We start from the raw sequence: 57,671 nt of genomic DNA on the forward strand, positions 1-57,671 counted from the left end.
TGCTGCGTTATGCCGGGCAATATCTGGATGAAGAAACCGGGTTACACTACAATACTTACCGCTATTATGCACCGGAAGTCGGTCGGTTTATCACGCCTGACCCTATTGGGTTACTGGGTGGGTTGAATTTATATCAGTATGCGCCGAATCCACTGAGTTGGATCGATCCTCTTGGTTTAACGAAATGTTCGCCGAATAAGAAAACGACTTACGAAGGTGTCAGCCGCAGAGATGCACTCAGGCAGGCTAAACGTGATGCGGGCATACCTAATAGCCAGCAGCCTTATGAAGTTAGTAGAGCTAAATTAGGTGACGGGTATGGTGATCATGTGAGAGATAACAATGGTATTCCTTTGCAAACTCGACAATATCATTTTAAAGACGGGAATGGGTCAACTGTGGTTATTCAGGAACACAGCTTAGGTCATGCTAAAGCAACACCTTTACATGGGGCTGAACCACATTTCAATGTAAGGCCTGCTAAGAACTTGAATACAGGTGATGTTCCTGGGACTCATGGGCATTATAATTTTTAGAGGCTTATATGAATATAGTTGAACTGATAGAGAGTAAATTCCTACATTCCCTTTATCCAAATGGCATTGATGGTAATGTGTTGATTGGGCAAGTATCTTTAGATATGGCTGATCAAGTTATGTTAAGCGTTCATGTAAGTCAGATTCCAGATAAAGTGGTTGCTAAATGGGGTGAGTGGGGTAAGGATTACAATATAATTGTAATTAACGTGCTGGCGCAATTCATATCTAAGGTTGAAGTAATTAACTGGCAGAATATAAACCCGTCTCCATTGGTGATTGATGTTAAAGAAAATGGCATATACTCCCTTAGTTCTAAAGGAAGTGACTGGAATATAACCATTGATTTTAAGTCACTAACTTTCCAAAGATGTGATGTATATATAAAATAAATAAAGCCGGAAGCGAGGTTTTGTCGCATTAACATTGCTGTATCGGCAAAAATTGTTCTGCCGGTGATAGATGCTCTCCGGCAGGGTGCTGAAGTTGCCCTTTACGTATCAGGGGTCCGCTTGGAGAAAGGAAAATATCCTACGCCAAGGCTATTTCTTATCCAGCACTGTATCGGTAACTACTTGAACTGCCGACGCAGTAGCGTTTCTGCTCCGAAACTGACCGATTACGTACACCACGCTGATCGTGTGTACTAAATTAACGCTCAGCCAGAACACTCCATACATCCCTTACGATCAGAGGTTGTTCTCAACGGAGCGAAATCCACCATTAGAGCTAAAAACGCTAAACGTAGGATAATTAATGAGATGGTCACTCCCTCCTTCCTTCCCGGTACTATGCTGAGGACAGGCTTTCATTCGGCGAACCATCATGGAAAACATTGCGCTCATTGGTATCGATCTGGGTAAAAACTCTTTCCATATTCATTGCCAGGATCGTCGTGGAAAGGCTGTTTATCGTAAAAAGTTTACCAGACTAAAGCTAATAGAATTTCTGGCGACATGCCCGGCAACGACCATCGCAATGGAAGCCTGCGGAGGTTCTCATTTTATGGCGCGAAAGCTGGCCGAGCTTGGACATTTTCCAAAGCTGATATCGCCACAATTTGTCCGTCCATTCGTTAAGACCAACAAGAATGACTTCGTCGATGCAGAAGCTATCTGTGAAGCTGCATCACGTCCATCGATGCGTTTCGTGCAGCCCCGAACAGAATCTCAGCAGGCAATGCGGGCTCTGCACCGTGTCCGTGAAACCCTGGTTCAGGATAAGGTAAAAACAACCAATCAGATGCATGCTTTTTTGCTGGAATTTGGCATCAGCGTTCCGCGAGGAGCTCGCCGTTATTAGTCGACTGAGCTCCATTCTTGAGGACAGTAGCCTGCCTCTATATCTCAGTCAGTTATTACTGAAATTACAACAGCATTATCATTACTTGGTTGAACAGATTAAAGACCTGGAATCTCAGTTGAAACGAAAACTGGACGAGGATGAGGTCGGGAAACGTTTACTGAGCATTCCCTGCGTCGGAACGCTAACGGCCAGTACCATTTCCACTGAGATTGGTGACGGAAAGCAGTACGGCAGTAGTCGTGATTTTGCAGCGGCAACAGGGCTGGTTCCCCGGCAGTACAGCACCGGCGGCCGGACGACATTGCTGGGCATCAGCAAGCGAGGCAACAAAAAGATCCGAACTTTGCTGGTTCAGTGTGCCAGGATATTCATACAAAAACTGGAACACCAGTCTGGTAAATTGGCCGACTGGGTCAGGGATTTACTGTGTCGAAAAAGCAACTTTGTCGTGACCTGTGCTCTGGCAAACAAGCTGGTCAGAATAGCCTGGGCACTGACGACACGACAGCAAACTTACGAAGCATAACGAGAAATACACCAGTTTAAACAATCACTCATCTGGTTTGCGGATACTGATTATTGATGATACAAACGGCCCACCGGCCTGTTGAGGAACCTGTAAAACGGAAAGGCTCACTGAAGCCGTATAATTTCTGGAGGTTCATCAGGCGCGGAACTCATCGAGGCGCGGGAATAAAATCCCATTCAGCCGCCGGATAGATTCAAGCAAACCAACTTATCGTCAAAATCGGTGTTGCAAAAACGGGAGTGACCATAGATTCCGTTTTCCAAGCGGACCCCATATCGTTCTACCGGATACCTGACCGCCTTTCTCCCTTCGGGAAACGTGGCGCTTTCTCATAGCTTACGCTCTGGTATCTCGGCTCGATTTAGGTGGTTCGCTCCTGGCCTTATACGAACTCGACGCGACCGGGAAGCCGATAGGTAACCCTTACTATGTAGGTATTACGAATGATTTACCTCGAAGAGCAGGGGAACACTTAGAGACTGGACGGTTAGGTGGAAGCACCGGTATGACGCCAATAGATGAAAATATCAAATACGGTCAAGCACGTGGCTATGAACAATACTATATGGAAAAATACGAGACGCGCACGGGAACTATAGGGGAGGCTGTATCTTCAACGAATCGTGGTAATAAATATAATTCGTTCAATCATAGTAGAACGGATACCCGTGCAGATTCATTTAGAGAAGCCTACGATAGCAAGAAAAAAGGTTCTGGCTGTTTAGGAAGGAAATGCTAATGAGTGACATCAAATTTTGGGGTTGGGATAAGAAGCCAAGAACTATGCTTAGGCATCTGAAATCAGGTGATATTTTTTGTTTCCAGCTACCAAATGATAAATTTGGATTTGGAAAAATTGTGGCAAAAGTTAGTGTCGGTCATGCAGCAGAAATTTTTGATTATTTTTCGCACTCCCCTGATGATTATGATAGGGCGATCTTTAACTCCGATTCAAAATCAATGCCTGTGATATTAGACAGCTATAGCCTTTTCGATAAGAAGATATCAGGAGAGTGGCGGATTATTGGGCATGACGAGAAGAACGTAATAAAACCGTTTGATGGCATATATTTCGTTTACGGTTCATTAGGTGAACGTAAGAAAGTGGATATGTTTGGCAATGTTTCTGATATTTCTGATAAAGAGTCTGAGAATTACCCACCTTACATACCTAAAAACGATTTTCATATAAAGAATATGCTCGCTCTTTAAGGAACGTAGCGCCCCTGCGGTGGGTTATGTCGCATTAAGAACTTGTCAGGTAACATGCTGTTTTTTTTATGATGCTCGCTCAATGTTATATTCATTCAGCGAGCATTCTAGGTTGGTAACAATACACCGCCCTGTCCAGTGATAACCTACTGAAAAAATTGCGGATTCTCATTTTAAACCGTGCAGTCAAATAGTTGACAAGATCAGGCTTTATCGCTGATTTTAAATTTTTTTTCGATGACATTTTTAAGCGCTCGGCATTCCAGATTCAGATCGGTAAACACCCGCTTCAGACGACGGCTTTCGTCCTCAAGGTCTTTCATTCTTTTGATATCAGAGAATTTCACCCAACCGTGCTTTTCTTTCCCGTTGTAGTCTGAGGTCTCAGAAATTCCGGCTGAGTGGCAGACATCCTTGACGGTGCGTCAGACTTCGACGGTCTTCAGGACGGCAATACTCTGGTGCCCAGCGAATCGGGCTTTTCGTATGGTGAACGCCTCAAAAGACATATTCAGTATGTCAGAATATCTTTAAAAATGAATAAGCCGTTTTGATGGGATATTGACAGGCGGGCAGGTAGTTCCGTAGGTCAATTTGGAGTGGCACACTAAAACTGGCCACCTAAGTAGACGTGATGCAACAGGGTTAGAAGTATCCCGTTATTTGAGAAGGCCCGCTAAAGCGGGCCATACTATTTACTTTACTGTAAAGCTTCCAGGATGCGGTAAGCGGCTTCGACACGCGCAGGGTTAGGATAACTTTTGTTCGCCAGCATCACGATGCCAAGATTCTTCTCGGGAATGAAAGCCACGTAGCTTCCAAATCCGCCGGTTGAACCAGTTTTATGTACCCATGAGGCATTTAATGCAGGAGCAGGCGGGTTAATTTCTGTCGCACTTAGCGGTGCGAGTGCGACTTTATTATCGCTCCCACCGGCCGCGATTGCTGCTTTCATCGGCCAATTCAGCATTTCCCAACCCAGCCCCTGATACATGTCGCCCACTTGCAAGTACCGCGACTGGGCAAGCAAAATCCCCTTTCGTAGCGAGGCATCGGTTACTTCAGACGGCGCTATGTTGGCGCGCACCCAGCTTGCCATATCCTCTATTGAGGATTTCACGCCGTAGGCTTCAGCATCCAACATACCAGGAGAAACGTGAACAGCTTTCCCATCGCGATAGCCCCACGCATAGTGTTTTTCTTCACGTTGAGGAACCTGTATCCAGGTATGCGTTAGATTCAATGGCTGGAACACGCGTTTATTCATCGCCTGCTCAAAGCTCATACCTGAAGGTTTAACCGCCAATTTGCCAAACAACCCAATACTGGCGTTTGCATAAAGACGCTTTGTGCCCGGTTCCCACTGTGGCTGCCAGGTTTCATAGTAATTCTGTAATGACGCCTCATCGGTAATGTTATCAGGTACTTGAAGCGGTAAACCACCGGCGGTATAGGTTGCCAAATTCAGCAAACTAATTCCTTCCCATTGCTTCCCTGAAAGCGCTGGCCAATATTGACTCACTGGATCACTCAGTTTAATTTCACCGCGTGCAATGGCATCTCCACCCAGTACGCCGGTGAAGGTTTTGCTCACGGAACCGAGTTCGAATAACGTCTGCTGCGTGACAGGCTGTTTGCCTGCGATATCAGCCATTCCCCAAGTAAAGTAGTAAGGTTGGCCCTGATAGATCACCGCCACCGCCATGCCAGGAATGGCCTGTTCCTTCATCAAAGGAATAACAACGTTATTAACAATTCCACTCAGTTTCTTTTCTGTTTGAGGCGTTGCAAACACGGAACCTGACGCGACGAGCAGCAGCGCACAGGAAAGGGTTTTATGCATCATGTCTATCTTCCATAATTAAGAGTTGAAGGGGCGTACTGGCTTAATTTGATGAATTTGGCCGCAGGTTGCAAACGATAAGATTTAGAATCTGCTTGAAGTTTTTCCTAGGAACACTGCGATGTCCGCAACTCTTGAGTCGCAACGGGTAATCTCGACACTCCATGCTATTTTTTCCAAGTAAAACATCGGCTTTTCGCTCACAACAGACGCGCACACCATTTTGACCTGCTCGCCGCGATGAATACACCGTGATGTTAGTAATGTCTTCCTCAGTAACGTGAGGACATGCCCATGAAGAAGCGTTTTTACGACGAACAGATCATTACCACGCGAGGCCGAAGCCGGGGTTTACGCACAAAATAGAACTTAAATCGTTATTTATCACAAGCCTTTTTATAAGGCTAATAATTTAGATGAAATAGCCTTCAAACATAAAATATCATTTATTTTAAATGGAAAAGTGGAGTTCTTCTTAGTTTCGATATAATTTTTGTACAAATATACCTATCGGATTTTTTGTTAAAAAATAAATTTTATAGTGTTTTATAATCGCGATTTTTATTGCCTACTTACTCTCTGAGATTTATCGCCAGACTTAACATTATCCATACAGAATACTTTCATAAAATTGAATATAACAGATGCGTTTGCTAAGTCAGCACCATAATATCATGGTCATTATAGCCATAATTTCACACATAGGCTTCAAACCCTATAGCAGTAACCGAAACAAGGAGATACATATGATTCTAAAGTTATATATACAGAATTAAACGGTGAGATAGGCAGTGTAAATTAGCTATTTTATTGCAGAAAAATCCGATTCATTCATAGCTTTTGTAAAAGTTTGTTTACTAGGTTGTAGAAATAATTTGCTTTTACTAAAGTATTTCTCATGATAGTTATACCTCGCACTTTATGAATGCTATCTAGTCTAGATGCAGTCTGCAGTGGCGATTAATTTGAGCTTCGTCATAGATAAAACTGTCAAATTCTATCCTTTGGGTACGATTTTGGCGGAGCTTGGCCCGGCATACCGCATCTTTCGTTAATAAACCTCTTGCCAGAGGGCCAAATAATGGAACGTTGGTATCTCACTTGTCATAAACCCGGAAAAAAAAATCTACTACATGCGCAAATAGCTTTAGAGCGTTTGAATATCATGGTTTTTAGCCCAATATTACGGACATATCGTTCTCGAGCCGATCGGCCAGGGCAGATCAGGCAAGTTATAGAACCGCTATTCCCCGGCTACATGTTTATCTATTTCAACCCAGAGATACATACTCCTTCAAAAGTTGAGCGTAATCCTGGCATTAGTCATCTGGTTCGTTTTGCCGGCGGATTCCCCAATATCAGTGAAGCGGTTATTGATAGCGTAATGTGTTTGCCAATGTGTTCTCAGGCAGTGTCGCATCTCAATAAAAATAACCATCAGTCAAATAATAAATTATCTTCTTTAAATTCTCAGCAACAGAAAAAATTCAAGACTTTGATAGAGGAAGAAAATGGCGAAGTTCGCAATTCTCTTTTTTATTCCTTTATTGAAGAAATTAATTAACCCTAAACTGTAATTAAAATTTAATTTTTCATTTTATATCCTATAGCCCCATCGGCCATTCAATTATAATGTCATCACGCTTGTTTAAATACACTCAAGCATGTCACAAAAATACTTTGTTAATTGTATTTAAATAAATCACATCGCAAAAATTATTTAAAGGAAATCAATATGCAAGTATATTCTAATGCCTTCAACTTCAGCTCTTACCTCAGTGCGGATGTCGATGAGCGTACTGGTCAATATGGTAGTATTATCCGTTTAGCAACGATTTACCCTGAAGGCCCTGTAGAAAACAGTCGTGATATAAAAATTTTCTTTTCTATGTTGGACACAACCGACTCCGGCTATGGGCTCGGTTGGTCAATCAGTAATACTGAATTTGATAGCACTACATCTCGCTTAAGGCTATTAAGCGGCGAAAGTTTCCTTACCGATGCACTGCCTCCCATCAATTCATATATGAGAATCAGAGATCGTAAACTGAAAGACATAGCCGTAAGAAGACATGATGCTAATACTCTCCATGTTATTTATAAAGACGGCATGATTGATGTTTTACGCCGACCGCGACCATCAGACTCATTTAAAATAGCGCAAATAATATTTGAAAATGGCGAGCACATTTCATTCCAATATAACAACATGGGTTTCCTGTCAAAAATAGTAAATGAAGAAAGCGGTAGAGAAATATTATCAATAGAATACAACACTGGAAGAATCAGTATTTCCGACAGTTTGAAAGATAACAATCGGGTCGCTCGTACTTATTTTTCGCATACGAATGGCCACTTAACTCGAGCAACGATCCCAATCGACAGAAATGTTTTACCGCCTAATCCAAATACTCTTCCGGCCTACACATATCGCTATCAAACGTTTAGAAATGGCCTCATTGCTATTAACAATTTAAGCAATCCTATGGGCGGAGAAGACGTTATCACCTATCGGGAGAACGGGCATGCGTATGCTAATAACACATTTATTCCTAATGTCATTCAGATAACTCATCGCGCGAATGGCGGTACTGCTGATATGACACGGCAGTTCACTTTTAGCACTCATAATTTCACCGGTTTTCCCTTCAGCGGCGGGTTTGCGCAAGGGCAAGACAATCTGTATTTAGTCAGAAGCGAATACAATTACTCAACTACTGAGCAGATACTCGACAGTAACAATAGCGTGCTGCAATCTAGAGAAATTACCTTTAATCGATTCCATCTTAAAACGCTCGAAACGACCGAAAAACAGGGTAGGAGGCTGATTCGTCGATATACTTACAATGATATAACTGGGGTGATGTTTACGGATCAACCGGCCAATCTGCAATTACCAAAAGAAATTCTCACGCGATTTGAAATACGAAATAGCTCAAGTAATCGTGAAGAATCTATCAGAATGATCTCTGATGATTTTGGTAATGAGTTATCTCGGACAGAAGCCTCTGGTATTCGCTATGAATCTGATTACTTCCCGGTTGGCGGCATTGCAGGGCTATGTCCACCGGAGCCACACGGTTTATTTACCCGATTTAAAAGAGAAGAAAGAATATTTCCCTCTTCAGGCAATGAATCTACAAGAGTCACCCAGCATACTTATATACAAATAGCCAACTTCCGTAGAAATGCCAATTATGTATTGCACGCTTCAAGTGCGACCAATGGGAATCTTACGTCCCGTTTAACCTACCTCCAGAACTTCTCCAATATTGCTTTGCATGGAAGAATCCAGGAATCTGCGGCAACTTTAAATAGCCATACGACTCGCACACAATTTAGCTATACAACCAACCTTGATCGTTTAACTGAAAGCCGAAAAATTGTTGGGTATGATGCTACATTTTTGACATCTAACCGGACGATATCTCTTATCAACCGCCTAGTGACCGAGGTTCAAAAAGAAGACGCAGTTAAGCTGGTTTTTGAATACGATATTAATGAAAAACTCGTCACTGAAATAGCCTCGCCTAATACACAAAATCAAGCTCGTCGGCATTATGAATATCATTTTTCCATTTCCGGCGCGCTGGCAAATATGGTGATAAATGATGCAAAAGGTGAGCGATATATTACGCGTTATGACGGTTTTGGCCGTAATCTGTCTAGCAGCGTCATAAAAAGTAACGGAGAACTATTACTGCGCCGCCGCTCCTACAATAGATTGGGTCAGCTAATTTCAGAAACAGCCTATGATCATATTAGCGGACAGGAGTTAGCATTAAATTCAGTTTATTCTTACGACGGTTGGGGGGAGCTAGAAAGAACTATACGCCCAGACGGCAGCGTAATCGTGAATGCTTACGATCCGATTCAACGAGTGCGCACTGAAGGTATAGAAGGCACTCACTATACGCGAACTTATTTTAATGCCTTCGATAAAGCCACTCGAATCCAACAAATTGATAGCGTTGGCGGCATTGTTGATCACTTCAACCGCACTTTTGATGGATTTGGTCGCTGTATTTCTGAAGTCGATATCGATGGCCACCGAACTCATTTCAGTTATGACGCTTTTGACCGTTTGGTACGAGAAAGTTACATACCTGCCGATGCAACCTCAGCGAAAGTAATCGAAACCGAATTTGTTTCTCATTCAATTGAAGCACTTAAAACCGCGATAAAAGTAGATGGGATCTTAGTTGGTAGCCGCGCCTATGATGGCGTTGGCAGATTAACGAAACAATCCAGAGGCAACGCAGGAGAATCAACCTGGTCATATCTTAATGGTTCGACTCAACCGAATTCGGCTCGTTCACCACGCGGTATCATTCAGAATTTCCAATATAATGCGCAGCTCCTTTCTTTAGAACAAGTTAAACTCGGCAGCGTAACGACGAGTGAATTTGATTTTGATCGAGTGACTGGCAATTTGATTCACACCAGTAATAACGAATTTAAGCGCGAATTACATTTCGATACGTACGGCCATCTCAATAAAGATACACAGTTATTCGATAATCAAAGCCACGCCAATAACTATCAATATTCTCCTGCCGGTCGCTTAATTACCGCTGATTCGGCTCTGCGAGATAAAGAAATGCGCAGTTATGACACCGCAGGTCGAATTGAAAAAGCCAGCGTAGGTTCGGTACATCTTACAACACATTATGACCGTTTTAGTCGAATTAGCCGCGTGGATACCTCTGCTCAGCAGGGCAATGTTATAACGGGGGTGACTTATGACGAGGCTGGGCGAGAATCTATCCGACGTATCGAACACAATGGCGCATTGCTACAAACCATAACTACCACCTATCACCAAAATGGCCTGATTGCTTCCAAGATGCTCACAAACGCCCAAGGTATCGCTATTATTGGTGAGACTTACCTTTATGATGCCTACCGCAGATTAATCACCTATTCATGCAGCGGCCCTGAATATTCTAAAGATCAAAATGGGCGTAGTCTTCAATATCAGGCCTTTACCTATGACGCGTTAAATAATATAACGCAGGTTATCAGCCAATTTACAGATGGTACTGAGGATATTTCTACCCGTAGTTTTCAGGGACGCGACCCCACTCAGCTAACTGAAATACGCCATACCAATCCATCAAAAGTACTACACCTAAACTATGATGCTTCCGGTAATTTACTCAGCGATGGTAAAAGAAATTATCATTATGATGAACTAGAGCGTTTAATTAATGTTACTAAAAATGAAAGTCATATTTCTCGCTATCACTATGACGCTGAGGGGCGTCAAATAAAACAAAGCGCCAACGCTAATACGACAGTAGCATTCCATTATAGCGAGAATAGAATTATTGGCGCCAGCCAGGGAAATAACACGTCTCGTTTTGTCAGGCAGGAAGAAAATGTGCTGGCGCGCACGACCAGTACTCAAGGCACTGAATTATATATTAGCGACAGCGCCGCCAGTATTCGAGGGGCTCTCGGGCAGAGTAATGATATTAAACAGACCCATTATTCCCCTTACGGCATGGCGATAATTGATTCAGATAATCTGGATATTTCATTGCTAGAGCAGAGTCGCCCGGCGTTCAATGGCGAAAAGCTGGATCCAATGACTCAACTCTATCATTTGGGCAATGGACGAAGAGTTTATAGTCCGGAGCTAATGATTTTCCTTTCACCTGACCCATTAAGTCCATTCAGTGCAGCAGGTATTAATAGTTACGGTTATTGCAACGGCGATCCCATCAATTTCAGAGATCCCAGTGGACTGATTCAAATGCCGAGATGGCTAACCTGGCTATTAATTGGCATCGGTACTGCACTTACCGTTCTGACTTTTGGTTATGCTTTGGTCGGCTTTGCGGCAGCAGGGGCAACCGTAGCCACGGTTCTTGGCGTGACTGGCGGCGCATTAGGAATAGTCAGCAGCACCCTGGCAATTGCAGCGGCGGCAATGGAAGAAGTCGATGCTCGTGCCGGATGGGATCGAAGTGACACAATACAACGCCTAAGCATCGCATCGCTAACATTTGGCGTGCTATCTTTTGTTTCTGGCTTAGGTTCAGCGGGAGCAACGGTGCGAAGCACCTACCAGACCGCTCGTTCGCCTACCATTCTTTTCTCCACAGGTAGCGGTGCCGAACGCATCACATTTTCAGGAATTTCATCTACTTCAGTTGCCGCCCGCATGGGACTTTTCGAAGGTTTAAAAGCATTAGCTAATTACGATAGTTCATTAGGATTATTCGCTAGAGTCGTAGGAACCGTAGCAGGCGTCGCTTCTATCCCTCTTACAATTTTCGATATTGCCAATACTTCACACGACCTGGCAACAACCTCACCTTCTTCATCGAGTAATTTAAATGCCGAAGTACGAAGTAATCCGTTTTTACCCGCAATTGATACTATGCAAGGATCGCTGGCCAGCGCACATGAATATTATACTGAATTTGATAACCACGTAGGCCGAATCCGAGCTTCGGCTATTGAAGAGGTTTATTCTATATAAGTTTAATTTGTTATCTCCCAAGCTAAAACAATGCAGCACCTAGATATTCTATTTTTATATCTCCATATTGATTATTGGCATCATTTTTATTTATGCATGATTAGCTTATCCAGTCAGCCTGTATTTTTATAATATAGGCTTATATTTAATTTATTATCAGGAGTATCTATGAGATTTATTGATAAGAACATTATTAATTCCATTTTCAGAGCAGCCGATAACTCTAATTGGCATGGACAGGTGCATGCTTTATCTAGTGGTAGAGAATGCGTCCCGATAATGGTCAATGGCGATAAAATTATTATTGAATTTGTTTATCCTTCACACTTCAGAGAAGAAGTATTTTTTAATGATAATTTTTCAACTGATGGGGATGGATATTATTTCATACCTAAAATAGATCATAGATTTATTTCTATTTGGTTTGGAGGAACCACCCCGGAAGAAGGCTTCGCTGAGATCTGCGTATTAGATAAAAGCAGATTCAATTATGAAAATATAGAGTTTGCAAAAATGCTGCAGTTAGCAGTTAAAGTTTATTTTGAAAATTACCCTAGCGCTAATCAGTATTTTTTTGAGTCAGATAGTCAGTTCAGTAATTTTATTGAGCATCAAGTATTCAATGCCGACCAAAAATTAACGGACAGAGTTAAAATCGACATGATAAAGGAAATCTCACCGCCATTTTATGGCTTCTCAGTTTTCAAAGATTAATATCGGGGTTTAAAATGAATAATGTGAATATTAGTCAGTTTACGATCACTTTACCCGGCAGTAATCAGTTTTATGCTAACGGTCGTCAACAAATGCCAGTTTTGATCACGATTCAAAAACAGGAATTCAGCGGGAGCGGTTGGAATAATGTCGATCTCAATGATGAAGAAAAAAGGAGCGTCACCGTTCGCGAAATTAATCGGGACAACCTGCCAGTCGGTTGGGATGTTGATCAGGCTCCCAACGGCTATTCGCAAGGTATAAGAGGACTTTCGTACGAAGAGATGGATAGAGAAATCGATAATAATACCGAACGATCTGGCCCCGAACCTTTCGCAGGTGCCACGCGTATATTCCGGTATTTGCGATCAAATCAACGGGTAGAAACAAGAATATTTATGGCTGCAGTGACTATCCAGTTCCGTGACGCCAATAATCAACTTCAACGCCGGGTTATTACGACTAGTTTTAATGCTGATGGTATGGTTTTTTCGAGCTCTATTTCTCTCCTTCCCGTGCCACCATTAAGAATTCTCGCCTCTGCGCTAAATAGAGATGTTGATATTGGCCATTCACGTAGTGATTCTAAAGGGCATTGGGCGCAGGTCGATGTGTATTATTGGACATTACCTTCAGGAGTCAGGGTCCATTCGGATACAGCGTTTAATTCTGGTAATACTACTTTACGTAATAACTTGAGGATATTCTTCGATTCGGGCCGTTATACCAGCGGCTGGATGGCTAGAAATAGAACAAGCCTTCGTGTTAATGAGATAAGATCCGATAACTCTTCTGCATTAGTTAATTTACGTCATGGACATGGCGATATTCGTGCAATTAACTATTACAATAATAGGAACAACCAGAACATTATTATTAATGGCCAGGTATCTGTTGATATTATTGATAACTTTGGTAATCTGCATCAATTCTCCCTTCGTACAATAAATAATCAAGATGTGGTTATTAGCAACCGATAGTGGTTATTTTATGCCTTGATTATTTCAAGGCATATATCCATTTCCGCCTAATATATTAATTAGAGGTATTGGCATGAACAAAAGGAGAGTAGTGGTAACCGGTTATGGGGCTTTAACTTCTTTGGGGGAAAATAGCGCAACCGTATGGTCATCTATTATGAACGGGAATTTAGGCTATAAACCCTACGCATTTAAGAATCCGTTAATTAAAGCTAAATTCTTTGCATTTTTACCTGAATATAATGAACGCTATGGTTTTATTCCTAAACGTATTTCCCGCGCACTGCCTGTTTTTGCCAAAAATGCATTGGTTGCAGCCTATGAAGCAATTCTTATGGCGTTTAAACAACCTGAAGCCATAGCCGAATACTACGCGGCTCGCGAATGCGGAGCCATCATTGGCACCGGTTGGGGCGGGTTAGATGAAGCATATATTCTACGCGATAGTTATCGTGATACGGGCTTTGGTAATCCATTAGGCACGCTGATCTCAATGCCCAGTATTGCCACCGCGGCCTGTACGTTAATGTGGAATATGCGGGGTTATCAAAATACGATAAGTGCAGCCTGCGCCACTGGTTCTATTGCAATAGGCGAAGCCTATGAAGCAATCCGCCAGGGACGCGCTCAAATGATGCTCGCTGGCGGTTCAGAAACATTACGTCATGAAACAAATATTTGGAATATTGATGCACTGAATGCGCTTAGCAGAGAGCAGAGCGATATTCGTCGTGCCTGCTGCCCATTTGATCGTCGTCGTTCGGGTTTTGTACTGGCCGAAGGGGCAGCAGTGCTTTGCCTGGAAGAATTGGAACATGCTCAAAACCGTGGGGCTAAAATTCTCGGCGAAATTACGGGTTACGGCAATTTTTCCGATGCCACGGATTACACCTCCCCGGCTACAGACATGCAAGCACGAATTGATTCAATGTTATTTGCATTACAGCAAGCTGGTCGATCGCCAACCGAGATTAACTATATTAATGCCCACGGAACCTCAACACAGCTAAATGACCTCAATGAATCCAATACGATTAAAGCCGTATTTAAACAGGCCGCTTACGATATCCCTATTTCCAGTACGAAAGGTTACTCAGGCCATTTGATTTCAGCCGCAGGTAGCTTTGAGTCAATTATCTGCCTGAAAGCGATTGAAACCGAGATATTGCCAGCCACAGTCAATTTAATCGAGCCCGATCCCTTATGCGATCTGAATTACTTACCGCTGACGCATAAAAAGAACAGTCCCGTGGATACAACACTAAACCTAAGTTTCGGTTTTGGCGGGGCCAATGCCGTGCTAGTCATTGAGAGGTTCCGTTGATATGAAGCTCTACTTCGATGAACAAGCTATTGCAGACTGGGCCGATTATTCAGGTGACTATAATCCTATTCACTTTAGCTTATCTCACGCTCAGGCAATGGGTTCTGCGAATATTGTCGCCCATGGAATGTTAGCTTTAATGCATATCCAACATCGTTTAAGTCTAGATGATATACAACCGAACCAAGATTGGGTTGCGATAAAAACTTTATTCCGTTCACCGGTATTACAAAAACTTCATTATGAATTGGCAATAAAAAAGAAAAATCAGCGTGATTACTTTCTCTTATTCTCTGAAGATAGATCTTGTGAAGCTATTACGGGCAGCCGGTATAAAACGCATCCCATGGAGAAAATCACAGAATATTCCCCAGAAGATGTTCTCATTGAACACTCGCTATATGAGGAGAAAAAAGCATTATTCGAAACCACATACCCCTATTTCGACTCTGCGTGGCTTTTTATGGACTCTCTTGTTTTCACTCGTTTTTCGCAGAGTGAATTTCTGTTTGTTAACATTTGCCATTTACTTAATAACCCACAAATAAAGCAGCAAAGCGATCTATTCGCTGAACTGAGAGTATTACAAACCACCCATAGGGTTTTGGTTGCACCCGACTTCTTTAAAGTGAAAATATCAGGCCTGGATTCCTCTCTCAGCATTCGATTTAGATTATGTCAACCGATTATGATTAGCTCTTCTCAAAATATTATTTCTTCTTTATTTCAACTTAAAGTCATTATCAATGGACAATTTGTTATGCAGTCAGATATAGGAATTCAAATTCAGTCTAAATAATAACACTTAAATTATAAACCATTAAAAGGACAAGCTATGTTTAATGAAAATCAGGTTTTTGAAACGATGAAAGATTGGATTCTTACCATGAAAGATCTGGAGGAAGATCAAATTACTCCGAATGCTGATTTCAGGCAACTTGGCTTTGATAGCCTCGATTTTGTAGAGTTTCAATTCAATATACAAAAAGATTATAATATTGAGTTAAAACCCGAATTATTGACATCTCAGAAAATAACTAATTTACATCAGCTAATCCAATATATTATTTCCGAGTCAGAATTGAATAATACAGACAGTAGATCACTCGATGTTTAGGCAGCGGGAACGTTTTTATTCCACTGTCCGGCGATAGTCACGGCTGTGACGGCAGTTTTAATACAATTCAGACAACCCAAAACCCGGCGAAAAAAGTATCATTTGACGCTTATTTTCGCCAAAAACAGAATTTAGTCCCCTCCTCTCTGTTCGCTACGCGGTGTTCGCCATCAGATAATATTAGTGATAGGTCTCAATTATCCCGATTTGTCGGAGGTCATGCGGTTCTATTCTATATAAGCCATAAATCAATAAGGTATAAAAATATCGACCAGCCGATGATCCCACCGCCAGACTGGCCAGATTGAACAAGAAGATTACCTATATCGCTAAATTTGGCCCTTGGGGGGGGTTACAGCTATCTGGAATTACGGCTTCAGGCCGCCAGACAATTAATGTTGCTGATGACAGTGCTAGAACCTTTATTCATGATATGAAAAAGACGACTGGATTAAAACATGATGACATCAATAAAGATCTGATTGTGAAAGAAATCCAACATAAAAATTTTCTCGATGCTTTATTATTTTCCGATAACACGAAAAAAAAATACAGCCTCACTCCTGTTATTACAAAGGATATAACCAAGAACTCAACCAGAGATATGCTTGTTTTCTCACGAGAAAACTGCTTGAAGATGGAAATGCTCATTACAGATATGATTTTTTAATTCTCACATGGAAATTATCCTAATGATTAACATCATAGGTGGAGTAAGTTAATATGATATTTAAAGCGAGTAAAGTTAAATTATGGCTTATATGCTTTCGGTTAAGAAATAAAAAATAGCAATGTAATTACTATGACCAGCCTAAGTTTGTTGAATGTAATTTAAAAGATTATTACCATTATTTTTCTTACACACCTGGTTTAATAAAATCATACAGATATTGAACACCACAGGCTTTACCTATCACCTCAACCAAATAACCAATGCATATTGCTTCCTGACCAAGAGGTCTTACACTGTGTCAATCAGTGGAGCCAAAGAAGAATAGGACGCTATGTTACCCACTCACGAATATGCCAACGATCTGATTCTTTTTGTATTAATTGTCGATTGCGGTTCGTTTAGTAAAGCAGCCGAAGCCGCCGGTATCACCAGTTCCGTGGTCAGTAAACGTATCGGCCGTCTGGAGAAATCTTTAGGTGCCCGCCTGCTTTATCGCACCACGCGCAGCCTGCGACTTACCGAAAATGGTCAGGTGTTGTATCGCCATGCACGCGAAATCAGCACCAAAATTCAGGATGCTTTGTATGCGGTCAGTGAAAAAAGTGATGAGTTAGCTGGCGTTATTCGTATGTCAGTACCCACTATTTCTGGAGAATTACTGCTGAGCGAATGCGTGGCCGAGTTTTGTAGCCAACATCCTAATTTGAAAATTGAAATGCGGCTGGAAAACCGCTTTGTCGATCTGGTCAACGAAGGTATCGATCTGGCTATTCGCACCGGCACCATGCCTGACTCCAGCCTGATTGCGCGTCCTATTCTCGATTCTCGCTGGGTCATTGTCTGTTCACCCGGTTATTTGGAGCTGCATCCAGAACCTCGTTCGGCGAAGGAATTGCTTAATCATAATTGTCTGACTTACACCTATCAGGAAAGTGGTACAGCCAACTGGTTAATGAAACAACCCGGTAGCAGCGAAATCTATGAAATGCAGGTGAATGGAAATCTGTCAGTAAATAATGCCAGAGCCATTCGAAAAGCCGTTATCAGTGGTCACGGCATTGCTATGGTGCCGCGTTGTATGGTGTATGAAGATATTCAGGACGGAAAATTGATCGAAATTCTGGCTGGCCACTGCGGTAAAGTTTTGGGCGTTTATGCAGTTTATCCTTATACCCGTAATTTACCGTTGAAAACCCGCCTGCTCATCGAGCATATCATTACTTCCTATAAGAATATCAGCCACTATTTTTGAAAATATCATCTGATTACCCCATTTTCCCGCTAGATTCCCCCCGATGATTAGGCCATTTTTGGATATAGTCTATGGCCTAATCCTGCCTAATTAATGTGAACCAACACATTCCTCACACAAAACAAACAATCTAACAATCTGATTATTAAAAGTTATTTGAAAATAAATTTCCTGAATGGATTGTTGAATTATGCCTAAATTTCACACTAATTAATTGTTGCGAAAATGCAGCGTAGTACATCTGCAAAGGTTGCGATTAGAATAATAATGTTTAGCTAATTAACCTTTTGGCTACATCTCTATCCATCTAAAAAAATAATAACCCTGAGGATGATATGTCCCTTTTTTTTAGTATTTCTCCAATCGTTCTGTTGATTTGGATGATGACCAGGCGTAACGGAATCCCATCCTATATCGCTCTGCCACTGACCGCCGTCGTGGTTTATTGCGTGCAATTATTCTGGTTCAACAGCGCGCCGCTGTTGCTGCACGCCAATATTATTACCGCGCTAGTTTCCGTATTTACCCCTATCACCATTATTGCTGGCGCAATTTTGTTGAATAAGCTGATGCAGGTTAGCGGCGCAGAAAACGTGGTACGTAACTGGCTGGAAAATATCAGCCCTAACCCAGTTGCTCAGCTGATGATTATCGGCTGGGCATTTGCATTCATGATTGAAGGTGCCAGCGGATTTGGCACACCGGCTGCCATCGCGGCACCAATACTGGTTGGGCTGGGATTCAACCCTCTACGCGTAGCCTTATTGACGCTGATTATGAACTCGGTGCCGGTATCATTCGGTGCCGTCGGCACGCCTACCTGGTTCGGCTTCGCTAACCTCGGTCTTTCCGATGAAAGCCTGCTGGAAATCGGCCGTCAAACCGCACTGATTCATTTTGTCGCCGCTTTTGTCATCCCATTGCTGGCATTACGTTTTATCGTTTCTTGGCAGCAAATTCGCGGCAACCTGATTTTCATCTATCTCAGCGTATTGAGCTGCACTCTTCCCTACCTACTGCTAGCGCAAGTTAACTATGAATTCCCCGCATTGATAGGCGGAGCTATTGGTCTAGCGCTTTCAGTATTGTTGGCACGTATGGGAATCGGGCTAACCCGAACGGATAGAAAAGATACGGCAACGGCAGTTCCTTTCTTGCAGGTGATCAAAGCCATGACACCGACCTTGCTACTCATTGCCATTTTGATTGTCACCCGCATTCATCAGCTAGGGCTAAAAGCGTTACTCAATAATACGGCTACGCTATGGCAAGGCAGCTTAGGCTGGCTAGGTGAGCTAAGCATCAGTAAGGCATTGATTATCAACTTACAACAAGTGCTGGGAACCTCTGCAGCTGCGGGTTACAAAACCCTGTATGTCCCGGCGCTGATACCTTTCCTGTTAGTGGTTCTGCTGTGTATTCCGCTATTTAGGCTGAGCGGCACACAGGTTAAACATATGTTTAGCGAAACCGCATCACGGATATCCAAACCGTTTATTGCCCTGTTCGGTGCGCTGGTAATGGTCAATATGATGATGCTGGGCGGTGACAACGCTCCCGTCATTTTAATTGGTAAAGAGTTAGCAGCTATTACCGGCGAGAGTTGGCTCATGTTCTCTTCATTCCTTGGGGCGTTAGGTTCGTTTTTCTCCGGTTCGAACACCGTGTCTAACCTGACTTTCGGCGGGATTCAGCAATCCATAGCGCTGAGCAGCGGGCTGAATGTCAATCTAACCCTGGCACTACAATCCGTAGGTGGAGCCATGGGTAATATGGTGTGCCTGAACAATATTATCGCCGTTTGTTCGATTTTAGGCCTCAGTAACGCCGAGGGGAAAATCATCAAAAAAACGCTTCTGCCCATGCTGGTTTACGGTGCGATAGCCGCAGGAATGGCAGTGATTCTGGCTCCCTGAGAGTAAAAATTAAGTTAACGTTTCAAACTAAGGTACAGATCATGATTATCTCCGCTTCAACCGATTACCGGGCCGCAGCACAGGCTAAACTTCCGCCTTTTCTGTTCCACTATATTGACGGTGGAGCCAACGCGGAGCATACGTTAAGGCGTAATACCGAAGATTTAGCCGGTATTGCACTGCGGCAGCGCGTGTTAAAAAACATGTCCGAGCTGAGTCTGGAAACCAGATTATTCGATGAAACTTTGTCAATGCCGGTTGTTTTGGCACCGGTTGGTTTAACCGGCATGTATGCACGCCGTGGCGAAGTGCAGGCGGCACGAGCGGCGGCTAAAAAAGGGATCCCATTTACCCTATCCACCGTTTCGGTTTGCCCGATAGAAGAAGTGGCACCGGCTATAGATCGGCCTATGTGGTTCCAGCTTTACGTCTTAAAAGACCGTGGTTTTATGCGGAATGCGCTTGAACGAGCCAAAGCTGCCGGAGTGAAAACGCTAGTATTTACCGTAGATATGCCGGTTCCTGGCTCGCGGTACCGCGATGCTCATTCCGGCATGAGCGGCCCAAATGCGGCAGCCCGCCGTATTTTGCAGGCCATGACTCATCCGCAATGGGCATGGGACGTCGGAATATGCGGCAAACCGCACGATTTGGGCAACGTATCGGCCTATCGCGGTACGCCGACCAATCTGGAAGATTATATCGGCTGGATTGGGACTAATTTCGATCCTTCAATTTCATGGAAAGATCTGGAGTGGATTCGAGAATTCTGGCAAGGCCCTATGATTATTAAAGGTATTCTCGATGCAGAGGATGCCAAAGACGCGGTTCGATTTGGTGCCGATGGTATCGTGGTTTCCAACCATGGTGGCCGCCAGTTGGACGGCGTACTTTCTACCGCCCATGCTCTGCCAGCCATTGCTGACGCGGTAAAAGGCGATCTGAAAATATTCGCAGATTCGGGAATTCGCAGCGGTCTGGACGTGGTTCGAATGATTGCGCTGGGAGCTGACAGCGTGATGCTGGGCCGCGCTTTTGTTTATGCTTTGGCTGCCGCCGGTGAAGCCGGTGTCGCTAATTTGCTGGAGCTATTCGATAAAGAAATGCGCGTAGCGATGACGCTCACCGGAGCGAGAAATATTGCAGAAATCGGCGCAGGTTCTTTAGTTAAAAACGCCCTTTAAAGCCAAAAGGCCACTCTGATAATAAGGAGTGGCCAGAAATTCCGAACGCAGAAACCCTATATATTTGGATAATATTCCAGAGGGAAAATCTCAGAAAATAAATATATTATTGGGATTGGTTCTCTTATTATCTTATCAGGCTGTAGCCACTTCTTTTTATAACGAAGAGGATGCATTAAGAGTGCATTTAAGAAACGGTCTTCGGCAGGGGAACGCCCCAGTACTGGCAGTGAGAAAGATATTTATGCCTGAGTTCAGGGGCTGCGCTGGAATATAGTAGTCAATACTTAGAGGATATCATTGGTGCAGATATTGGCGGGTTTTATGTTTATAAATTGCGTCGGGAATGCTGTACCACGCTATCAACGAGAATTAGCCAAATAATACAACGCTGAAATCGAGGTCGTTTCCCTAATACTCTCGCGACAAATCTACCCCGGCAGGGAAATAAAAGAGAGCTATAGCGCTCTCTTTTATCATTGAAGCCTTAAGCACTATTACTGATTGGGTTTTTCAGTAATGTAATAAGATATCTGAACATCAGAAAATCCGTTGGCAAGCCCGTTAGCTATCTTTTTATCTATCGCGGTGCCCGAATTGATCAAAGCGCGGCCATTTTCACTATAAAGAATATTTTTCCGCTCAGCATCGGTGTAAGTGGTACATTCTTTATAAACCGTATCGAACATATTGTTATATATACTCACCGCCTCTTGCATATTTTTTAGTGCGTCAGGCTTGAGGAAGTTGCTGTTTTCATTAGCCACGGCGGCAGGGTGCAGCAGGAAAGAAGCTCCTTTCATTGATAGACGTTCCGCACCAGCGCAGTAAAATAAGGTTGCAGAGGAACCGACCATAGATAAATTCACCGTAGTAACCGGGACCGGTGAGCTTTTAATCGCCTCATAAGCCATATAGCCACTGTCCATATCACCACCATAACTATTGATGTAGACATAGATTTTTTTCAGTTTTGGGTAATTAGCATTGATTTCATCGAGAACAGAGATGAATTCTACGGTCTTATTTTCCGTCACATCGCCGGAGTACAGCACCTTGGCATATTCTATATTGCCCGGTTTGATATTGTTTTTTTTGATTACCGCAATATCCGCAAATGATTGCAGCGGGAGAAAACTCAAGGACAATACCGAGAGCGTTTTAAATAAAATACCAGACATAAGATTCCTTTCTATTGATAGATGACCGGTGAGTATTATTTTATTTTACCGCGTAACAATGCAATTTTTTTCTTACCGCAGTTTATGCTTTGTGTAGCCTTGGGTAAATTTAATCCGCAGAATATCTGAGGGAAACTCGCCTCAATCAGCATGAAAAGGAAAAGAATCAGCCTATTTTTGATATAAAAAAGCCGGAGAAACGATCGCTCTCCGGCTAGCATCATTGGTACGTTTAAAACCAATCAGTGGACAGCTTCGGCCACGGGTTCCAGTTTCATTTCGGTTTTAACTTCAGCTTCAACCACTGGCTGCGGCGCTAAATTATCCAACTGCAATACGGTGCTGGTATAGCCCAGAATTTCATTGGTCATTTCCACGTTGCCATTCAATTTCTGGCCATAAGATGGAATAATTTGCTTTAATTTAGCCTGCCACGCTTCAGAAGCCACTTTATCTTTGAAGGTGGTTTCAAGCAGGTGCAACATAATTGGCGCAGCGGTTGAAGCCCCCGGTGATGCGCCCAGCAATGCGGCAATAGTCCCATCCTGAGAGGTGACCACTTCAGTACCCAGACGCAGAACGCCGCCTTTCTCTTCATCTTTTTTGATGATTTGTACGCGTTGACCGGCAATCCACAGTTTCCAATCTTCTTGCTTCGCTTCCGGGAAATATTCTTTCAGCGCTTCAAAACGATCTTCATCACTTAGCATTACCTGGCTGATTAAGTATTTAACCAGGTCGAAATTATCTATGCCTACATGGGTCATCGGCATGATATTAGAGAAGGTCATAGTACCGAATAAATCCCACAGAGAACCATTTTTCAGGAATTTACTGGAGAAAGTAGCAAAGGGTCCAAACAGCAGCACGCGTTTACCATCCAGCATACGGGTATCTAAATGCGGGACAGACATTGGAGGCGAACCAACAGCCGCTTTGCCGTATACCTTGGCTAAATGACGCTGCACAATTTCCGGATTATCGGTAACCAGGAATTCGCCGCCCACCGGGAAACCGCCGTAATTATCTGCTTCCGGAATTTCTGACTTTTGCAGTAATGGCAATGATGCGCCACCGGCACCAATAAAGACGAATTTGGCCTTCACCGTACGTTCTTTGCCATCATTTTTTAGATCGGCAACGGTAACACTCCAGGTCTTATCCGCATTACGTTTAATATCACGAACTTCATGACCCAGACTTAGGGAGAAATTATCGCTTTTCGACAATGCATCAACTAACTGATGAGTAATCTCACCAAAGTTTACATCGGTACCAATTGGCATCCGGGTAGCGGCGATCTTTTGTTTAGGATCGCGCCCTTCCATTACCAAAGGTATCCATTTTTTAATTTGCTCAGCATCTTCAGAATATTCCATACCGTGGAATAACGTACTTTGCTGTAAGGCTGCGTGGCGTTTGCGTAGGAAATTAACGTTATCGTCACCCCATACAAAACTCATATGCGGAACGCTATTAATAAATGAACGGGGATCGTGCAGGACGTTATTTTTTACCTGATAGGCCCAGAACTGACGAGAAATCTGGAAAGCTTCATTAATCTCAATAGCTTTCGCTGTTTCAATAGAACCATCGTCTTTTTCTGGCGTGTAGTTCATTTCAGCTAATGCAGAGTGGCCAGTACCGGCGTTATTCCAGCCATTTGAGCTTTCGCTGGCTACGCTATCCAAACGCTCGAACATATCGATTGACCATGTTGGCTCAAGCTCTTGAATATAGGTGCCTAGCGTTGCACTCATGATACCGCCGCCGATTAATACAACATCTACGGTTTTTCCATCTTCTGCTGCGGCTTGTTTGGTTACGGCAAACAAGTTCAAACAGAAAATTATGACGAGTAGTTTTCTCATTGAATTACATCTCTATTTGTTTGTTTTTTAATCTATGCAGGTGAAAATTTAAGTCTGTGACCTGGTGGTGAAGCTAAATTCCACTAATGACAAAATGAATAACTATTTTTGCTCACTATGATTTTAGATAACAAAAAATATACACAGCATTAGTACGGAATCAGTCAAACTTCAACTTTTCCAGATTAATATAACATTAATGTTACGTCTTATTGTGATTATTTTAATTATTAAAAAATAGTGACACTAACTCAGCGGATATAAGTTCAATAATTAATCAGCAGTAAAACCGATAAATTTGGATTAAGGTATAGTTTTATGTCTTTTATTAGCCATTAGGCAAGAAGCAATACATTAGACATCTGTCTTGAAATGATTGATTTGCATTCAGAATAATCTCACAATTAACAAATCAATATTAGAAATTATCAAATGGATATTAGGTATGTTTCACATCAAAAATTGAGGTATATAGCCCCATACTGATTAAGATTATCTGTATCTCAATCAGTATGGGGAGTCTTTATCAGATAACGTGATAATTAACATTCTAACTTTATGATTAACCGTAATTATTTAATTAAAAAATATCACGATTAATTTTCGTCAACTACCCCGTAAAATGATATTCCCAGCCAATGGCTTGTTACCTGTCTGTAAAGCAATTGGCTGTTTCACTGTCTCGGTTCTATTCGCCTGCCAGCATCGTTCTGATGATAGTTCCAGCTTCTTTTTGTGGCAATCGCAATACATTGCCGTATAGCTCAACAGCCATATCGCAGACCTTTTTACGGTCCACATTGGCAGCGGTCGGATTACTCAGCATCAGTAAATCATCACCATATTTCTGATGCAATTTCTGCACAATGGCTTCCAGTTGGCTTTTATATTGCTCATTCTCTGGTTTTATTGGCTTTCCGGTTGATGCTGTAAACAGGTTGTTCAACGCTTCCAGATCGCGTTGTACTAAAGTGGCGGGTAATTCTTTTACCGTATTAACGCCGCCTTCAACCTGTGGATAAAGCGCTTTGTAGCAAAGCTGATGAGTTTTGTCATTTTCCTGATAAAAATGAAGCTCATCCAGAATAATGTTCATATATTCAACAACATTCTTATCCGGAGCGCTTTGAATTTTACTTACCGTCAGCAAGGCGACCGATTGCTTAATTTCATCAATAATGTCTTGTTCTGAGCTACCGCCAGATTTTAAGGCAACCAGACGGTTAACCAGATTAGTATATAGCGTAGGGTCTTGCTGCTTTATTGTTTGGTAAACAGCAAATTTCCCTAGAGAATATTCCACTTCAGCACGATCGATATTCTGGTTAATATACTTATAATAAAAAAAATTACCAATTATAATAGGGATGATAACCAACATAACTCCAGAAAACTTACCTATCTTTCCATTTTTCTTTAACAGCGAAGCCACGCCTGCCAATACAGCGCCTATTACCGCTGATATTGCTATTTCATTCCAGTTCACGCCCTACTCCCTTACACAGTGAAAATATTGATATATCCATAACGTAAAAATCGTGCACCCGCAGGTGCGTAGACTGTACTTATACCAAGCAGCCCGCTGGCGATTAAACAATCGCTTTCGAATATATTCTACTTTTTCGAACGTGGCTAATGTCTGAATATAAAAAAGATAACTGAGTATGCATTTATCCTAATCACAATATAGATCGAGTTTTTTCACTAAGAATTCAGAAAAGGATAAATATGGCGGGGTAACACGTAATCACTAATATCCATAAAACAAAAAACCCCGCCGTAGCGAGGTCTCAAGGTGTTGGTATTCTCATCGAGAACTAAATTGTCTGCTCCGGCATGGCCATCATCGCTATCGCAATTTCCCAACTATAAACGCAGCCTAAGCTGGGTTTACTTACAGCGCAACAACGTTAACCGCTGAAGGGCCTTTTTGGCCTTGTTCGATGCTGAACTCAACGTTCTGGCCTTCGTCCAAAGTTTTATAATCGCTGCTCTGGATTGCAGAAAAATGTACGAATACATCTTTGCTGCCGTCAGCAGGAGAAATAAAACCAAAACCTTTACCAGCATCAAACCATTTAACTAAACCAGTCATTTTAGTAGACATAGGGGTATTTCCTTCATTATTTTTTGAGCCAACATATGGCAAAGAGGTCTGCTTATCAGTAATTACTTATGGGGGCACTAAAGAAGGAAATTCGTCGGAGAAGTGATGTCTAAAAATATCGCTTTAACTAGGAACTGCTTTACTTAAATGGCTTACATAAATAGGTCTGTGTTACAAACCGATGTGCTTATTAACGCACGGCAGCCTTTTTATAGCAAGACTTATTTCCCAAAGGCATAACCCATGGGTAAAAAGTAAACCACATCCAAAGCACCGATTTATGATAAATATCTATACTCGCTGGTTTCGAGTAACCCATTCAGCTAAGTGCAAGGTGAGATAAATTCTAGCGGATGAGGTTAAGGGGAGATTTAGTTATACTGCCAATGATAATCGGGATATGCCAAGGGAGAAACAATGACAATGCGCGAGCTGGAAGTGAAGTTTCTTAGTGCAATGAATGAGTTGCAGTCAACGTTCGAGAAACAGCATCAGGTATGGCAGGAAAGCTATGAAGCGTTGCAACACGCCTTGGAACAGTCAAAAGCCCGTGAAGCAATCCTAAAAACACAAAATGATTTACTGCTGAAAAAGTTGAGCCAGGCTAATTCGTTGCCGGAACAACATCAGCTAGTAAAGCAAATCAAAATGTTAGGCGCACATCTCGATGCATTAGCCAAAGACGCCGCTTCTTTTAACCGTCATTTGAACTCTGTGCAGCAATCTCAAGGAAATTTTGGCGGCGAACATCGCTAAGCTTTGCCAAAAGGTCAGATTTGCGACGAGAATGCTACTCGATTAATTATTCTAAGTTGATGAAAGATATAATAATGACATGGATAATCATTGCTGTACTCATTGTAGTTTTTATTGTGGGTTACCGAGTCTTAACGTCTGATACACGAAAAACCGTAGATACTTTAGCTACTTTGTTGAAGATAAAACCGATTTATATCGAATCGATGCTGCAAGAAATGGGAAACCGTCAAACGCAAATGTTTATCCGATCCATCAGCAATGGTTATGCTGAGGATGTGCGAAAAGCTGCCTATCTTATTTTTATTTATCAAACTTTTATCAAAGACGCTTCCGATGAAAACGTGGCGCAATGGCGCAATACGTTGCTGCGGGCGCATATTCCGCCAACGCTAACTTCAGAGCATACAGAAGCCGCTTTGTTCTATTTTGCTGAATTGGATATAGACGCCTTCGAACTGGCTCAATTCAGGCGCACCTACAATATGAATTTCAACCAGGAATCAGACGCCGTATTGCATTGATTGGATGGATACGGCGCGCCAGATTTTTGCTTGAGGCTATTTCTGCCGATTAGGGCAAAAAAGTCATTGAAGTATAAAGCTATTGGAACATGCTATGCAGGTAGCGTTGCAGTAATTCCCGCGAACTGAAACCGTGAGAAATACCATAACGCTCTTCGGCCTCTCCCGCCAGATAGAGCGGAAACTCATGGTACTTATCACTGATACGAATGGGAGCGGTAGGCGTGGCAAACAGCAGACTTCTATCTTTCAGCGCAGGATGGATAACCAGTGCAGTTCTCCCCATGCGCGCTTCCCGATTAACATACACATAGTGAATGCCCTTTCGATAGCCATAGGCCTGTTCGACCACATAATCTCGCTCAAACCCAGAGTTTTCCAGGACTTTCGCCACTTCATCTGGTCTTAAATACATTTATTATCCCTCCTTCCGACAGCAATTGGAGCGACCTTACCGCAATAAATAAGGGAAATAACCTATTTATTGTCTCAAACAGGTTATTTCAGAATAGTCTACATGGAGAGTGGTTTTGCTGCGCCAAAGGCAATGACTGTGTGGCGATCTACGTTTCATGCTTGGTAAAACTTTTGGCTTTTAAGCTGACTTCATTTTCACGCTAAGGCGAAGAAAATCGATAAATGCCCTGACTTTTTCCGATACATGCTGAGTATTAGGATACAGGGCATAAACCCCCTGCTCCGGAAAACGATACTGAGGCAATACCTGCTGCAACAGCCCGCTGACTAAATCCTCCGCCACCAGCCATTCCGGTAACAACGCGATGCCCGCACCTTTTCGGGCAAATACCTGTAGTGAAGCCGAGGTATCGGCCAAAACTTTAGGCTGCTCGGTAACATCCAACAGTTGCCAGCCGTTATCCGGCCCTTGTACCTGCCACGTCAACGGCGTGGCAAGACGGCTATGGGCAACCCACTGCGCCTGCCGCAAATCCTCTAAACAACTTATTTTGTGACTACGTAAATACATCGGTGAAGCCACAGGTAATATAGGGAATGTTTCGATCAATGCGGCTCGATAGCTGGAATCAACCAGTTGTCCAAGGCGAATAGCCACATCAAAACGTTCAGAGATCAGATTGGCATGCTGCGAAGAACAAGCATGCTGGATGGTCAAATGCGGATGCTGGCGCATAAAGGCCGCCATAATAGGAACCAAAGTACGAATACCGTATTCCGGCGTAGTAGTAATACGTAAAGTTCCGCTGAGAGTACCGTGGCCGCGTCGGGCATCTTCTACTGCAAATTCAGCATCTTGTAACAAACGCTGGCAATGCTGATAAAAACGTTCGCCTACCTCCGTCACCGCCAGGCGACGCGTCGTCCGAATCAGTAAAGCAACGCCAAGCTCAGCTTCTAATTGCTTGATATTGAAGCTCACCACCGCACGCGTCTGCCCTAAAATATCTGCCGCCGCAGTGAATGACCCCGCATTCACTACCGCAACAAAAGTACCCAATCGATGCAAACTGACCATGCATTGCCGCCCAGATTGTCAAAAAATTTTTACCAGTGTAATCGCATTGTGCGGATTTATCAGCCATAGCCTCGGAGATACACTCCCCGCCTTCAATCGGAGGCTCCAATGGCATACCGTACTAAAGTTGCAATCGTCTATTTACTCGGATTTTTTGTTGATCTGATTAACATGTTTATCGCCAATGTGGCTTATCCGGATATCGCCCGCAGTTTGCACGCCAGTATCAGTCAATTAGCCTGGGTAAGCACGGGCTATATTCTGGGGCTGACTCTGGTTATTCCCTTGAGCGCCTGGCTGACCAAAACGGTAGGTGCACGGCGTACCTTCCTACTTTCTTTACTGTTATTTTTACTTGCTACCGCCGCAGCCGGAACCGCAGGTTCTATCGAGTTATTGATCGTATGGCGAGTATTACAAGGATTTGGCGGAGGCTTATTAATTCCGATAGGTCAGACGTTAACTTATCAATATTATCGTCCCGATGAACGAGCCGGTCTCTCTTCCGTCATTATGTTGGTTGGCCTGTTAGCTCCGGCGCTATCACCGGCGGTTGGCGGCTTGATTGTCGATGCCTTAGGCTGGCGTTGGATATTTTATCTTAATCTGCCCCTTGCGCTGTTAGCACTCACTCTCTCCATTATCTGGTTAAAACCAGAGGAAAGGAAAACCGAACAATCGCCGTTGGATATCGCAGGTTTATGTTCAGGTTCGGCGGTATTAATTCTATTACTACTGGGATTAAGCCGTTTGAGTGAACCAGAACACGGAATTTCTGGCGCTCTGTTAGTGGTTTTAGGCCTTATCATGTTGAGGGGGTTTATTCGTCACAGTGTGGCTCATTCTCAGCCAATTCTTAATTTGAGTTTGATTAAAGAGCCGCTGATGCGTATCTCAATGCTGGTTTATCTGTTTATTCCCGGTATTTTCATCGGCGTTAGCATGATTACCATGCTGTACCTACAAAATATATTGGGGATGAGTGCCTCACAGGTTGGATTACTGATGATTCCCTGGTCCATTGCGGCTTTTATTGCCATTACTTTAACGGGAAAAATCTTTAACCGAATCGGGCCAAGACCACTGTTTATCTGCGGTTGTCTGACACAAGGGATTGGTATGTTACTACTAACCAACATCGTTCAGGCGGAACAACTGCCATCGATGTTCATCGCCTTTGCCTGTATGGGGTTTGGCGGCAGCTTGTGCAGCTGTACCGCACAAAGCACCGCTTTTTTGCATACAGAAACACGTCATTTGGCCGATGCCAGCGCACTTTGGAACATCAATCGACAAATGGGCTTCGGCTTTGGCGTTTCCTTACTTAGCCTGCTACTCAATTTAATGTTGGCGCTAAAAGGCGTTGGCGCACTGGATAACCCCGCGCTACGCCAGCCAGCAACGCAGGCTTTTCACTGGTGTTTTTTACTCGCGGCAACATCGGCTTTATTACCCCTATGGCTATCCAGCCGTATGACTAATACGTCTATTTTACGTGATTTACGCAATCGTTAAGCCTTCATCAAACAGGAATCAATATGAATAACGCCAACCCCTATTTTGGTCTCATCAGCAGCACCCACCAGCTTATCGAACAGTGGTTTAGCGGTAGCGATACTTGCCCGGAGGTTTGTGAGCATTTACTCGGGGACTTTTCACCCCAGTACACCATGATCACCCTGACCGGTCACTCGTTGGATTATTCCGCTCTATGCCACTTTTTTCGGGCACAGTCTGCGGCTAAGCCGGGGTTAACTATTCGTCTTTCCGAAATGACACTGATTCAGGAAAACTCGCAAGGCGCAGTGGTCAGTTATCTGGAACAGCAAAAAATGCCTCATCAACCGATACATCGTCGTTTATCAACGGCGATTTTCGATAAAACAACGGACGGCAAACTGCTGTGGCGGCATTTACACGAGACTTTGGCGGGATAATATCCGCGGGAGATGAAAATTCGGACGGTAACGATCTCAAAGGAAAGCAGGTAACCTATTCGGTATTTGAATCATTCCCAGCGGATAGAAACGAAAAACACCCGGAAGAACCGGGTGTTGAGGTTTGGCAAACCTGGAGACAACTGTAATCAGAAGTGCTTATGCTGCTGGAGTTGCTGCTGGAGCAACGGCGGCTTTCTTAGCTGATTTGTGGTGTTTTTTCGCGGCTTGTGCTTTCTGAGCCGGAGCTTTTTTTACGTGTTTTTTAGCAGCCTGCGCTTTCTGAGCCGGTGCTTTTTTCTCGTGTTTTTTAGCAGCCTGTGCTTTCTGAGCCGGTGCTTTTTTCTCGTGTTTTTTAGCAGCCTGCGCTTTCTGAGCCGGTGCTTTTTTCTCATGTTTTTTAGCGGCCTGTGCTTTTTGTTCAGTGGTTTTCTTGGTCGCTTGATGTTTTTTGTGGCTGGTTGCCTTGGCCGGAGCCGCTTTCTCTGCCGCAGGAGCCGCAGCGGTGGTACCAGTAGCAACAGGCGCTGGTGCAGCAGCTGTTTCAGCAGCGAAAGCAACAGAAGACATACCCATAGTTGCAGCAACGATCAGCGCTAATACTTTTTTCATTTGTAATTCCTCAGAGTTTGTTTCGCTAAGCCCTGTCGGGCCGTTGAAAGAATCATAGAGGAAGCTATTTTTCCTTTCCGTGAGTCATTGGTTTCGTTAAGTAACCAAATGTACAACCTGGCACTAATGCTGATTTTCACGCTTCATCGAGCATCTAACAGACGATATATTCTTTTACAAAAGCAAAATTCGTCGACAATATTTATCCGCCATAACTTATATGTAGTAATAATAATTCAGTGCAGCTCGTCTCACTGTATCCTCTGGGTAAAATGCGGCGGAGCAAGGGAAAAACAGGATTTACCACCTGTTGATATCAATAACAGGGATCACCCCATCATGATTGCGAACATTAAACTTACGCGAACCTCAGTCGCCGGCGCTATGCTGACCGCTCTGCTAATGACAGCTCTATTAGCCACCCTTATCTGGCATTGGTCTGATTTTGTTCAATATTGCATTAACCTACAGATATATATGCATCGTTATCTAGTGATGTATCTGCTTCAGCAACAAAATAATCAGAACGGAGCCGGGCTGATGCTGGTTCTGTTTAGCTTTACCTACGGTTTTTTACACGCCGTCGGGCCTGGGCATGGCAAGTTTGTTATTACGACCTATTTGTCTACCAATCGCGAAAAAGCCAACACCAGCCGCTTAATCACTTTCCTCGGTAGTATGATGCAAGGCGTTGTTGCTATTTTGTTCGTGCTGATTCTGGCAGTCTTTTTTAATCTCTCAATGGGAGATTTGAGCCTCAGCCGCTATTTTGTCGAGAAAGGCAGTGCGGTCTTTATTATGTTGTTCGGCGTAGTCTTAATGCTACGAGCTTCAGGCATTAGCCTATTCCGCCTTTATAAGAAAGAAAAGCGCCTCGCCATTCACCAAATAATTCCTCTTCCCGCTATAGGCATCAGTAAATTGCCTATAGCGTCCTCCTCTTCCCATCAGCAAGTCGGCTGCGGCTGCGGCCATAAGCATATGCCACTAGCAGAAGAACTGAATGGAGATTGGAAAAATTACCTTTGGGTCATCGCCTCAATTGGCATTCGCCCCTGTAGCGGTGCCATCCTGATTTTAGTTTTTGCGAATGCAGTAGGCATGTTTACCTGGGGTGTTATTGCCGCAATGAGCATGGCGCTGGGCACATCACTATCAATAATGATCGTCGCAACGCTGGTTTATCATGCCCGCGAAAAATTTATCTCTAGCCACGGTCAGTTACTGGCGGGGAAACTGATTCATGCGTCACGAATTGCCACGGTAATAGGCGGATTTATATTAATACTGTTTGGTTTGGTACTGTTCAGCTCAGTCATTCCTATTAGTGCCAGCGGGGATTTTATTGCCGCCGGCTGTTGATATAGCTCTTAGGATTCTTCTGTAAGCGGCTTTTATTAGCCAAAGTTATACTATGCTTAATGTCTACTAAGTAAAACGGAGAGCATAATGTTCAAGAAATCAGAGAAAGTTGAACGAAATATCGATCAAGATGTAAATCTGCTGGCAGATACTCTCGATGATGTCCTGCGCTCTTCCGGTGATAAAACCAAAGAAGAGCTGGAAAAAGTTCGTCAAAATGCAGAAGGCGTGCTGAGAGATGCCAGAGCGCGCTTTAGCGGTTCCACCTCACTGACCCAACATGCACGAGACGTCGTGGGCAACGCCGACAGCTACGTTCGTGACAAACCCTGGCAGGGCGTTGGTATTGGTGCCGCAGTCGGTGTCGTGCTCGGCGTATTATTGTCGCGTCGTTAGTCGCAGGCTAGCAGATAGCTCTTTTTTCGGCCCACTGCCTTTTGGACGTGGGTCGAATTGTTTTATCCGATCTTAGGCATCATTCTCTCTCCATAAGCCGAATAATCGATGCCAAACGAGATACTTGCCTTTTCGCGTCATCTGCTGACTGCAAATTGGTAAAGCCCAACAGTAATCCATTGCTACCAGAAATAGCTATTTGCCAATCAGAAAGTGCCTGTATCGCCAATCCCTGCTGATGCGCCAGCGTAGCCACCAGCCGATCGCTGTAATTCTTATCCAAACGTGCCAATAGCTGAATCCCGCCAGCCTGCTCTTCGACCTGCAAAATATCACCTAGCTGGCTCTCCAAAGCCGCCACTAACCATGCCCGCCGTTCAGGATACAAATGCCGCATTCGTTTCAAATGTCGGTAAAAATGCCCTTGACGAATAAATTCAGCCACGCTGGATTGAATCAGCACCGGCACGGTACAGGCGCGCAATCGACAACGCTGAGTGAACTTATCAACTAATTCCTTAGGCACCACCAAATAGGCTATACGTAATGCCGGAAACATTACTTTGCTAAATGTCCCGGCGTATAGCACCCGCCCCTGACGATCCAGACTTTTTAGCGACGGTAGTGGCCGACCTTGATAGCGAAATTCACTGTCATAATCATCCTCTACAATCCAGCTCTGCTGCTCAGCAGCCCACTCCAATAGCGCCAAGCGGCGCGGTAGACTCAGGGCAACGCCCGTTGGACTTTGATGTGCCGGGGTGACAATAGCAGCTCTGGCATCAGGCACTTTGGCTATAGCTGCACCCAGATTCATCCCTTCCGCATCAATCGGAATCGGCTCGTGGCGCAGCTTTGCCTCTCTGCATAACTGCTGAGTAACCGGATAGCCCGGATCTTCCAGCCAAACCGCATCCCCGGGAAGCAACAGCGTCGATATCGCCAAATCCAGCAGAGACTGATAACCGGAGCAGATAAAAACCTGTTCCGGTAAGCAATGGAATCCGCGGGAAAGCTGGAGATAACTGGCAATTGCCTCGCGTAAAACTGAGAGTCCGGTAGCTGGCGGATGCCCCAATGAAGCGCGAGTCGCGGCATGAGCCTGTCGATTAACAATTCGCGCCCACAGCCCATAGGGAAAGGCATCAAGGGCTGGTAGCCCCAGTTGAAAAGGTAGCGGACTTTCTGTTTCCAGAGCAAAAGCGTGGTTGATGTTAGCGGCTGGCCGCGGTTTTGACGGCTCGGCGGGGATTGGAGCGGTCACCCTTGGCAGTTGGTCTGATACATAAGTCCCTGATTGCCCTCGGCTTTGTAAATAGCCCTCTGCAATCAATTGAGCATAGGCATTTTCTACCGTTCCTCTGGCTACGCCCAGATCGCTGGCCAGAGCGCGAACCGACGGAACTCGGGTGTCTGGCAAGAGTATTCGTTGCGTTATGGCTTCTTTAAATCGCAGATAAATCTGGCGAAAAACAGGTTCATTTTGCTGACGATCAACCTGCAATTGAACGGGAATACTCATCATCATGACCCATAAAAAAAATCAAGTTATGCCACTATAGTATAGGTCATGGGGTTGGTAGAGTCGCTCTCAACGTCACTGCACTTGTAGAAGGTACTTTCCATGATCGAACAACGTCTTAATTACTCTCAGCTGTCCTCTTCCACCTATCAAGCACTCGTGAATGCCTTGATGACGCTGGAAAATAGTTCTCTCGACAAATCCCTGATTGAACTGATTTTCATGCGAGTTTCACAAATCAACGGCTGTGCCTACTGCCTGAATATGCACGGGAAAGCCCTACGCGACAGCGGTGTCAGCCAAAGTAAAATCGATATGTTAGCCGGATGGCAGGTCAGCGGAGCATATAACGATGCCGAGCGCGCTGCACTGGCCTGGGCTGAATCCGTTACCCATATCGCGACAACCGGTGCGCCGGACAACGCTTTTGATTTATTGAAAAAATATTTTAGCGATACAGAAATTTCAGATCTGACCTTTACTATTAGCATCATGAATGCCTTTAACCGCCTGGCCGTTAGCTTGCGCCAGTAGTCTTTTTTCAGCCTTTTTCCAACCATTTACTGGAAAAATATTTTTTATTCCCGCCAGTTTGCCGCTAGCCCAAGGCTGGCGGCGCTTCGCTGTCTAATCATTCCAAAAACATCAAAACAACTACATATAGTGCGGTTGAAATAATAAAACTCTACATATAGTATTTGTTTGTCGCTCAGGGCAATACTGTCAGGGGGGATAAAGAGGGAGTCAGGCCGCGAGCGTTCTTCGCATTTCTGACTTATCCGCCTTACCTCAAAACAAAAGGTAAATGCGAATCATGAGCATTATTATTTACAGTAAGCCCGATTGTGTCCAGTGCAATGCAACCTATCGCGCCTTAGATCGTCATGGAATTAACTATCAGGTCATTGATCTTACGAATGATTCCCAGGCGCTCAACCATATTAAATCCCTCGGTTATCAGCAAGTGCCGGTCATTGTGGCGGGTGACAATCATTGGTCGGGTTTTCGACCGGATAAAATCAGTGCCCTGAGTCAAAACGTTGCGGTCTGACAGAGGTGACGATGATGAATCCGCTGGTTTATTTCTCCAGCTCATCGGAGAACTCCCACCGATTTGTGGAGAAACTGGGGCTTCCGGCCATACGCATTCCGATTGCCGGAGCACGGGAAAAATTAAAGGTTGAGCAACCTTACATTTTGCTGGTGCCCAGCTATGGCGGCGGCAGTTCGATCGGTGCAGTACCGATTCAAGTTATCCGTTTCCTCAATGATCCGCATAACCGCGCGTTGATCCGCGGCGTTATCGCCGCGGGAAACACTAATTTTGGCGATGCCTATTGCCTGGCCGGCGAGATTATCTCCCACAAATGCCAGGTCCCTTATCTGTACCGCTTTGAGTTGTTGGGTACTGATGAAGATGTGGCAAATGTTCGTAAGGGAGTAACCGAATTTTGGCAACGACAGAACTCACAATGACAGCCCCATTAACCAGCGAACTGGATTATCACTCGCTGAACGCCATGCTCAATCTTTACGATGCGGATGGGCAAATTCAATTCGATAAAGATCGTCTGGCTGCGCGCCAATATTTTCTGCAACACGTTAATCAGAACACGGTGTTTTTCCATAGTCTGCAGGAAAAAATCGATTATCTGATAGAAGAAGGCTATTACGAAAAAGAAGTGCTGGAACAGTATGACTTCAGCTTTATTAAAAGCTTATTCCAGCAAGCCTATGCTAAAAAATTCCGCTTCCCGACTTTCCTCGGTGCTTTTAAGTATTACACCAGCTATACGCTAAAAACCTTCGATGGCCAGCGCTATCTGGAACGTTATGAAGATCGTATTTGTATAGTGGCGCTCACACTAGCCGCCGGCGATCAAAAACTGGCGAGAAATCTGGTAGAGGAAATGATTTCTGGTCGTTTTCAACCTGCTACACCAACCTTCCTCAACTGTGGCAAGAAACAACGGGGCGAACTGGTTTCCTGCTTCCTGCTGCGCATCGAGGATAATATGGAGTCCATTGGGCGGGCGGTAAACTCGGCTTTACAGTTATCCAAACGAGGCGGCGGCGTTGCTTTCCTGATGAGCAACATTCGTGAAGTGGGCGCGCCAATTAAACGAATTGAAAATCAGTCTTCTGGCGTTATTCCTATTATGAAAATGCTGGAAGATGCTTTCTCTTATGCCAATCAATTAGGTGCGCGTCAGGGCGCTGGCGCTGTTTATCTACATGCCCATCACCCGGATATTTTGCGTTTTCTGGATACCAAACGTGAGAACGCCGATGAGAAAGTGCGGATTAAAACGCTGTCTCTCGGCGTAGTGATTCCCGATATTACTTTTGAATTGGCGAAGCAGAACGAGGAAATGTATTTGTTCTCGCCTTATGACGTTGAACAGGTTTATGGCGTTCCTATGTCAGAAATCAGCGTCAGTGAGAAATACCGTGAGATGGTGGATAACAAACGTATTCGCAAAAGCAAAATCCGCGCCCGTGAATTTTTCCAGATTCTGGCTGAAATTCAGTTTGAATCCGGTTATCCCTACATCATGTTTGAAGACACGGTAAATAAAGCGAATCCGATCAAAGGCCGGATCAACATGAGCAACCTATGCTCTGAAATCTTGCAGGTTAATCAGCCAACGGAATATAACGAAGATCTGAGTTACAAACATGTTGGCAAAGATATTTCTTGTAATCTCGGTTCGCTGAATATTGCTCATACCATGGATTCGCAGAATTTCGCGCAAACCATCGAAACGGCCATCCGCGGGCTAACTGCGGTTTCCGATATGAGTCATATTCGTTCGGTTTCTTCTATTGATAAAGGGAATCAGGAATCTCACGCTATTGGTTTAGGGCAAATGAATCTGCACGGTTATCTAGCTCGCGAACAGATTTATTACGGTTCTGAAGAAGCACTGGATTTCACCAATATCTATTTCTATACCGTTGCCTATCACGCGATTCGCGCCTCGAATCAATTAGCCATTGAACGCGGCAGCTGTTTTAAAGGTTTTGATGATTCACAGTATGCTTCCGGCCGCTATTTCACCAAATACATTGAGCAAAGCTGGCAGCCAAAAACTTCACGCGTGCAGGCATTGTTTGCAAGTGCAGGGATTCCTATTCCAACCCAGCATGATTGGGCAGCTTTGCGCCATTCAGTTATGGAGCACGGGCTGTATAACCAGAATTTACAGGCTGTACCACCGACTGGTTCTATTTCTTATATCAATCACGCTACGTCTAGCATTCACCCAATTGTATCGCGGATTGAAATACGCAAAGAAGGCAAGATTGGCCGGGTGTATTACCCTGCGCCTTATATGACCAATGACAACCTCGATTATTATCAGGATGCCTATCAAATCGGGCCGGAAAAAATTATTGATACCTATGCGCAAGCAACACAGCATGTGGATCAGGGGTTATCGCTAACGCTATTTTTCCGTGATACCGCCACCACGCGGGATATTAATAAAGCCCAGATCTATGCTTGGAAGAAAGGTATTAAAACCATCTATTACATTCGCCTGCGCCAAATGGCGTTGGAAGGTACAGAAGTTGAAGGCTGCGTCTCCTGCTCACTGTAGGCCGCCGTTATAAAAGGAATCAAGAATATGATCGCTACGCAACCTTTATCCCGCGTGAAAGCCATCAACTGGAACAAAATAGAAGATGATAAAGATCTGGAGGTCTGGAATCGTCTGACCTCCAATTTCTGGCTGCCGGAAAAAATTCCGCTGTCGAATGATATTCCCTCTTGGGCAACTCTAACGCTCCAAGAGCAACAGTTGGCCATTCGCGTATTCACCGGCCTGACGCTGCTGGATACTATTCAGAATACCGTTGGGGCGCCCGCACTACTACAGGATGCAATCACCCCACATGAAGAAGCGGTATTTTCCAATATCAGCTTTATGGAAGCGGTACATGCTCGTTCTTACAGTTCGATATTTTCAACTCTGTGCATGACGTCTGATGTGGATGATGCTTATCGCTGGAGTGAAGAGAATGGTCCGTTGCAGAAAAAAGCGCAGATTATCCTAAGCCATTACCGCCACGAGGATCCGCTGAAGAAGAAGGTTGCAAGCGTATTTCTGGAATCGTTCCTATTCTATTCTGGTTTTTATTTGCCGATGTATTTTTCCAGCCGAGCCAAACTGACCAATACCGCCGATCTGATCCGCCTGATTATTCGGGATGAGGCGGTACACGGCTACTATATTGGCTACAAATTCCAGAAAGGGTTGGAAAAGGTCGATGCCGCTCGCCGTCAGGAAATTAAAAACTTCGCTTTCGATCTGCTACAGGATTTATACGATAACGAAGTGCGCTACACCGAAGATTTGTACGATTGCGTGGGCTGGAGCGAGGATGTGAAGAAATTCCTGCACTATAACGCTAATAAAGCGCTAATGAATCTGGGCTACGAAGCGCTATTTCCAGCCAGCGAGGCCAAAGTTAGCCCGGCCATTTTGTCTGCATTATCGCCAAATGCTGATGAAAATCACGATTTCTTCTCTGGCTCCGGTTCCTCTTATGTCATCGGAAAAGCGGTAACGACAGAGGATGAAGATTGGGATTTTTGATCCCGGAAAATTAACGCGGCTGAAGGTCTTTCTGACTAACAGGGAGATCCCTGTCTGGAGGGTAGCGAGGGGTAATAACAGATCGCTACCCTGCCCCGATAAATTTCCTTTCGCTATGAGTATAAAAATTGCCTATCAGATCCGTCTGTTTAGCTAAAAATCACGTCAAAATCAGCCTTGCCAAGAAAATTCTCGTTGGGCTTATACCCAGAGCACAAAAGGGATGAGAGCAATTTCCGCCACGCCAATTATCCATAGATTAATCGCACTAATATATGTTTATCATCAAAGACAATATCCTCTGATATATCTGTCAAATATCTGTCTATATCAGCGATAAAAACATTGCCATATTATCATCTCTATAGAAAACATTTCACACTCATTATTGGCATAAAAAATATCTTATATTTACCTGCGATATCATCTCAAACAACCCCAGTATTAACGCATCTAAATCAAATGAGCCACTTCATATATAAAGTCATGATTAACAACATCAAATAAATTATCGGAATATTGAGGGTTGCCTCAGACTCTCAGTATGTTAGGGTATATGGCGCTCTATTTTTGCATCAGGAAAAAATATAATCTAAGAATTGACAGAGGAATATACCCACTGCATGGCAATTAAACTCGAAGTAAAAAATTTATATAAGATATTTGGTGAGCACCCGGATCGGGCCTTTAAATTGATTGAATCTGGCATGAATAAAGACCAGATATTTAGTAAAACCGGTTTGTCCGTTGGCGTCAAAGATGCCAGTCTGGCCATTGAAGAAGGCGAGATATTCGTCATCATGGGGTTATCGGGTTCCGGTAAATCCACCCTGGTACGCCTTCTCAATCGTCTGATAGAACCTACTCGCGGCGAAGTCCTTATTGATGGTGAAGATATTGCCAAAATATCTGACAGTGCATTACGGACCGTTCGGCGAAATAAAATCAGTATGGTATTCCAGTCATTTGCCTTAATGCCTCATCTGAATGTGTTAGATAATACAGCCTTTGGTATGGAATTAGCCGGAGTCCCGCTAAAAGAACGCCATGAAAAAGCATTAGAGGCGTTACGTCAGGTCAGTCTGGATAATTATGCTTATTCATATCCCGATGAACTTTCTGGCGGTATGCGTCAACGCGTTGGTTTAGCGCGAGCAATGGCAAACAATCCGGACATATTATTGATGGATGAGGCCTTCTCAGCGCTAGATCCATTAATTCGTACTGAGATGCAGGATGAGTTGGTGAAATTGCAGGCCAAGCATCAGCGTACCATCGTTTTTATTTCCCATGATTTAGACGAAGCCATGCGTATTGGCGACCGTATTGCCATTATGCAAGGCGGGGAAGTCGTTCAGGTCGGTACACCGGATGAAATATTGAATAATCCGGCAAATGAATATGTAAGAACCTTCTTCCGTGGCGTTGATATTAGTCACGTATTTAGCGCAAAAGATATTGCTCGTCGTCGTCCGGTGGCCTTAATCCGCAAGACTCCAGGATTTGGCCCCCGTTCAGCGTTAAAACTACTTCAGGATGAAGACCGCGATTACGGCTATGTGTTGGAACGCGGGCAAAAATTTATCGGCGTGGTATCGATAGATTCATTGAAACAGGCTCTTTCAGAAAACCAGCCGCTCGATCATGCCTTATTGGCTGAGCCAGCGCCGGTTCCGGCTGATATGCCGCTCAATGAGTTGATTTCACTTGTTGCTCAAGCCCCTTGCGCCGTTCCGGTGGTGGGCGAGGACAACAACTATATCGGTATTATTTCCAAGGCCATGCTGCTGCAAGCCTTAGATAAGGAGACGCCAAATGAGTAATACAACACAGGTTAACGAGCAGGTTATCAATAATCCGTGGGAGACGGCGGCTGATGTTGCTCAACAGGCGTCGACCACCGCTACCGATGCTGCGCCGCAGGTACTTTCTGCTGCGGCAGATCCTTGGGGTGCCAGCATGGCTCAGGGCAGCGCGGCGGCTCAGGAAGCAACCAACCAAACCGCACAAACAGGCGCAGACTGGTTAAACAGCGCGCCTGCTGTCGCTCCCGAGCATTTTAGCCTGATGGACCCATTCCACAACACGTGGGTGCCGCTGGACTCGTGGGTTACACAGGGTATTGACTGGGTTGTGACTCACTTCCGCCCGGTATTTCAGGGCATTCGGGTTCCGGTTGATTTTATCCTGAGCGGTTTTCAGCACATGTTGCTGGGAATGCCAGCGCCGGTTGCGATTCTGGTTTTCGCTCTGATTGCATGGCAGTTTTCTACCTTGGGGATGGGCGTCGCAACGCTGGTGTCTCTGATTGCTATCGGTGCCATCGGCGCATGGTCACAGGCGATGGTTACGTTGGCGCTGGTTCTGACTTCGCTGTTCTTCTGTATTTTGATCGGGCTGCCCCTCGGGATCTGGCTGGCACGCAGTAATAACGCCGCCAGAATTATCAGGCCATTATTGGATGCGATGCAGACTACACCAGCGTTTGTCTATCTGGTTCCAATCGTGATGCTGTTCGGTATCGGTAACGTGCCGGGCGTGGTCGTCACCATTATCTTTGCTCTGCCACCCATAGTGCGATTGACTATTTTAGGTATCAAACAGGTGCCGGAAGATCTAATCGAGGCCGCAGAATCCTTTGGTGCCAATCCACGCCAGTTGCTGTTTAAGGTGCAATTGCCGCTGGCGATGCCGACCATTATGGCCGGCGTTAACCAGACTCTGATGCTGGCGCTGTCTATGGTGGTGATTGCCTCGATGATTGCGGTCGGTGGTTTAGGTCAAATGGTACTGCGTGGTATTGGCCGTCTGGATATGGGATTAGCTGCCGTCGGTGGCGTGGGGATTGTTATTCTGGCGATTATCCTCGACCGCCTAACTCAATCTCTGGGCCGAGATCGCCGTAGCAAAGGCGTTGGCCGCTGGTACACCACTGGCCCGCTGGGTCTGATCGCCAAACCTTTTATCAAAAAAGCGTGATAACAGCTTGTTACAAGGGCTGATAGCCTGCGTTCTTAACGCTGCCGCAATGGCAATCGTCCCAGCGGCAGCGTTAAAAACAAATCATATAAATACCCTATGGATAGCCAAAATCGCGGCGCAGTACAGGGAACGGGATTCAAGCGAGATTCTTGGTTCTACCACGCCAAAGGCGTTCAGGTGGCTGACGCCAATTCGATCCCATCGCTGCGCTCTCCCTAAAATGGGCTTAATAAGTCATCAATTTTACTCATGCCCGATAGATTTCAGGTTGCAGCCAGTACCGCTGCGGCGTGAAAGATGAAGGGCAAGACTAAGAAGGAACAACTCATGCGCACCACAGGCATCTGGGCACTGGCTCTCACTACGCTGGTTAGCTCTCAATTATCCGCCGCTGAATTACCGGGCAAAGGCGTGACCGTTTTACCCATTCAAAGCACCATTTCCGAAGAAACCTTCCAGACCGCGCTGGTGAATAAAGCGCTGGAAAAACTCGGCTACGACGTTCAACCGACCAAGGAAGTTGATTACAACGTGGCTTATGCCACTATCGCTGCCGGTGATGCGACTTTTCTGGCGGTAAACTGGGAGCCGCTGCATGACGACCAATATAAAGCGGCGGGTGGCGATGCCAAATTCTATCGTCAGGGCAATTATATTGAAGGCTTGGCGCAGGGCTATTTGATCGATAAGAAAACTGCGGATAAATACCACATTACCAATATTGAACAGCTTAAAGATCCGAAGATTGCCAAGCTGTTTGACGCCAACAACGATGGCAAAGCCGATCTGACTGGCTGTAATCCGGGTTGGGGTTGTGAAGCACCAATTAATCATCAGATTGATGCTTATGGGTTGAGTAATACCGTCACCCATAATCAGGGCAACTATGCGGCAATGATTGCCGATACCATTACCCGTTACAAAGAAGGCAAGCCAATTTTGTATTACACCTGGACGCCTTACTGGGTTAGCGATGTGCTGGTTCCGGGTCGTGACGTAATCTGGCTGCAAGTACCGTTCTCCTCCCTGCCGGATAAAAGCATCGATACCCAACTGGCTAACGGTGCCAACTACGGTTTTCCGCCAAGCGTGATGCACATCGTCGCCAATAAGAAATGGGCGGAAGCGAATCCGGCTGCCGCCAAACTGTTCTCTATCATGAAACTACCGATTAGTGACGTGAATGCGCAGAATATGAGAATGCACGCCGGTGAATCATCGGATGCGAATATTGAGCGCCATGTGAATGGCTGGATAGCCGCGCATCAGGCAACCTTTGACGGCTGGGTAAAAACCGCCGCTGAAGCTGCCAATAACAAAACCGCGCAATAAACCTCCCCCGCTGACGTAAACCAGACAGGCGCCTTTCGGTGCCTGTTTTTTTATCTGGCAATCTAACCGCTCATCTTACGGACTTTCCAGATTTACTCAGCGCTGGCGATACCCTGTCCGGTAAACCCGCTAAAATGCAGGAAACGTTCGGCGGCAGCGCTAAGCGGCGTATGCCAGATGCAATAAACCTGACGCCGCGGCCCATCGTCGATCGGGATAGACACCAGAGAAATTAGCCGCTGAGCGGTCGAGACAGGAACGATCCCCGCCGCCAGCCCACGTCGCACCAGATTTTCCAGCCATTCAATATGATCAATCTCGAAATTGACGTGGCGCTTGATACCCGCGGTCTGAAAAGCGCGATCGGTTTGACGTCTCGCCCCCGTACCGCTGTAGAAATCCACCAGCGGGACAGCAGCCAATGTTTGCAGGTCTACGCTGGCCTTACCGGCTAAAACATGATCCGGTGCCACCAGCGCCACCAGAGGCTCATCCGTTAGCTTACAATGAGAAAGCGGCAACGTATTTTTATCCCCCGGCCAGATGCCGACAAAAGACACATCGGTTTTCTGCTGTCGGGTGTCTTCAAGCAAAGTTTCACTCATTCCAACATACAGCCGAATATTCACCGCCGGATAACAGCGATTAAATTCTCCAATCTTTTCCGTCAGATCAAAGGCATTTAGCGTTGAAATAGTGCCGAGAGTCAAAGTACCGGTCACGTTACCGCTGGCGGCATTAACTTCATTGATCAGGCTTTGCTGCTCCGCCAACAAGCGTTGAGCGGGCAGAATAAAAGCCTGTCCGGCGTCGGTTAAGCTGACCCGCCGCGAAGTACGTTCAAACAGCTGGCAACCCAACTCTTGCTCCAGACGAGCAATCTGGTGGCTCAGCGCCGATTGCACCGTATGACAACGTTGCGCCGCCTGAGTAAAACTTTGGGTTTCTGCCACCGCCAGTGCATAACGAATCTGCTTCAGGTTCATTTATCTATCTCGAAATGAGATTAATCAGATGAAAATTATACATTGGTTTATCGTTTAAATTTATCCAATACTGTCGCCCTCATCATCTTAAGCAGAATTATTCATGAACCAAACAACTGAACATGCCGGGCTAAGCCCTGCGTTGATCGTACTGATGTCTATCGCTACCGGTCTGGCGGTCGCCAGTAACTATTACGCTCAACCGTTGCTGGAAACCATTGCTCAGGCATTTAATCTTTCGGTCAATCAGGCTGGATTTATCGTTACCGCAGCTCAATTGGGCTATGCCGTTGGGCTGATGTTTTTAGTGCCGTTGGGAGATATGTTTGAGCGCCGCGGTCTGATCGTCGGCATGACGCTGTTAGCCGCTGGCGGCATGCTGATTACGGCGATGTCGCAAAACCTGACCATGATGATCGTGGGCACCGCGCTGACCGGTTTGTTCTCGGTGGTCGCGCAGTTACTGGTTCCCCTGGCTGCAACCCTGGCCAAACCGGAGAAGCGCGGTCAGGTCGTCGGCACCATCATGAGTGGCCTATTGCTGGGTATTCTACTGGCGCGAACCGTGGCTGGCGCACTGGCTTCCCTCGGTGGCTGGCGAACTATTTTCTGGGTTGCCAGCGTGCTAATGGCGGTGATGGCGCTGGTGCTGTGGCGCTACCTACCGCGTTATAAACAAAAGGCCGGTCTGAACTACGGGCAATTGCTAAGTTCTATTTTTGCGCTGTATTTCGGTACGCCGGTATTACGCACTCGCGCTATGCTGGGAGCCTTGTCTTTCGCTAATTTCAGCGTGTTATGGACTTCAATGGCCTTTTTGTTGGCCTCACCTCCTTTCGGTTATTCCGAAGGTACCATCGGTCTATTCGGTCTGGTGGGCGCCGCTGGCGCTCTGATGGCAAACAAAGCGGGTCGTTTGGCGGATAAAGGTAAAGCGCGACTAACCACCAGCGCCGGTCTGGGCCTGCTGCTGCTGTCATGGATCCCCATCGCTTTGGGGCAATATTCGTTAATCGCGCTAATCATTGGCGTCGTCATTTTGGATCTGGCGGTGCAGGCGGTGCATGTCACTAACCAAAGCGTGATTTACCGTATGATGCCTGAAGCGCGGAACCGCTTAACCGCAGGTTATATGACCATTTACTTTATCGGCGGCGCATTGGGCTCGCTGGTTTCTGCCGCTGCCTATCAACATGCGGGCTGGTACGGCGTTGCCATTGCCGGCTGCGGATTGTGTCTGCTCAATATTGTGGTGTGGTTAATGGGTAAGAAATTTGACCCTGCGGCCGATCATCCAGTGAGCTAATTTAAAAAAATTAAATGATTAGCTTGCAAATAGTAAATTGAGATATAAATTTTGGATATGGGGTACAAAGAGTATTAACACTCTGGTAATGTTACCAAATGTTTAAATTTGCTTTCTACCCTTTAACCGAGCCGACCCGTAGCTACCATCATGCCAAAGCCAATAACTCACTCCCTTTCCCCCGATCAACCCATCGCCCGTTTTCGTGAAGGTGTGACCGATAGCCTTCCTATCGTGATCGGTTATCTCCCCGTAGCTTTTGCCTTTGGATTAAGCGCAGTTAAGCTGGGGTTTACTCCTCTGGAAAGCATTTTCTTTTCCTGCATTATTTATGCCGGTGCCAGCCAATTCGTGATTACCGCATTATTGAGCGCGGGAATGTCCCTATGGGTTTCCGCCCTAACGGTAATGGCAATGGATGTCCGCCATATTCTGTATGGCCCCGCGTTAAAACACCGCATTGTGGCGCGTCTATCCGGTAAGAAAACCGCCCTGTGGGCCTTCGGATTAACCGATGAAGTCTTCGCTGCCGCTACCGCTAAACTGATGAAAGATCAGCGCCGCTGGAGTGAAAACTGGATGCTGGGCATCTCATTCACCTCCTGGCTGTCCTGGGTGGTGGGCACAGCGGTAGGTGCCGTATTTGGCAACGGACCGTTAGATAACTATCCGGCAGTTGAAGCCTCACTGTCCTTTATGCTGCCAGCGCTATTTTTGAGTTTTCTGCTCGCCTCCTTTAAACGCCAATACAGCCTGACGGTGGTGGCTTCGCTAGGCGGCGCATTGCTGGGAGCACTCGTATTCTCTATTCCGGTGGCGATTCTGGCTGGTATCTGCGGTGGCTGCCTGGCGGCGTTAATTCAGCCTCCCGCTGCGTCTTTAACAGATTCAAATGCGGCAGAAAAACAGGCTAAGGAGCAACAGCTATGAATACGGATGTCATCGTAATCGGCGTGGTGGTCGGGCTGGTGAACTATTTATTCCGTTATCTCCCGCTACGGCTGGGCCCAGCGCGCAAGCAGGCCGGTCTGCAACGCGGGAAAATTTCGCTCCTGCTGGATAGTATCGGAATTGCTTCGATTTGCGCCCTACTGGTGGTTTCCAGCGTGCCGGAAATTGTGCGTGACGCGCACAAACTCATCCCTACTTTGGTCGGATTTATCGTGATCTGCGCCTATTTCTATAAAACCAAGAGCATCATTTTCGCTACTTTATTTGGCGCTCTGAGCTACGGAATAACCTTCAAATTGCTAATGATGGGATAACGCATTCAAAACGTGGGCAATTCCGCGATATCCCTACTATCCTTGGCATTAATCAACGCTATACCTCGGTGAAATAACACTAATTGCTAAAGTTTTACCGTATTATAGCGTTTACATTATTAGTAACTATCGTTACTGTATCATCTGAAATTAATGAGGCTCTTTATCATGGAAAGCTCGTTTACTCCCATTGAACAAATGCTTAATTTTCGTGCTAAACGTCAGAAGGACTTCCCTTACCAGGAAATTCTGCTGACCCGCCTGTGCATGCATATGCATAGCAAGTTGCTCGAAAATCGCAATAAGATGTTGAAAGCTCAAGGGATTAACGAAACCCTGTTCATGGCATTAATTACTTTGGATGCTCAGGAAAGCCACAGCATTCAGCCTTCAGAACTGAGCGCAGCATTAGGATCGTCTCGTACCAACGCGACCCGCATTGCTGATGAGCTGGAGAAAAAAGGTTGGATCGAACGGCGCGAAAGCCATAACGATCGCCGTTGCCTTCATCTGCATTTAACCAAGGCCGGTGAAGAGTTTCTAAACCAACTCCTGCCGCCGCAACATAAATGTCTGCATTTCCTCTGGTCAACACTGGATGCTGACGAGCAGCAACAGCTTGAAAAGCTGACTCGTAAGCTATTAACCCGTCTGGATCAAATGGAAGTGCCAGAATTGTAATCCTTACATCTCTGTCCAGGTAACATAACTATGCCATCCCCACATAGCTGGAGGGTCACGCCTTTGTTCGCCGTTTTACTACTGGCGGGCTGTGCCTCAAGCGATAATATTGCGCCTCAGTCTCGTATGATGGATAACCAGCAACTGCAATTGGCGCAACCGAAAACCAGTTCGCTGGCGATAAGCTCTCAGTGGTGGCGGGTTCTGGACGATCCCCAGCTTGATGCATTAATGACACAAAGCCTGCAAACCTCACCGTCGCTGAAACAGGCGGCGGCGCGGGTACGTGAGGCACAAAGCGTGATGGGGCAGGCAGATGCTGCCAACGGGCCAAATCTGGACCTGTACGGCAGCAGCAACCGACAAAAAATATCGCAAAATACGCTTCAGCCATTTTTGCAGGCTTATCCAAACAAGCCTCTGTATGAAACAGCGAATACGCTGGGGCTAAACATGAGCTACGAGTTTGACTGGTGGGGGAAATTCCGCAATCGGGTCAACGCGGCTAAAGCACAGGTCGATGCTGCCCGGGCAGAGCAGCAACAGGCCACGCTAACGCTAACCAGCTCAGTAGCTTCGGTTTATTACCAGCTCCAAAGCCATCTGGCGCTGCAAAAGCTATTGCAGCAGGAAGTGGAAAACAATCAGCGTCGGGTGGCGTTACATCAGAAACAATATCAGGCGGGTATCTACGGCGTTGAAGTTCCGCAGCAGACTCAGGCGCAGTCTGACGGCGTAAAACAGCAAATAATCCAGCTAACCGCGCAGAGCGAGCAATTAAAACATCAATTGGCCGCCCTGACCGGGCAAGGACCAAGCGCAACGCAAAACCTACGTCAGGTGAACCTTCCGGATATTAATCGCTTATCTCCTCCCGCAGAGCTGACTACCGATTTACTGGGTCAACGGCCGGATATCACCGCTCAACGTTTGTTGGTCGAATCTTACGATCAGCGAGTACAGGCGGCGAAAAAAGAGTTTTATCCAAGCTTATCAATCACCGGCTTTGCCGGCTTCTCCACCACCAATTTCCAGGGGACTAACCCGAATCTGCTCGAAGCCGCCAGTCAGGCATGGAACTTTGCTCCGGCAATTTCCCTACCGATATTCCACGCAGGCGCGCTACGCAGCAAACTCGGTGAAGAATCGGCTTTATACGACGAAGCTGTCGAAGCCTATAACCAAACTATTTTAAATGCGGTACAGGAAACGGCGGACGCCATTACCATCCAGCAGAGCAGCCAGCAGCAGTTACAACAAGCCGCTTCAGCCTCCGCCGCGATGGAACAGGTGTATCGCGTTGCCAATGCTCGCTATCAAGCCGGGATTATCGGACGCGGCGAACTATTGACCAGCCAGTCACAATTCTTGCAACAACAACAGGCAGAACTTAGCGCCAGCAATAACTTATTGCAGGCGAAGATCGGACTGATCCGTTCACTGGGCGGCGGCTATCAAGCTCCGACAGCGATGGCTCATACAACAAAATAATATAAAGCGTGGAGAACACCATGAGCGCAAGCGAGGAAATTCAAACCCCGCCACAACCGCAAAATAAAAAGAAGCAGCGCAAGAATATACTGATTCTCTTGACGGTTATTTTTATCATTATTGGGGTAGCTTATCTGGTTTACTGGTTCCTGGTGCTGCGTCACCATCAGGAAACGGATAATGCCTATATTTCCGGTAATCAGGTACAGATTATGTCCCAGGTGCCCGGCAGCGTTGTTAGCGTTAACTTCGAAAATACCGATTTGGTAAAAAGCGGCGATGTACTGGTCACTCTTGATACCACCGATGCTGAGCAGGCTTTTGCCAGAGCACAAACCGCGCTGGCGAACAGCGTGCGTCAAACCCACCAGCTCGTGATTAACGGCAAGCAGTATCAGGCCAATATCGAGTTAAGAAAAACCGAACTGAAAAAAGCTCAAAGCGATCTTAAACGTCGTGAAGTGCTGGGCGCGGCAGATGCGATTGGTCGAGAAGAATTGCAACACGCCCGCGATGCGGTAGAAGCGGCCAAAGCGACGCTCGACGTAGCGGTACAGCAATTTAACGCCAATCAGGCCATGGTTTTAAATACGCCGCTGGAGAAACAACCGGCTATCGAGCAGGCCGCCGCGCAAATGCGTGACGCTTGGTTAGCGTTGCAGCGCACCAAAATTGTCAGCCCGATCACCGGTTACGTTTCCCGTCGCAGCGTGCAAGTTGGCGCTGAGATCGCCAGCGGTACGCCGCTGATGGCCGTGGTTCCCGCCAATGAGCTGTGGATCGACGCCAACTTCAAAGAAACCCAATTGGCTAATATGCGTATCGGCCAACCGGCTACCGTAGTCACTGATTTCTACGGCGACGATGTGGTTTATCAGGGCAAAGTGGTCGGTCTGGATATGGGGACAGGCAGCGCCTTCTCTTTACTGCCAGCGCAAAACGCCACCGGTAACTGGATCAAAGTGGTACAGCGCCTGCCGGTGCGTATCGAGCTGGATGCCAAACAGCTAGCAGAGCACCCGTTGCGTATCGGTTTGTCTTCCGTCGTTCGGGTCGATACGGCTAATCAGGATGGATTGGTTCTGGCCGAAAGCGTACGTAAAAAACCCGCCTTCGAAAGTAATGCGCTTTCTCTGGATCTGGCACCGGTTAATCAAATGATTGCCGATGTGATCCAGGCGAATGCCAGTTAAGCCCGCCGGAGGCTAATGTGGCTCAAAAACCCCTAGAGGGCTCCAGACTCGCCTGGATGACGGTCGCGCTCTCGCTGGCGACCTTCATGCAGGTGCTGGATTCCACCATTGCTAACGTGGCAATACCGACCATAGCAGGCGATCTGGGATCCTCGAACTCACAGGGCACCTGGGTTATCACCTCGTTTGGTGTGGCGAACGCGATCTCGATCCCCATCACCGGCTGGCTGGCGAAACGAATTGGTGAGGTTCGCTTATTTCTGTGGTCAACCGCGCTATTCGCGCTAGCCTCCTGGCTATGCGGCGTTTCCAATAGTTTAGGTATGCTGATCTTCTTCCGCGTGATTCAGGGGCTGGTTGCCGGCCCGTTGATCCCGCTGTCGCAGAGTTTGCTACTGAATAACTATCCCCCCGCCAAGCGAGGAATGGCTCTGGCACTATGGTCGATGACCATCGTGGTCGCCCCGATATTTGGCCCGATTCTGGGCGGTTATATCAGCGATAACTATCACTGGGGCTGGATCTTCTTCATCAACATCCCAATTGGGATCGTGGTGATTCTGGTCGCGATGCAAACCCTGAAAGGGCGGGAAACCAAAACCGAAATCAAACCGATCGATACTATCGGATTGGTGCTATTGGTGGTCGGGATCGGAGCCTTGCAGATCATGCTGGATCAGGGCAAAGAGCTGGATTGGTTTAACTCCACCGAAATTATTGTCTTGGCAGCCGTCGCGGTGGTGGCGATTTCCTTCTTAATTGTCTGGGAGTTGACCGACGATCATCCGGTTATCGACCTCTCGCTGTTTAAATCGCGTAACTTTACTATTGGCTGTCTGTGTATCAGCCTGGCCTATATGTTGTACTTCGGCGCTATTGTACTGCTGCCACAGTTACTGCAAGAAGTCTATGGCTATACCGCTACCTGGGCTGGATTAGCATCGGCTCCGGTCGGGATTTTGCCAGTGATACTGTCGCCGATTATCGGGCGTTTTTCTCATCGTATCGATATGCGCCAGCTAGTGACATTCAGCTTCATTATGTATGCAGTTTGTTTCTACTGGCGGGCATATACATTCGAGCCGGGAATGGATTTTGGCGCGTCAGCGTGGCCGCAATTTGTGCAAGGTTTCGCTATTGCCTGCTTCTTTATGCCACTGACCACGATTACCCTGTCCGGTTTAGCGCCGGAAAGAATGGCGGCCGCGTCCAGTTTGTCTAACTTTTTACGAACGCTGGCGGGATCGATTGGTACCTCAATCACCACCACGCTCTGGAGTCAGCGCGAGTCTCTGCACCATTCCCAGTTAACGGAGTTTGTGAATCCGTATAACCCGAATTCGGTGCAGACCTATCAGGAATTGGAGAAGTTAGGCATGAACCACCAGCAGGCCTCGGCCTATCTGGCACGGGAAATTACCAATCAGGGGCTGATAATTTCGGCTAATGAGATTTTCTGGCTGTCGGCTGGGGTGTTCCTGCTATTACTGGTGTTAGTGTGGTTTGCCCGTCCTCCGTTTACCTCCGGTGGCGGTGGCGGTGGTGCCCACTAAATCAGGCTGATTCAGGATTCTCATGCCGCTCGCTTATCAACGAGCGGCATTTTTTTGCCAGTAACATCACGAGTATCTATAGCTATCTTCTGAAACTGATATTGTCATCGATCACCGTTCGCGGACTGATCGGCACTCTCTCGGGCTTAACCAACGCCAGTTTATGGAAGGTAATTTTATCCCGCCAGACTTTGGTCAAAAATTCGCCCATAACCTGAATAGTAAACTGCTCTCCCGGACAACGGCGATAGCTGAAACCAAAGGGAGCAAAACCGGCGTAATCACATACCGGTTGTTTTTTATCATCAATGACGCTAAATACCGTCCCAAATCCGCTGTTGGTCACTGCCATATTGCGGCCATCGTTTACCGGCATTGAGGTAATATCGAACGGGCAGCGAGCCAAACCGATACGCTTGCATTCTTCTTCGGTGATTTCCGCGCTGGTCGGCACCTTGAGATAACGTTCAGGATCAAATTTCTCCGGCTGCGCCCAGTGAACCGGATTGAAGTTACTGCTGGTATGAGGCGTGTTGATATAGCTATGGCGCTTCAACGGCAGGCCAAAACGCTCGCCATACACTTTATGCTGCACATCCTCTGCAACGGAAACACTGCGGGCGTTTGGCGAAATAGTGCGGAATAACTCCATAACCAATAGATCCAACGGCGTGTAGGCCGCGTCTTTGGCATTCTGATAATCTCCGCTCATGGTTTTCTTGAAGGCGGCTTTTACCGCCGGATCGCCATTATTTTCGCTGAGATTCATCATGATGCCATACAGCGTTTTGCCCCATTGATTGAAAGCAACAAAGTTATGGAAACACTCAAAAACGATATCTTTCTTGCTGAAATTATCGTTATTTTCGGAGTTTTTTAGCCAATACCAGGCCAGCGTTTTTTGCGGTTCGGCAACGCGTCCGGTTCGAATATCATCCACGCGCTCATCAATCCATTGTTTAAGATAATCAATATTGCTGCGAACCCTCATATAATGTTCGTAGACAATGGGTTGAAGAGGATCGCGATAGGCCAGCACAGCATTAAAAGACTCACCGACTTCACGAACCTTTTGCGGTACCGCCTGCCCTTTAACGCCTAAATGCAGATCCCAATATACGTCGACATAATGATCCGCGTAGTGACGCATAAAAGGTTTATCCGCAAATTGCGGTTCCATTAACAGATCGAAAAATGCCGCGATTTTTTCCTGATACATTGGCTGATATAAATCGGGCGTCACCGCGGAATAATATATGCGCTTACGCATATTATGTTCTCCGCGCTCATCCAGCCCTTGCAAAAATACGGTTTCTCCTTCGGATGGCGTCGGTTTCCAATCCTTATACAGCAATCCCCACAGATCATAGGGCAGCGCATTTTTCTTGCTGAGACTCAGGCCAATCATCGGCAACATCGGTTTTTCACCGTCATAGAAACGACTCAGAAAGAAAGGTATAACCGCATTCTCAACATAATCGGAATTAAAATTGGCTGGAACCGTTTTACGGAAACGGGCTAATGCCCCTTCAACATCATCCGTCAGCGGTAATGACGCATTTTCTACCGCATTGACCGACGCAGCTCCGGCCGTTAAACCCAGAGCTGCCGCTCCTTTCAGAAATGCACGCCTTTCCATGAAGCTCTTCCTCACATTCAAATAAATTAAATTGGGATGATTCAAATCGGGAAATACATTATTTTGGTGATATAGAGTGCGCTGATAGCGAGTTTCGACATCATTGCGCCAACACTATAGAAACAATAGCGCCTTGTTTTTAAAAGTATTTAATTTAAATTCTCGCATGAAATTACATATATTAATCAATCTAATTACATAAGCAGCGATTTATATCATAAAAAATAATTATAGCTATTATTTCTAATTTAGCTGTTTTTATCGAATTAATTTATTTTATTGATTTTAATTAAATGCGGATTAATTAATTATTAGCAAATTAATCATTAAATTATCACACAAAATATTTATCGTGCTTTTAATATAGGTAATAGGATTAACAACAAAACAAATTAACCATCTCGCTTATTTATCAATTAATAGTCATGTGAATAAAAACAGAGTCCGTTGGATTTTACGGGGAAATAAATGAAAACAGGATGATACTGATACTGAAAAAATCAAATATTTAACATATTACGTTACAAACAAATCAGGCCCAAACATAGTTTGAGCCTGACTGGATTACCGGGTTAAACCCGCTGAATCAACGCGACAAAATCACTGGCTGTGCGTGCTACGCAAAGCTCAATGGCTTATTCGCCGCTGTTCTGACGCCACCATTCCGCCAGTAAAATACCGGTCGCAACGGAAACATTCAGGCTTTCTACCCGGCCAGTCCCGCCGATAGAAACGCTGAGATCGCCCTGCTGCCACGCGCTGTCCGTCAGACCATCACTTTCCTGACCTAACACCAATACCATTTTGGCAGGCAGCTCGGCTTTCGCCAGAGTCGTCCCTTTATGGCTGGAAGTGGTCACAATGGTGTAGCCCGCGTTACGGAAGGTATCCAATACGGAGAGGAAATCATCGGCGTTAATCGCTTTGATGTGTTCCGCGCCGCCTTCTGCGGTACGTACTGCCGCACCGGATTCCAACATTGCCGGATCTTGCAGCAATACGCCGTTAATACCGAAATGCGCACAAGTACGCATAATTGCGCCCAGATTGTGCGGGTTACCCACTTCTTCCAGCGCCAATACGCAATCTTGTTGCGGAGCCTGTTGCAGATAAGTTTCCGCGTCCAGACCCTGACGTTTCTTAATCAGGAAGCATACGCCACCGTGATGCTCGGTGCCGGAGGCCTTCGCCAGTTCTTCTTCATCAACCACGTGATAAGCCTTGCGGTTTGCCGCCATCCATTTCAACGCTTCGCGGAATCGCGGCGTGACGGACTGCACAAACCAGGCGCGAACAATGGCATCAGGACGGCTGTTAAACAGCGCCTGACAGGCATTTTCGCCATACACACGGGTTTCTTCCGCACGCTGACGACGCAGCTGTGCCGGATCGATATGGCTCTTACCGCCGATGCCGCCGTGGTCAAACTCTGGCTCTTCGGACGGCGCACGGGAAACGGTCTTCCACGGTGAGTCGTACGGGCCGCGATCTTCAGAACGGGCCGGACGGCGAGGACGATCGCTTTCATTACGGCCTGAATCGCTGCGACGAGAGTCACCACGACGTGAATTGTCCTGACGTGAGCCATCCTGACGTGGATTGCCCTGATGCGAACCGCCCTGACGTGCGTTATCCGGACGGCCTTTGCCTGCCGGACGCTTGTTTTTGTTACGGTCGTCGCTGCTGCTCTCGTCACTACGGACGTACATCACTTTAACTTTGCCGTTTTTGCCACTAAATGAATCGTTCATTGTCTTCTCCACCAACGCGCAGGGCGCGAAGATTACCTGATGTCCGCCCGGTAAGCCATAAGCGAGCGCTAAAAGCCGGCAACTATCGTATTCATCGAATAAACCTTTTTGGCGATGACAGCATTTGTCATCATAATAGATAACATAAACGAAACAACACCGTGGTCAGAGTCGCGCTCTCCCACGCTAAAACCACTTAATACTGTTGTTTCCAGCTCTCTTTACCCAAGAATTAAGGCTAATTTATGAATACGGTATGCACAGCATGTATGGCGACCAACCGCCTGCCGGAAGAACGTATTGATGATGGCGCTAAATGCGGCCGCTGTGGTCATTCGCTGTTTGACGGCGAAGTGAGCAACGCCACCGCAGAAACGCTGGATAAACTGCTACAGGACGACCTGCCGGTTGTTATCGACTTCTGGGCGCCTTGGTGTGGGCCGTGTCGCAGCTTTGCGCCAATCTTTGAAGATGTGGCGAATGAGCGCGCAGGCAAGATTCGCTTCGTCAAAGTCAATACCGAAGCGGAACCTGCTCTCAGTACGCGTTTTCGCATTCGCAGCATTCCCACCATTATGCTGTATAAAAAAGGCAAAATGGTCGATATGCTCAGCGGCGCGCTGCCTAAAGCCCCTTTTGAAGGCTGGCTGGATGAGCAATTGGCGCAGTAATCAGTTTACCCTAGCGTTAGTTTAACCCATTTCGAGTGAATCATCGCGGTTAACTCCCCCGCTCCGGCCGAGAATTTCTCCGCCGGAGCGTTTGTTCTATCCCTGTCCCCAAGGGTTGATTAGAATAGCGCTTTTTCTCAGGAGTCAGTCGTGACTGATACACCATCTGCCGCCGCCGTTATGACTGAAAATGCCGTTCTGCGCCTGCGTAAACAACGCCTCGACGCTTCGACTCGCCCTTACCGCGCCCGCGGTTGTCGCGCCATTCGCTGTCAAAATTGCCTGCTGGCCGAGCGTCTGTGTCTGTGCGACACCATTAGACCATTACAGGCCACCAGCCGTTTTTGTTTGGTGATGTTCGACACCGAGCCGCTTAAACCCAGCAATACCGGCCGTTTAATCGCCGATATTCTGCCGAACACACAGGCCTTCCTGTGGGCCAGAACTGAAGTAGACCCGGCGCTACTAGCAGCCATTGCCGATCCTTCCCGCCAGCCTTATGTCGTGTTTCCCGAAGCCTACGCCGAACCGGATCGACAGGTTCTTAATAAGATCCCTGCAGGCGGCAAGCCACCGCTGTTTATTCTGCTCGACGGCACTTGGACAGAAGCAAAGAAAATGTTTCGCAAAAGCCCATATCTTGCGGGATTACCGATGCTTTCTCTTAACGTCAACATGACTTCAAACTATCAGCTACGCGAAGCCCAGCGACCGGAACAGCATTGCACCGTTGAAGTTGCTGCCGCTTTGCTGGAGCAGGCTGGCGATTTGCAAGCGGCGGAAGGACTGAGCGCACACTTTAACTATTTCAGGCAGCAATACTTAGCAGGCAAACCTCACCATCCAGTGCCACGGGTCACAGCAATTCTGCCAAAAAACGACTAAAGTCTCTCTGGCAACCTTTAGCAGGTTAACTAACAGGAGACGCCATGAGCCAACGAGGATTAGAAGCACTGTTACGCCCCAAGTCGATTGCGGTTATCGGTGCCTCTGAAAAACCGGAGCGGGCGGGCTTCCTGATGATGCGTAATCTGCTGGACGGCGGGTTTAATGGGCCAATTTTACCGGTCACGCCAAGCTATAAAGCGGTCAGCGGCGTATTGGCCTATCCGGATATCGCGTCCCTGCCGCTAACGCCGGATTTAGCCATTCTCTGCACCAATGCCAGCCGTAATCTGTCACTTTTGGATGCCTTAGGCACCCGCGGCTGTAAAACCGTTATTATTCTGTCCGCGCCGCCAGATCAATTCGCCGAGTTAAAAGCCTGTGCCCATCGCTATAACATGCGATTACTTGGGCCAAATAGCCTTGGGCTACTGGCTCCGTGGCAAGGACTGAACGCCAGTTTTTCTCCAGTTCCGATTCAAAAAGGCAAGCTGGCA

Annotated in this window: 52 protein-coding genes and 2 pseudogenes (1 of these 54 running past the window's edge); 41 read left to right on the forward strand and 13 right to left on the reverse strand. The window is 45.9% G+C overall.

All coding sequences use genetic code 11. The features are described 5' to 3' along the window. From ACQ4OC_RS16945 to ACQ4OC_RS16965, 5 genes and pseudogenes are all read left to right on the forward strand, one after another. Positions 1-536: HNH/endonuclease VII fold putative polymorphic toxin (locus ACQ4OC_RS16945; RefSeq protein WP_430971430.1), on the forward strand; the 536-nt coding region annotated here is incomplete at its 5' end. A gap of 8 nt (positions 537-544) precedes the next feature. Beyond that, complete coding sequence (locus ACQ4OC_RS16950) at positions 545-928, forward strand: hypothetical protein (protein WP_120806845.1); 384 nt, start codon at positions 545-547, stop codon at positions 926-928. Between the two features lie 433 nt (positions 929-1,361). Further along, positions 1,362-2,367: pseudogene (locus ACQ4OC_RS16955) on the forward strand (IS110 family transposase). Positions 2,368-2,875: 508 nt separating this feature from the next. Further along, positions 2,876-3,109, forward strand: coding sequence for a hypothetical protein (locus ACQ4OC_RS16960; protein ID WP_205582784.1), 234 nt, complete (start codon positions 2,876-2,878; stop codon positions 3,107-3,109). Beyond that, a complete protein-coding gene (locus ACQ4OC_RS16965; RefSeq protein ID WP_162975231.1) occupies positions 3,109-3,582 on the forward strand; it encodes an Imm26 family immunity protein in 474 nt (157 codons plus the stop codon). The genes ACQ4OC_RS16960 and ACQ4OC_RS16965 overlap by 1 nt, the downstream gene beginning before the upstream one ends. Before the next feature lie 109 nt (positions 3,583-3,691). On the opposite strand, the pseudogene ACQ4OC_RS16970 reads toward ACQ4OC_RS16965, so the two are convergent. Then, positions 3,692-4,070, reverse strand: a pseudogene (locus tag ACQ4OC_RS16970) (transposase); the annotation flags it as partial. Between the two features lie 212 nt (positions 4,071-4,282). Continuing rightward, complete coding sequence (gene blaYRC, locus ACQ4OC_RS16975; RefSeq protein WP_430971431.1) at positions 4,283-5,428, reverse strand: YRC family class C beta-lactamase; 1,146 nt, start codon at positions 5,426-5,428, stop codon at positions 4,283-4,285. Between the two features lie 1,078 nt (positions 5,429-6,506). Here blaYRC and ACQ4OC_RS16980 point away from each other — a divergent pair. The 11 genes from ACQ4OC_RS16980 to lldD all read left to right on the forward strand — a co-directional run bounded on the left by ACQ4OC_RS16980 (position 6,507) and on the right by lldD (position 21,075). Next, complete coding sequence (locus ACQ4OC_RS16980) at positions 6,507-6,989, forward strand: transcription termination/antitermination NusG family protein (protein ID WP_120806842.1); 483 nt, start codon at positions 6,507-6,509, stop codon at positions 6,987-6,989. Between the two features lie 171 nt (positions 6,990-7,160). Next, the gene (locus tag ACQ4OC_RS16985; RefSeq protein WP_430971432.1) at positions 7,161-11,915 is read left to right on the forward strand and encodes an RHS repeat domain-containing protein; all 4,755 of its coding nucleotides are present in this window, start codon (positions 7,161-7,163) and stop codon (positions 11,913-11,915) included. A gap of 168 nt (positions 11,916-12,083) precedes the next feature. After that, complete coding sequence (locus tag ACQ4OC_RS16990) at positions 12,084-12,629, forward strand: hypothetical protein (protein ID WP_430971433.1); 546 nt, start codon at positions 12,084-12,086, stop codon at positions 12,627-12,629. Between the two features lie 14 nt (positions 12,630-12,643). After that, positions 12,644-13,609 carry a hypothetical protein gene (locus ACQ4OC_RS16995; protein ID WP_064516739.1) on the forward strand — a complete coding sequence of 322 codons (966 nt, stop codon included), beginning with the start codon at positions 12,644-12,646 and terminating at the stop codon, positions 13,607-13,609. 73 nt (positions 13,610-13,682) lie between these two features. Next, complete coding sequence (locus ACQ4OC_RS17000) at positions 13,683-14,933, forward strand: beta-ketoacyl-[acyl-carrier-protein] synthase family protein (RefSeq protein ID WP_064516737.1); 1,251 nt, start codon at positions 13,683-13,685, stop codon at positions 14,931-14,933. Position 14,934: 1 nt separating this feature from the next. Next, positions 14,935-15,732: a MaoC/PaaZ C-terminal domain-containing protein gene (locus ACQ4OC_RS17005; protein WP_430971434.1), complete on the forward strand. Its 798-nt coding sequence runs from the start codon at positions 14,935-14,937 to the stop codon at positions 15,730-15,732. A gap of 36 nt (positions 15,733-15,768) precedes the next feature. Then, on the forward strand, positions 15,769-16,050 hold the full coding sequence (locus ACQ4OC_RS17010; RefSeq protein WP_064516733.1) for an acyl carrier protein: 282 nt from the start codon (positions 15,769-15,771) through the stop codon (positions 16,048-16,050). 304 nt (positions 16,051-16,354) lie between these two features. Continuing rightward, positions 16,355-16,720, forward strand: a complete 366-nt coding sequence (locus tag ACQ4OC_RS17015) for a hypothetical protein (RefSeq protein ID WP_430971435.1) — start codon at positions 16,355-16,357, stop codon at positions 16,718-16,720. Positions 16,721-17,054: 334 nt separating this feature from the next. Beyond that, a complete protein-coding gene (locus ACQ4OC_RS17020; protein WP_064516729.1) occupies positions 17,055-17,975 on the forward strand; it encodes a LysR family transcriptional regulator in 921 nt (306 codons plus the stop codon). A 335-nt stretch (positions 17,976-18,310) separates the two neighbouring features. Then, positions 18,311-19,891, forward strand: a complete 1,581-nt coding sequence (locus ACQ4OC_RS17025) for an L-lactate permease (RefSeq protein ID WP_064516727.1) — start codon at positions 18,311-18,313, stop codon at positions 19,889-19,891. A gap of 41 nt (positions 19,892-19,932) precedes the next feature. Next, positions 19,933-21,075 (forward strand): FMN-dependent L-lactate dehydrogenase LldD, encoded by a 1,143-nt coding sequence (gene lldD, locus ACQ4OC_RS17030; RefSeq protein WP_064516725.1) that lies wholly within the window; start codon positions 19,933-19,935, stop codon positions 21,073-21,075. A 497-nt stretch (positions 21,076-21,572) separates the two neighbouring features. Here lldD and ACQ4OC_RS17035 read toward each other — a convergent pair whose 3' ends face one another. The 4 genes from ACQ4OC_RS17035 to cspE form a co-directional block, all read right to left on the reverse strand. Then, entirely contained in the window at positions 21,573-22,256 is a 684-nt protein-coding gene (locus ACQ4OC_RS17035) for an ATP-dependent Clp protease proteolytic subunit (RefSeq protein ID WP_064516723.1), read from the reverse strand. Between the two features lie 242 nt (positions 22,257-22,498). Then, positions 22,499-24,127, reverse strand: a complete 1,629-nt coding sequence (gene mqo, locus ACQ4OC_RS17040) for a malate dehydrogenase (quinone) (RefSeq protein WP_064516719.1) — start codon at positions 24,125-24,127, stop codon at positions 22,499-22,501. Between the two features lie 688 nt (positions 24,128-24,815). Continuing rightward, on the reverse strand, positions 24,816-25,613 hold the full coding sequence (locus ACQ4OC_RS17045) for a hypothetical protein (RefSeq protein ID WP_064516717.1): 798 nt from the start codon (positions 25,611-25,613) through the stop codon (positions 24,816-24,818). A 408-nt stretch (positions 25,614-26,021) separates the two neighbouring features. Continuing rightward, positions 26,022-26,234: a transcription antiterminator/RNA stability regulator CspE gene (gene cspE, locus ACQ4OC_RS17050; protein WP_049601991.1), complete on the reverse strand. Its 213-nt coding sequence runs from the start codon at positions 26,232-26,234 to the stop codon at positions 26,022-26,024. 417 nt (positions 26,235-26,651) lie between these two features. Here cspE and ACQ4OC_RS17055 point away from each other — a divergent pair, with 417 nt between their 5' ends. After that, the gene (locus ACQ4OC_RS17055; protein WP_064516716.1) at positions 26,652-26,990 is read left to right on the forward strand and encodes an MbeD/MobD family mobilization/exclusion protein; all 339 of its coding nucleotides are present in this window, start codon (positions 26,652-26,654) and stop codon (positions 26,988-26,990) included. Between the two features lie 74 nt (positions 26,991-27,064). Continuing rightward, the gene (locus ACQ4OC_RS17060; protein ID WP_049601985.1) at positions 27,065-27,514 is read left to right on the forward strand and encodes a DUF1198 domain-containing protein; all 450 of its coding nucleotides are present in this window, start codon (positions 27,065-27,067) and stop codon (positions 27,512-27,514) included. 79 nt (positions 27,515-27,593) lie between these two features. Here the strand turns inward: ACQ4OC_RS17060 and ACQ4OC_RS17065 are convergent, their stop codons facing one another. Both ACQ4OC_RS17065 and ACQ4OC_RS17070 read right to left on the reverse strand, forming a co-directional pair. Further along, positions 27,594-27,929 carry a DUF2002 family protein gene (locus tag ACQ4OC_RS17065; protein ID WP_049601980.1) on the reverse strand — a complete coding sequence of 112 codons (336 nt, stop codon included), beginning with the start codon at positions 27,927-27,929 and terminating at the stop codon, positions 27,594-27,596. A 180-nt stretch (positions 27,930-28,109) separates the two neighbouring features. Continuing rightward, positions 28,110-29,009 carry a LysR family transcriptional regulator gene (locus ACQ4OC_RS17070; protein ID WP_064516714.1) on the reverse strand — a complete coding sequence of 300 codons (900 nt, stop codon included), beginning with the start codon at positions 29,007-29,009 and terminating at the stop codon, positions 28,110-28,112. 108 nt (positions 29,010-29,117) lie between these two features. Here ACQ4OC_RS17070 and ACQ4OC_RS17075 point away from each other — a divergent pair, with 108 nt between their 5' ends. Together ACQ4OC_RS17075 and ACQ4OC_RS17080 are read left to right on the forward strand one after the other, a co-directional pair. Next, on the forward strand, positions 29,118-30,524 hold the full coding sequence (locus tag ACQ4OC_RS17075; RefSeq protein ID WP_430971436.1) for a DHA2 family efflux MFS transporter permease subunit: 1,407 nt from the start codon (positions 29,118-29,120) through the stop codon (positions 30,522-30,524). 23 nt (positions 30,525-30,547) lie between these two features. Then, a complete protein-coding gene (locus ACQ4OC_RS17080; RefSeq protein WP_064516710.1) occupies positions 30,548-30,946 on the forward strand; it encodes a hypothetical protein in 399 nt (132 codons plus the stop codon). Between the two features lie 159 nt (positions 30,947-31,105). Here ACQ4OC_RS17080 and asr read toward each other — a convergent pair whose 3' ends face one another. Next, entirely contained in the window at positions 31,106-31,558 is a 453-nt protein-coding gene (gene asr / locus ACQ4OC_RS17085; RefSeq protein WP_430971437.1) for an acid resistance repetitive basic protein Asr, read from the reverse strand. Between the two features lie 339 nt (positions 31,559-31,897). On the opposite strand from asr, the gene ACQ4OC_RS17090 reads away from it, so the two are divergent. Both ACQ4OC_RS17090 and ACQ4OC_RS17095 read left to right on the forward strand, forming a co-directional pair. Further along, positions 31,898-32,920: a nickel/cobalt transporter gene (locus ACQ4OC_RS17090; protein ID WP_430971438.1), complete on the forward strand. Its 1,023-nt coding sequence runs from the start codon at positions 31,898-31,900 to the stop codon at positions 32,918-32,920. Between the two features lie 87 nt (positions 32,921-33,007). Beyond that, a complete protein-coding gene (locus tag ACQ4OC_RS17095; protein ID WP_064516703.1) occupies positions 33,008-33,316 on the forward strand; it encodes a DUF883 family protein in 309 nt (102 codons plus the stop codon). A gap of 79 nt (positions 33,317-33,395) precedes the next feature. Here ACQ4OC_RS17095 and ACQ4OC_RS17100 read toward each other — a convergent pair whose 3' ends face one another. Next, entirely contained in the window at positions 33,396-34,844 is a 1,449-nt protein-coding gene (locus ACQ4OC_RS17100; protein WP_162975228.1) for a PLP-dependent aminotransferase family protein, read from the reverse strand. Between the two features lie 96 nt (positions 34,845-34,940). Here ACQ4OC_RS17100 and ACQ4OC_RS17105 point away from each other — a divergent pair, with 96 nt between their 5' ends. The 9 genes from ACQ4OC_RS17105 to proX all read left to right on the forward strand — a co-directional run bounded on the left by ACQ4OC_RS17105 (position 34,941) and on the right by proX (position 43,753). Continuing rightward, positions 34,941-35,372, forward strand: coding sequence for a carboxymuconolactone decarboxylase family protein (locus tag ACQ4OC_RS17105; RefSeq protein WP_120806838.1), 432 nt, complete (start codon positions 34,941-34,943; stop codon positions 35,370-35,372). Positions 35,373-35,652: 280 nt separating this feature from the next. Next, positions 35,653-35,889, forward strand: coding sequence for a glutaredoxin-like protein NrdH (nrdH, locus tag ACQ4OC_RS17110; protein WP_064516697.1), 237 nt, complete (start codon positions 35,653-35,655; stop codon positions 35,887-35,889). A gap of 14 nt (positions 35,890-35,903) precedes the next feature. Continuing rightward, positions 35,904-36,314 (forward strand): class Ib ribonucleoside-diphosphate reductase assembly flavoprotein NrdI, encoded by a 411-nt coding sequence (gene nrdI / locus ACQ4OC_RS17115; protein WP_064516696.1) that lies wholly within the window; start codon positions 35,904-35,906, stop codon positions 36,312-36,314. Beyond that, positions 36,290-38,440 (forward strand): class 1b ribonucleoside-diphosphate reductase subunit alpha, encoded by a 2,151-nt coding sequence (gene nrdE / locus ACQ4OC_RS17120; RefSeq protein WP_064516694.1) that lies wholly within the window; start codon positions 36,290-36,292, stop codon positions 38,438-38,440. Before nrdI ends, nrdE begins: the two co-directional genes overlap by 25 nt. Before the next feature lie 27 nt (positions 38,441-38,467). Next, positions 38,468-39,439: a class 1b ribonucleoside-diphosphate reductase subunit beta gene (gene nrdF / locus ACQ4OC_RS17125; protein ID WP_064516692.1), complete on the forward strand. Its 972-nt coding sequence runs from the start codon at positions 38,468-38,470 to the stop codon at positions 39,437-39,439. A gap of 623 nt (positions 39,440-40,062) precedes the next feature. Beyond that, entirely contained in the window at positions 40,063-41,262 is a 1,200-nt protein-coding gene (gene proV, locus ACQ4OC_RS17130; protein WP_049601949.1) for a glycine betaine/L-proline ABC transporter ATP-binding protein ProV, read from the forward strand. Then, a complete protein-coding gene (gene proW, locus ACQ4OC_RS17135) occupies positions 41,255-42,418 on the forward strand; it encodes a glycine betaine/L-proline ABC transporter permease ProW (RefSeq protein WP_064516691.1) in 1,164 nt (387 codons plus the stop codon). Before proV ends, proW begins: the two co-directional genes overlap by 8 nt. Before the next feature lie 99 nt (positions 42,419-42,517). After that, positions 42,518-42,640 carry a hypothetical protein gene (locus ACQ4OC_RS17140; RefSeq protein WP_256966726.1) on the forward strand — a complete coding sequence of 41 codons (123 nt, stop codon included), beginning with the start codon at positions 42,518-42,520 and terminating at the stop codon, positions 42,638-42,640. 108 nt (positions 42,641-42,748) lie between these two features. Beyond that, complete coding sequence (proX, locus tag ACQ4OC_RS17145) at positions 42,749-43,753, forward strand: glycine betaine/L-proline ABC transporter substrate-binding protein ProX (protein WP_064516689.1); 1,005 nt, start codon at positions 42,749-42,751, stop codon at positions 43,751-43,753. A gap of 92 nt (positions 43,754-43,845) precedes the next feature. On the opposite strand, the gene ACQ4OC_RS17150 is transcribed toward proX, so the two are convergent. Next, positions 43,846-44,739 carry a LysR family transcriptional regulator gene (locus tag ACQ4OC_RS17150; RefSeq protein WP_064516687.1) on the reverse strand — a complete coding sequence of 298 codons (894 nt, stop codon included), beginning with the start codon at positions 44,737-44,739 and terminating at the stop codon, positions 43,846-43,848. A 103-nt stretch (positions 44,740-44,842) separates the two neighbouring features. Here ACQ4OC_RS17150 and ACQ4OC_RS17155 point away from each other — a divergent pair, with 103 nt between their 5' ends. From ACQ4OC_RS17155 to emrB, 7 genes are all read left to right on the forward strand, one after another. After that, positions 44,843-46,045 carry an MFS transporter gene (locus ACQ4OC_RS17155; RefSeq protein WP_064516686.1) on the forward strand — a complete coding sequence of 401 codons (1,203 nt, stop codon included), beginning with the start codon at positions 44,843-44,845 and terminating at the stop codon, positions 46,043-46,045. A 150-nt stretch (positions 46,046-46,195) separates the two neighbouring features. After that, positions 46,196-46,975, forward strand: coding sequence for an AzlC family ABC transporter permease (locus ACQ4OC_RS17160; RefSeq protein WP_064516684.1), 780 nt, complete (start codon positions 46,196-46,198; stop codon positions 46,973-46,975). Further along, positions 46,972-47,310, forward strand: a complete 339-nt coding sequence (gene ygaH / locus ACQ4OC_RS17165; protein ID WP_064516682.1) for an L-valine transporter subunit YgaH — start codon at positions 46,972-46,974, stop codon at positions 47,308-47,310. The genes ACQ4OC_RS17160 and ygaH overlap by 4 nt, the downstream gene beginning before the upstream one ends. Positions 47,311-47,478: 168 nt before the next feature. After that, complete coding sequence (gene mprA, locus ACQ4OC_RS17170; RefSeq protein WP_049601928.1) at positions 47,479-47,991, forward strand: transcriptional repressor MprA; 513 nt, start codon at positions 47,479-47,481, stop codon at positions 47,989-47,991. A 30-nt stretch (positions 47,992-48,021) separates the two neighbouring features. Next, positions 48,022-49,482, forward strand: a complete 1,461-nt coding sequence (locus ACQ4OC_RS17175) for an efflux transporter outer membrane subunit (protein WP_064516680.1) — start codon at positions 48,022-48,024, stop codon at positions 49,480-49,482. 20 nt (positions 49,483-49,502) lie between these two features. Further along, positions 49,503-50,675 carry a multidrug efflux MFS transporter periplasmic adaptor subunit EmrA gene (gene emrA, locus ACQ4OC_RS17180; RefSeq protein WP_064516678.1) on the forward strand — a complete coding sequence of 391 codons (1,173 nt, stop codon included), beginning with the start codon at positions 49,503-49,505 and terminating at the stop codon, positions 50,673-50,675. Between the two features lie 17 nt (positions 50,676-50,692). Beyond that, entirely contained in the window at positions 50,693-52,228 is a 1,536-nt protein-coding gene (gene emrB / locus ACQ4OC_RS17185) for a multidrug efflux MFS transporter permease subunit EmrB (protein ID WP_064516676.1), read from the forward strand. 82 nt (positions 52,229-52,310) lie between these two features. Here emrB and ACQ4OC_RS17190 read toward each other — a convergent pair whose 3' ends face one another. After that, on the reverse strand, positions 52,311-53,867 hold the full coding sequence (locus tag ACQ4OC_RS17190) for a twin-arginine translocation signal domain-containing protein (RefSeq protein ID WP_084414342.1): 1,557 nt from the start codon (positions 53,865-53,867) through the stop codon (positions 52,311-52,313). Between the two features lie 635 nt (positions 53,868-54,502). Continuing rightward, positions 54,503-55,618: a tRNA/rRNA methyltransferase gene (locus ACQ4OC_RS17195; RefSeq protein ID WP_064516674.1), complete on the reverse strand. Its 1,116-nt coding sequence runs from the start codon at positions 55,616-55,618 to the stop codon at positions 54,503-54,505. Between the two features lie 245 nt (positions 55,619-55,863). Between ACQ4OC_RS17195 and trxC the strand changes: the two genes are divergently transcribed. From trxC to ACQ4OC_RS17210, 3 genes are all read left to right on the forward strand, one after another. After that, entirely contained in the window at positions 55,864-56,289 is a 426-nt protein-coding gene (gene trxC, locus ACQ4OC_RS17200) for a thioredoxin TrxC (protein ID WP_430971440.1), read from the forward strand. A 180-nt stretch (positions 56,290-56,469) separates the two neighbouring features. Further along, complete coding sequence (locus tag ACQ4OC_RS17205) at positions 56,470-57,174, forward strand: tRNA-uridine aminocarboxypropyltransferase (protein ID WP_064518468.1); 705 nt, start codon at positions 56,470-56,472, stop codon at positions 57,172-57,174. A 44-nt stretch (positions 57,175-57,218) separates the two neighbouring features. Continuing rightward, a protein-coding gene (locus ACQ4OC_RS17210; protein WP_064516670.1) for a bifunctional acetate--CoA ligase family protein/GNAT family N-acetyltransferase crosses the window boundary here: on the forward strand, positions 57,219-57,671 show its start. 2,190 nt of this gene lie beyond the right edge of the window; only the first 453 of its 2,643 coding nucleotides appear in the window; the start codon lies at positions 57,219-57,221; the stop codon falls past the right edge of the window.

The organism is Yersinia sp. J1 (genome assembly GCF_050586585.1).
In the GTDB taxonomy this organism is placed as follows: domain Bacteria; phylum Pseudomonadota; class Gammaproteobacteria; order Enterobacterales; family Enterobacteriaceae; genus Yersinia; species Yersinia entomophaga.

Coding starts and splice junctions, on each gene's coding strand:
- cspE (WP_049601991.1), bottom strand. CDS start 26,234: ATGTCTACTAAAATGACTGGTTTAGTTAAATGGTTTGATGCTGGTAAA.
- ACQ4OC_RS17195 (WP_064516674.1), bottom strand. CDS start 55,618: ATGAACGATTCATTTAGTGGCAAAAACGGCAAAGTTAAAGTGATGTAC.
- proX (WP_064516689.1), top strand. CDS start 42,749: ATGCGCACCACAGGCATCTGGGCACTGGCTCTCACTACGCTGGTTAGC.
- lldD (WP_064516725.1), top strand. CDS start 19,933: ATGATTATCTCCGCTTCAACCGATTACCGGGCCGCAGCACAGGCTAAA.
- blaYRC (WP_430971431.1), bottom strand. CDS start 5,428: ATGATGCATAAAACCCTTTCCTGTGCGCTGCTGCTCGTCGCGTCAGGT.
- mqo (WP_064516719.1), bottom strand. CDS start 24,127: ATGAGAAAACTACTCGTCATAATTTTCTGTTTGAACTTGTTTGCCGTA.
- trxC (WP_430971440.1), top strand. CDS start 55,864: ATGAATACGGTATGCACAGCATGTATGGCGACCAACCGCCTGCCGGAA.
- ACQ4OC_RS17080 (WP_064516710.1), top strand. CDS start 30,548: ATGAATAACGCCAACCCCTATTTTGGTCTCATCAGCAGCACCCACCAG.
- ACQ4OC_RS17095 (WP_064516703.1), top strand. CDS start 33,008: ATGTTCAAGAAATCAGAGAAAGTTGAACGAAATATCGATCAAGATGTA.
- ACQ4OC_RS17000 (WP_064516737.1), top strand. CDS start 13,683: ATGAACAAAAGGAGAGTAGTGGTAACCGGTTATGGGGCTTTAACTTCT.
- ACQ4OC_RS17190 (WP_084414342.1), bottom strand. CDS start 53,867: ATGGAAAGGCGTGCATTTCTGAAAGGAGCGGCAGCTCTGGGTTTAACG.
- ACQ4OC_RS17175 (WP_064516680.1), top strand. CDS start 48,022: ATGCCATCCCCACATAGCTGGAGGGTCACGCCTTTGTTCGCCGTTTTA.
- ACQ4OC_RS17205 (WP_064518468.1), top strand. CDS start 56,470: ATGACTGAAAATGCCGTTCTGCGCCTGCGTAAACAACGCCTCGACGCT.
- ACQ4OC_RS16995 (WP_064516739.1), top strand. CDS start 12,644: ATGAATAATGTGAATATTAGTCAGTTTACGATCACTTTACCCGGCAGT.
- ACQ4OC_RS17100 (WP_162975228.1), bottom strand. CDS start 34,844: ATGATGATGAGTATTCCCGTTCAATTGCAGGTTGATCGTCAGCAAAAT.
- ACQ4OC_RS17025 (WP_064516727.1), top strand. CDS start 18,311: ATGTCCCTTTTTTTTAGTATTTCTCCAATCGTTCTGTTGATTTGGATG.
- ACQ4OC_RS17060 (WP_049601985.1), top strand. CDS start 27,065: ATGACATGGATAATCATTGCTGTACTCATTGTAGTTTTTATTGTGGGT.
- ACQ4OC_RS17020 (WP_064516729.1), top strand. CDS start 17,055: ATGTTACCCACTCACGAATATGCCAACGATCTGATTCTTTTTGTATTA.
- ACQ4OC_RS17005 (WP_430971434.1), top strand. CDS start 14,935: ATGAAGCTCTACTTCGATGAACAAGCTATTGCAGACTGGGCCGATTAT.
- proV (WP_049601949.1), top strand. CDS start 40,063: ATGGCAATTAAACTCGAAGTAAAAAATTTATATAAGATATTTGGTGAG.
- ACQ4OC_RS16965 (WP_162975231.1), top strand. CDS start 3,109: ATGAGTGACATCAAATTTTGGGGTTGGGATAAGAAGCCAAGAACTATG.
- ACQ4OC_RS17070 (WP_064516714.1), bottom strand. CDS start 29,009: ATGGTCAGTTTGCATCGATTGGGTACTTTTGTTGCGGTAGTGAATGCG.
- ACQ4OC_RS17075 (WP_430971436.1), top strand. CDS start 29,118: ATGGCATACCGTACTAAAGTTGCAATCGTCTATTTACTCGGATTTTTT.
- ACQ4OC_RS17090 (WP_430971438.1), top strand. CDS start 31,898: ATGATTGCGAACATTAAACTTACGCGAACCTCAGTCGCCGGCGCTATG.
- ACQ4OC_RS17065 (WP_049601980.1), bottom strand. CDS start 27,929: ATGTATTTAAGACCAGATGAAGTGGCGAAAGTCCTGGAAAACTCTGGG.
- nrdH (WP_064516697.1), top strand. CDS start 35,653: ATGAGCATTATTATTTACAGTAAGCCCGATTGTGTCCAGTGCAATGCA.
- ACQ4OC_RS17155 (WP_064516686.1), top strand. CDS start 44,843: ATGAACCAAACAACTGAACATGCCGGGCTAAGCCCTGCGTTGATCGTA.
- ACQ4OC_RS16990 (WP_430971433.1), top strand. CDS start 12,084: ATGAGATTTATTGATAAGAACATTATTAATTCCATTTTCAGAGCAGCC.
- proW (WP_064516691.1), top strand. CDS start 41,255: ATGAGTAATACAACACAGGTTAACGAGCAGGTTATCAATAATCCGTGG.
- ACQ4OC_RS17140 (WP_256966726.1), top strand. CDS start 42,518: ATGGATAGCCAAAATCGCGGCGCAGTACAGGGAACGGGATTCAAGCGA.
- ACQ4OC_RS17010 (WP_064516733.1), top strand. CDS start 15,769: ATGTTTAATGAAAATCAGGTTTTTGAAACGATGAAAGATTGGATTCTT.
- ACQ4OC_RS16985 (WP_430971432.1), top strand. CDS start 7,161: ATGCAAGTATATTCTAATGCCTTCAACTTCAGCTCTTACCTCAGTGCG.
- ACQ4OC_RS16950 (WP_120806845.1), top strand. CDS start 545: ATGAATATAGTTGAACTGATAGAGAGTAAATTCCTACATTCCCTTTAT.
- ACQ4OC_RS16960 (WP_205582784.1), top strand. CDS start 2,876: ATGACGCCAATAGATGAAAATATCAAATACGGTCAAGCACGTGGCTAT.
- emrA (WP_064516678.1), top strand. CDS start 49,503: ATGAGCGCAAGCGAGGAAATTCAAACCCCGCCACAACCGCAAAATAAA.
- ygaH (WP_064516682.1), top strand. CDS start 46,972: ATGAATACGGATGTCATCGTAATCGGCGTGGTGGTCGGGCTGGTGAAC.
- ACQ4OC_RS17105 (WP_120806838.1), top strand. CDS start 34,941: ATGATCGAACAACGTCTTAATTACTCTCAGCTGTCCTCTTCCACCTAT.
- ACQ4OC_RS16980 (WP_120806842.1), top strand. CDS start 6,507: ATGGAACGTTGGTATCTCACTTGTCATAAACCCGGAAAAAAAAATCTA.
- mprA (WP_049601928.1), top strand. CDS start 47,479: ATGGAAAGCTCGTTTACTCCCATTGAACAAATGCTTAATTTTCGTGCT.
- ACQ4OC_RS17160 (WP_064516684.1), top strand. CDS start 46,196: ATGCCAAAGCCAATAACTCACTCCCTTTCCCCCGATCAACCCATCGCC.
- ACQ4OC_RS17150 (WP_064516687.1), bottom strand. CDS start 44,739: ATGAACCTGAAGCAGATTCGTTATGCACTGGCGGTGGCAGAAACCCAA.
- ACQ4OC_RS17035 (WP_064516723.1), bottom strand. CDS start 22,256: ATGTCTGGTATTTTATTTAAAACGCTCTCGGTATTGTCCTTGAGTTTT.
- ACQ4OC_RS17055 (WP_064516716.1), top strand. CDS start 26,652: ATGACAATGCGCGAGCTGGAAGTGAAGTTTCTTAGTGCAATGAATGAG.
- asr (WP_430971437.1), bottom strand. CDS start 31,558: ATGAAAAAAGTATTAGCGCTGATCGTTGCTGCAACTATGGGTATGTCT.
- nrdI (WP_064516696.1), top strand. CDS start 35,904: ATGAATCCGCTGGTTTATTTCTCCAGCTCATCGGAGAACTCCCACCGA.
- nrdF (WP_064516692.1), top strand. CDS start 38,468: ATGATCGCTACGCAACCTTTATCCCGCGTGAAAGCCATCAACTGGAAC.